General features: G+C 45.4%; 47 protein-coding genes and 1 tRNA gene (1 of these 48 only partly in view). 24 read left to right on the top strand and 24 right to left on the bottom strand.

Annotated features, from left to right (window positions below; translation table 11 throughout):
- Positions 1-69 precede the first annotated feature (69 nt).
- Positions 70-504 carry an acyl-CoA thioesterase gene (locus LWP20_RS16775; protein WP_242929332.1) on the bottom strand — a complete coding sequence of 145 codons (435 nt, stop codon included), beginning with the start codon at positions 502-504 and terminating at the stop codon, positions 70-72.
- A 192-nt stretch (positions 505-696) separates the two neighbouring features.
- Here LWP20_RS16775 and LWP20_RS16780 point away from each other — a divergent pair, with 192 nt between their 5' ends.
- Complete coding sequence (locus LWP20_RS16780; RefSeq protein WP_242929333.1) at positions 697-5,175, top strand: DUF7619 domain-containing protein; 4,479 nt, start codon at positions 697-699, stop codon at positions 5,173-5,175.
- 71 nt (positions 5,176-5,246) lie between these two features.
- On the opposite strand, the gene LWP20_RS16785 is transcribed toward LWP20_RS16780, so the two are convergent.
- Positions 5,247-6,290: an NAD(P)-dependent alcohol dehydrogenase gene (locus tag LWP20_RS16785; protein ID WP_242929334.1), complete on the bottom strand. Its 1,044-nt coding sequence runs from the start codon at positions 6,288-6,290 to the stop codon at positions 5,247-5,249.
- A gap of 99 nt (positions 6,291-6,389) precedes the next feature.
- On the bottom strand, positions 6,390-6,893 hold the full coding sequence (locus tag LWP20_RS16790; protein ID WP_242929335.1) for a c-type cytochrome: 504 nt from the start codon (positions 6,891-6,893) through the stop codon (positions 6,390-6,392).
- 211 nt (positions 6,894-7,104) lie between these two features.
- Here LWP20_RS16790 and LWP20_RS16795 point away from each other — a divergent pair, with 211 nt between their 5' ends.
- Complete coding sequence (locus tag LWP20_RS16795) at positions 7,105-9,546, top strand: zinc-dependent metalloprotease (RefSeq protein ID WP_242929336.1); 2,442 nt, start codon at positions 7,105-7,107, stop codon at positions 9,544-9,546.
- Between the two features lie 85 nt (positions 9,547-9,631).
- Here the strand turns inward: LWP20_RS16795 and LWP20_RS16800 are convergent, their stop codons facing one another.
- Positions 9,632-9,889: a hypothetical protein gene (locus tag LWP20_RS16800; protein WP_242929337.1), complete on the bottom strand. Its 258-nt coding sequence runs from the start codon at positions 9,887-9,889 to the stop codon at positions 9,632-9,634.
- A 206-nt stretch (positions 9,890-10,095) separates the two neighbouring features.
- Between LWP20_RS16800 and LWP20_RS16805 the strand changes: the two genes are divergently transcribed.
- The 3 genes from LWP20_RS16805 (at position 10,096) to LWP20_RS16815 (ending at position 14,584) form a co-directional block, all read left to right on the top strand.
- A complete protein-coding gene (locus tag LWP20_RS16805; RefSeq protein ID WP_242929338.1) occupies positions 10,096-11,652 on the top strand; it encodes a M20/M25/M40 family metallo-hydrolase in 1,557 nt (518 codons plus the stop codon).
- 150 nt (positions 11,653-11,802) lie between these two features.
- Complete coding sequence (rluF, locus tag LWP20_RS16810; RefSeq protein ID WP_242929339.1) at positions 11,803-12,798, top strand: 23S rRNA pseudouridine(2604) synthase RluF; 996 nt, start codon at positions 11,803-11,805, stop codon at positions 12,796-12,798.
- A 700-nt stretch (positions 12,799-13,498) separates the two neighbouring features.
- Positions 13,499-14,584: a pseudouridine synthase gene (locus LWP20_RS16815; RefSeq protein ID WP_242929340.1), complete on the top strand. Its 1,086-nt coding sequence runs from the start codon at positions 13,499-13,501 to the stop codon at positions 14,582-14,584.
- 67 nt (positions 14,585-14,651) lie between these two features.
- Here the strand turns inward: LWP20_RS16815 and LWP20_RS16820 are convergent, their stop codons facing one another.
- From LWP20_RS16820 to LWP20_RS16850, 7 genes are all read right to left on the bottom strand, one after another.
- Positions 14,652-15,113 (bottom strand): SRPBCC family protein, encoded by a 462-nt coding sequence (locus LWP20_RS16820; protein ID WP_242929341.1) that lies wholly within the window; start codon positions 15,111-15,113, stop codon positions 14,652-14,654.
- A gap of 176 nt (positions 15,114-15,289) precedes the next feature.
- Positions 15,290-16,144, bottom strand: a complete 855-nt coding sequence (locus LWP20_RS16825; RefSeq protein ID WP_242929342.1) for a pirin family protein — start codon at positions 16,142-16,144, stop codon at positions 15,290-15,292.
- 213 nt (positions 16,145-16,357) lie between these two features.
- Positions 16,358-17,056 (bottom strand): type 1 glutamine amidotransferase domain-containing protein, encoded by a 699-nt coding sequence (locus tag LWP20_RS16830; protein WP_242929343.1) that lies wholly within the window; start codon positions 17,054-17,056, stop codon positions 16,358-16,360.
- Between the two features lie 356 nt (positions 17,057-17,412).
- Positions 17,413-18,294, bottom strand: a complete 882-nt coding sequence (gene cysM / locus LWP20_RS16835; protein ID WP_242929344.1) for a cysteine synthase CysM — start codon at positions 18,292-18,294, stop codon at positions 17,413-17,415.
- A 29-nt stretch (positions 18,295-18,323) separates the two neighbouring features.
- Positions 18,324-19,160 (bottom strand): oxidoreductase, encoded by an 837-nt coding sequence (locus LWP20_RS16840; protein ID WP_242929345.1) that lies wholly within the window; start codon positions 19,158-19,160, stop codon positions 18,324-18,326.
- Between the two features lie 171 nt (positions 19,161-19,331).
- Positions 19,332-20,537 (bottom strand): PepSY-associated TM helix domain-containing protein, encoded by a 1,206-nt coding sequence (locus LWP20_RS16845; protein WP_242929346.1) that lies wholly within the window; start codon positions 20,535-20,537, stop codon positions 19,332-19,334.
- 108 nt (positions 20,538-20,645) lie between these two features.
- A complete protein-coding gene (locus tag LWP20_RS16850) occupies positions 20,646-23,090 on the bottom strand; it encodes a TonB-dependent receptor (protein ID WP_242929347.1) in 2,445 nt (814 codons plus the stop codon).
- Positions 23,091-23,318: 228 nt separating this feature from the next.
- Here LWP20_RS16850 and dinB point away from each other — a divergent pair, with 228 nt between their 5' ends.
- The 5 genes from dinB (at position 23,319) to LWP20_RS16875 (ending at position 29,998) form a co-directional block, all read left to right on the top strand.
- Entirely contained in the window at positions 23,319-24,401 is a 1,083-nt protein-coding gene (gene dinB / locus LWP20_RS16855) for a DNA polymerase IV (RefSeq protein WP_262914630.1), read from the top strand.
- 884 nt (positions 24,402-25,285) lie between these two features.
- The gene (gene pyrG / locus LWP20_RS16860; RefSeq protein ID WP_242929348.1) at positions 25,286-26,899 is read left to right on the top strand and encodes a CTP synthase; all 1,614 of its coding nucleotides are present in this window, start codon (positions 25,286-25,288) and stop codon (positions 26,897-26,899) included.
- A gap of 30 nt (positions 26,900-26,929) precedes the next feature.
- On the top strand, positions 26,930-28,765 hold the full coding sequence (yidC, locus tag LWP20_RS16865) for a membrane protein insertase YidC (RefSeq protein ID WP_242929349.1): 1,836 nt from the start codon (positions 26,930-26,932) through the stop codon (positions 28,763-28,765).
- Positions 28,766-28,868: 103 nt separating this feature from the next.
- On the top strand, positions 28,869-29,468 hold the full coding sequence (locus tag LWP20_RS16870; RefSeq protein ID WP_242929350.1) for a hypothetical protein: 600 nt from the start codon (positions 28,869-28,871) through the stop codon (positions 29,466-29,468).
- Positions 29,468-29,998, top strand: coding sequence for a DUF6438 domain-containing protein (locus LWP20_RS16875; RefSeq protein ID WP_242929351.1), 531 nt, complete (start codon positions 29,468-29,470; stop codon positions 29,996-29,998). Before LWP20_RS16870 ends, LWP20_RS16875 begins: the two co-directional genes overlap by 1 nt.
- Positions 29,999-30,075: 77 nt before the next feature.
- Here the strand turns inward: LWP20_RS16875 and LWP20_RS16880 are convergent, their stop codons facing one another.
- The gene (locus tag LWP20_RS16880; RefSeq protein ID WP_242929352.1) at positions 30,076-31,707 is read right to left on the bottom strand and encodes an ABC transporter substrate-binding protein; all 1,632 of its coding nucleotides are present in this window, start codon (positions 31,705-31,707) and stop codon (positions 30,076-30,078) included.
- 125 nt (positions 31,708-31,832) lie between these two features.
- Here LWP20_RS16880 and LWP20_RS16885 point away from each other — a divergent pair, with 125 nt between their 5' ends.
- From LWP20_RS16885 to LWP20_RS16925, 9 genes are all read left to right on the top strand, one after another.
- The gene (locus tag LWP20_RS16885) at positions 31,833-32,513 is read left to right on the top strand and encodes a metal-dependent hydrolase (RefSeq protein WP_242929353.1); all 681 of its coding nucleotides are present in this window, start codon (positions 31,833-31,835) and stop codon (positions 32,511-32,513) included.
- A 7-nt stretch (positions 32,514-32,520) separates the two neighbouring features.
- Entirely contained in the window at positions 32,521-33,303 is a 783-nt protein-coding gene (locus tag LWP20_RS16890; RefSeq protein ID WP_242929354.1) for a ParA family protein, read from the top strand.
- Between the two features lie 13 nt (positions 33,304-33,316).
- A complete protein-coding gene (locus LWP20_RS16895; RefSeq protein ID WP_242929355.1) occupies positions 33,317-34,234 on the top strand; it encodes a ParB/RepB/Spo0J family partition protein in 918 nt (305 codons plus the stop codon).
- A gap of 6 nt (positions 34,235-34,240) precedes the next feature.
- Complete coding sequence (locus LWP20_RS16900) at positions 34,241-34,876, top strand: DUF5683 domain-containing protein (RefSeq protein WP_242929356.1); 636 nt, start codon at positions 34,241-34,243, stop codon at positions 34,874-34,876.
- Complete coding sequence (gene dapB / locus LWP20_RS16905; protein WP_242929357.1) at positions 34,873-35,589, top strand: 4-hydroxy-tetrahydrodipicolinate reductase; 717 nt, start codon at positions 34,873-34,875, stop codon at positions 35,587-35,589. Before LWP20_RS16900 ends, dapB begins: the two co-directional genes overlap by 4 nt.
- Before the next feature lie 15 nt (positions 35,590-35,604).
- On the top strand, positions 35,605-36,705 hold the full coding sequence (gene lepB, locus LWP20_RS16910; protein ID WP_242929358.1) for a signal peptidase I: 1,101 nt from the start codon (positions 35,605-35,607) through the stop codon (positions 36,703-36,705).
- A 205-nt stretch (positions 36,706-36,910) separates the two neighbouring features.
- The gene (locus LWP20_RS16915) at positions 36,911-37,639 is read left to right on the top strand and encodes a hypothetical protein (RefSeq protein ID WP_242929359.1); all 729 of its coding nucleotides are present in this window, start codon (positions 36,911-36,913) and stop codon (positions 37,637-37,639) included.
- A gap of 79 nt (positions 37,640-37,718) precedes the next feature.
- On the top strand, positions 37,719-38,174 hold the full coding sequence (locus tag LWP20_RS16920) for a DUF695 domain-containing protein (protein ID WP_242929360.1): 456 nt from the start codon (positions 37,719-37,721) through the stop codon (positions 38,172-38,174).
- 149 nt (positions 38,175-38,323) lie between these two features.
- Complete coding sequence (locus tag LWP20_RS16925; RefSeq protein ID WP_242929361.1) at positions 38,324-39,106, top strand: LolA-like protein; 783 nt, start codon at positions 38,324-38,326, stop codon at positions 39,104-39,106.
- 77 nt (positions 39,107-39,183) lie between these two features.
- Here the strand turns inward: LWP20_RS16925 and ung are convergent, their stop codons facing one another.
- The gene (ung, locus tag LWP20_RS16930) at positions 39,184-39,846 is read right to left on the bottom strand and encodes a uracil-DNA glycosylase (RefSeq protein ID WP_242929362.1); all 663 of its coding nucleotides are present in this window, start codon (positions 39,844-39,846) and stop codon (positions 39,184-39,186) included.
- 102 nt (positions 39,847-39,948) lie between these two features.
- Between ung and apaG the strand changes: the two genes are divergently transcribed.
- Together apaG and LWP20_RS16940 are read left to right on the top strand one after the other, a co-directional pair.
- The gene (gene apaG, locus LWP20_RS16935; protein ID WP_242929363.1) at positions 39,949-40,335 is read left to right on the top strand and encodes a Co2+/Mg2+ efflux facilitator ApaG/CorD; all 387 of its coding nucleotides are present in this window, start codon (positions 39,949-39,951) and stop codon (positions 40,333-40,335) included.
- A gap of 156 nt (positions 40,336-40,491) precedes the next feature.
- Positions 40,492-41,277, top strand: a complete 786-nt coding sequence (locus tag LWP20_RS16940; RefSeq protein WP_242929364.1) for an O-methyltransferase — start codon at positions 40,492-40,494, stop codon at positions 41,275-41,277.
- A gap of 71 nt (positions 41,278-41,348) precedes the next feature.
- On the opposite strand, the gene kdsA is transcribed toward LWP20_RS16940, so the two are convergent.
- Together kdsA and LWP20_RS16950 are read right to left on the bottom strand one after the other, a co-directional pair.
- On the bottom strand, positions 41,349-42,158 hold the full coding sequence (gene kdsA / locus LWP20_RS16945; RefSeq protein WP_242929365.1) for a 3-deoxy-8-phosphooctulonate synthase: 810 nt from the start codon (positions 42,156-42,158) through the stop codon (positions 41,349-41,351).
- Between the two features lie 140 nt (positions 42,159-42,298).
- Positions 42,299-42,892, bottom strand: a complete 594-nt coding sequence (locus LWP20_RS16950) for a methyltransferase domain-containing protein (RefSeq protein ID WP_242929366.1) — start codon at positions 42,890-42,892, stop codon at positions 42,299-42,301.
- A 106-nt stretch (positions 42,893-42,998) separates the two neighbouring features.
- Here LWP20_RS16950 and LWP20_RS16955 point away from each other — a divergent pair, with 106 nt between their 5' ends.
- Entirely contained in the window at positions 42,999-43,940 is a 942-nt protein-coding gene (locus LWP20_RS16955; protein WP_242929367.1) for a DUF8428 domain-containing protein, read from the top strand.
- 415 nt (positions 43,941-44,355) lie between these two features.
- Here LWP20_RS16955 and cphA read toward each other — a convergent pair whose 3' ends face one another.
- From cphA to rpsA, 4 genes are all read right to left on the bottom strand, one after another.
- Positions 44,356-46,983, bottom strand: coding sequence for a cyanophycin synthetase (gene cphA, locus LWP20_RS16960; RefSeq protein ID WP_242929368.1), 2,628 nt, complete (start codon positions 46,981-46,983; stop codon positions 44,356-44,358).
- Positions 46,984-47,377: 394 nt separating this feature from the next.
- Positions 47,378-47,448: transfer RNA gene (locus LWP20_RS16965), tRNA-Cys, on the bottom strand.
- A 188-nt stretch (positions 47,449-47,636) separates the two neighbouring features.
- Positions 47,637-48,179 (bottom strand): DUF1697 domain-containing protein, encoded by a 543-nt coding sequence (locus LWP20_RS16970; protein ID WP_242929369.1) that lies wholly within the window; start codon positions 48,177-48,179, stop codon positions 47,637-47,639.
- A gap of 739 nt (positions 48,180-48,918) precedes the next feature.
- Positions 48,919-50,796, bottom strand: coding sequence for a 30S ribosomal protein S1 (gene rpsA / locus LWP20_RS16975; protein ID WP_242929370.1), 1,878 nt, complete (start codon positions 50,794-50,796; stop codon positions 48,919-48,921).
- Between the two features lie 647 nt (positions 50,797-51,443).
- Between rpsA and LWP20_RS16980 the strand changes: the two genes are divergently transcribed.
- The gene (locus LWP20_RS16980) at positions 51,444-51,626 is read left to right on the top strand and encodes a hypothetical protein (protein WP_242929371.1); all 183 of its coding nucleotides are present in this window, start codon (positions 51,444-51,446) and stop codon (positions 51,624-51,626) included.
- Between the two features lie 432 nt (positions 51,627-52,058).
- On the opposite strand, the gene LWP20_RS16985 is transcribed toward LWP20_RS16980, so the two are convergent.
- From LWP20_RS16985 to tsaD, 5 genes are all read right to left on the bottom strand, one after another.
- Positions 52,059-52,562 (bottom strand): HNH endonuclease, encoded by a 504-nt coding sequence (locus LWP20_RS16985; RefSeq protein WP_242929372.1) that lies wholly within the window; start codon positions 52,560-52,562, stop codon positions 52,059-52,061.
- 79 nt (positions 52,563-52,641) lie between these two features.
- The gene (locus tag LWP20_RS16990; RefSeq protein ID WP_242929373.1) at positions 52,642-53,382 is read right to left on the bottom strand and encodes a C40 family peptidase; all 741 of its coding nucleotides are present in this window, start codon (positions 53,380-53,382) and stop codon (positions 52,642-52,644) included.
- Positions 53,383-53,555: 173 nt separating this feature from the next.
- A complete protein-coding gene (gene smpB / locus LWP20_RS16995) occupies positions 53,556-54,026 on the bottom strand; it encodes an SsrA-binding protein SmpB (RefSeq protein ID WP_242929374.1) in 471 nt (156 codons plus the stop codon).
- A complete protein-coding gene (locus tag LWP20_RS17000) occupies positions 54,027-54,422 on the bottom strand; it encodes a thioesterase family protein (RefSeq protein ID WP_242929375.1) in 396 nt (131 codons plus the stop codon).
- 17 nt (positions 54,423-54,439) lie between these two features.
- On the bottom strand, positions 54,440-55,447 hold the full coding sequence (gene tsaD, locus LWP20_RS17005) for a tRNA (adenosine(37)-N6)-threonylcarbamoyltransferase complex transferase subunit TsaD (protein ID WP_242929376.1): 1,008 nt from the start codon (positions 55,445-55,447) through the stop codon (positions 54,440-54,442).
- A 3-nt stretch (positions 55,448-55,450) separates the two neighbouring features.
- Between tsaD and LWP20_RS17010 the strand changes: the two genes are divergently transcribed.
- Positions 55,451-57,671: the beginning of a translocation/assembly module TamB domain-containing protein gene (locus tag LWP20_RS17010; RefSeq protein WP_242929377.1), read on the top strand. The gene runs 2,348 nt beyond the window's last position; the window shows 2,221 of its 4,569 coding nt (coding positions 1-2,221); its start codon is at positions 55,451-55,453; the stop codon falls past the right edge of the window.

Genomic DNA, 57,671 nt, shown 5'->3' on the forward strand with positions numbered 1-57,671 from the left:
GCCCCTCTATAATACGTCACGAGTCACAGATCCCGAAGCATTTCGGGGCGAAGACGCTCGCGCCATGAGTTATTCCAACTCTACAAAATCAGGGCTACGGCGCATGTGTACGAAGTGGTCGGCCAGTTCTTCGGGTAAGTTAGCCAGTTTGCGTTTCAATACATCAATCCAGGCACCTTCTACAACTATAACCGCTGCTTTTACACCGTCTTCTTTAAACAGCTCGTGGCAGATGGTCCAGCGGGAACCGTCTTTTTTGCTTTTTGCAAGCTCTGTGGTTACAGTTATCGTTTCATTCACGCCTACTTCGCGCAGGTAAGTTGTTTCCTCCCTGAAAAGGATCGGCCCGATGTGCAGCTTCTGGAAAGTCTTCATATCCAGTCCCATTACGGCTAGAACTTCGATGCGGGCTTGTGCCGCAAAATCGGCGTAGGCAGAGTGGCGCATGTGCATGTTGGCATCCAGGTGCGACCACATTACTTTGCCTGTATAAGTATGGCTCATGCTTATCTTCTTCTGTTATAAGGGTAATGCAATCATTAACGGTGAATTTTCGGCAAAGATATCCTTGTTTATAACACAGGCTGATTTTTATATACCCGCAGGATATTGTGCCAAAGTATAGCTCTATGTTTATACTTTAATGCTTACATTTACAGTACAATAGCCCACGCTTTTAATTTATACTTTTAGCCTATGAAAGCAATTTTACTGTTTTTTATTTTTGTCTTATTACTTTTTTCTGATGGCCAGGCTCAGGCTAACTTTGAAACTAAGTATGTCGTGGGTCCATCCTTATCAACCCCTCTTGGAGTTGTCATAGATGACTCAGGGAACATGTATGTTGCAAATAGCTATCAGGTAAGGGTGCTTGATGCCGCTGGTAACTTTGTTAAAGATATCCCTATTTCTGATGTGCCCTTTGCTGGCCAGGCTCGTGCAATTGCTAAAGATAAAGATGAGAACCTGTATGTATGGAATGCCTATGACTTCTATGTATATAAGCTGGATAAGCAAGGTAATGTTTTACATAAGTTTAAGAATTCTCTTATCAATTCATATACTGGATCAAATGTAGAGGGTATTGCAGTTGGCCCGGACGGAAGCATTTACATTACAGACGTCACCATGCACGTTGTCAGAAAATTTACGAACGACGGACAGTTTCTGCTGGAGTTTGGTTCACTAAATACACCCACAGATGTTGCAATAGCAGCAGACGGAAATGTTTATGTGGCTGATTCAGGCAATAAACGCATTGTAAAGTTTAATGCTTCCGGGCTGCTTTTAGCCACATTTACAAGACCAGGTAAAGGCGCTCCTAATTTTGGTAGACCAACAGGTGTAGAAATTGACAAGGCAGGTCTGATCTTTGTTGCTGATGCCGGAAATGCTGCTCTTTACGCTTTCACGAATGACGATGTATGGCATTGGAATCTTCCTTTACCAAACATAGATCCAACTGAAAACCTTGGAGTAAATTTTGATAAAGCGGACAATAAGTACATCACGGCTAGTGGCACTCTTTCCTATCAATACAAAAATGGAAGAATAATAACGCTGTTGCCAGGTGGAGAGCGAGAGAATATATTCGGAATAGCAGATTCTACCAAAGGAAGCCTGTCTATTACAGCATTAGAGACAGATAGCAATGGTTTTTATTTCTATGTTGCTGATAATTTTTCTAAGCAAATCCTTACTTATAACCGGCAGGGTATAAAGCTATCTATGTTCGGTGAAACCGGCCCTGAATCAGCGTTCAAAAAAAAGATCTATGATATTGCTGCCGGGCCTGATGGTTCCGTGTATGTATTGGATAGCATGCAGTTTGGCAGAGTTAGAAAATTTAGTGCAGCAGGTAAGGTACTTTCTGAATTCGATCCTATGTCGAATAATAAAACTCCATACTGGCATGGCTATAAGCTCACCCAAGGCCTGGATCGTTTCTTTTATATTTTGGGAGAAGGTAAAATTTCCAAGTATGATGATCAAGGTAATTTTCTTCAGACTGTCAGTTTGTCCGGTATTCAGGCTTCTAATCCCAATATAACATACAAAGATATCGCAGTTGATGAGTTTGGGAACCTTTATGTGATCATTGTAGACAAAACTGATCCTTACCACCCAGTCGGGAAAATCAAAAAATACGCAAACTCAGGCCAGTTCATCTTACAGTTTGAGCCACATGTTAGTAGAACGCTTGAATTTTATGTTCCTAATAGCATAGAGCTTGACCAGAAAGGGAATATATATGTTGCAGGCAGTTCTGTTGATATTTTTGATACAGCCGGAAAGCTTACGGGAAATATACCTGTAATAGCAGATGAAATAGCTGTTAATGCAAATGGAAGTGCTATGGCGGCTAGTATGTTGTTAAATGACCATTTCTATATTTTAGGAAAAACCTCAGATACCCAGCAAAGTTATATTAGTGGAATAATCTATCAGGATACAAATAAAAACAATGTTCCAGAGCCCAATGAAGCAAGATTGAAGAATATTGCGTTAAGAGTTGAGCCTGGATCCGTATTTGGCTTTTCGGATGTAAATGGAAACTACAAAATTGCAGTTGATAATATTGGAACATATCAGATAAGACAACTTTTACCGGATAACAAAAAGGGCCGGGAGATTCAACAATCCTCACCAGCCGAGGGCATACCTCAATCCGTCACAATTACAGATAAGAAAAGCGTTGTAAACGGGATCAACTTCGGCAACCAAGTTACACTTTCCCCTTACCTTAACGCCAGCGTTTCCTCCACGCGCAGGCGCCGTTGTTTTGAGAGCACTACCAAAGTAACTTACACCAACTCCGGCTTTGCTACGGCCAACAATGCCAAAGTATACCTGCAACTACCTAAAGAGGTGGAATTACTATCAGCGGATAAATCCTACACACGTTTGCCAAACGGTACCTATGTATTTGAGGCAGGCACTATTGCTGCCGGGCAAACAGGCTTTATTACCATACAGGATAAAGTAGTTTGTGGCGATGAAACTATACGCGGCCTGACGGTGTGTACAAAAGCCTGGATCACGCCTGGCAACCAAAGCACTACGCCAGTACCTACAGCCACAGTAACCGGTGTGTGCAATTCAGAGAAAGGCATGGTGCGCTTTGTGATCAGAAACTCAGGCCTGGCCGGTATGGAAACCGGTAAGCAGTTCCGTTTATACTTGGATGGCCAGCTTTCTACGATAGAGAACTATAAACTAGCCACTGGTGACAGCCTGGTGCTTTGGATACCAACTGGCGGCAAAACTGCCCGTCTTGAAGCAGACCAACCCGAAGGTAATGGCGAAAATTCCTTGGCAAGTGCTACAGTAGAGGCCTGCCGAAAAGGTGCAAGCGGTATTGTAAGTACCGGTTATGTGAATGCCCTACCACCCGATGATGAAGAAGCTGAAGCAGCCGAAGAATGCCTCCCAATCATCGACTCTTTCGACCCGAACGACAAACTGGTGATACCTGCAGGACTTACGGAAGAAAAATACACCTCTACGGGCACCGAGCTAAAGTATAAAATCAGGTTCCAGAATACAGGTACCGATGTTGCCTACCGGGTAGTAGTGGCAGATACATTATCCGAGCACTTGGACCTGAGTACATTACGAATAGGTTCTGCTTCGCATAGCTATCGTTTTGAGGTGAGTGGCAAAGGCCGCCCGGTATTAACCTGGACTTTCGATAACATCATGCTGCCAGACAGCACTTCAAACGAGCCTGGCAGCCACGGCTACATCCAGTTCAGCATCAAACCTAAAGCCGACCTGCCGGAGAAAACAGCCGTGGAGAACTTTGCCGATATCTACTTCGATTACAACTCGCCTGTTCGCACCAATGTAACTACTAACCGGATTTACGACATGCCGCCGGTTATAAACGAAGAACTGAGGCTTTCTGCGGAGCAAATAATTGCCTCGCCAGGTATTGCCGGCTTCTCTCCTGCTGCCGGCAAGTATGGCACAGAAGTTATACTTACGGGTAAGAAGTTCGCTGCAAAAGCTGCCGATAACAAAGTATATTTTAATGGCGTGCAGGCGCAGGTAATTAGCGCTACAGAAACAGAACTGAAAGTACAGGTGCCATCTAAATCAGTTACTGGCTCACTTAAAATAGAAACGCCAGATGGCGCAGCCAGTACCAGCGAGAGTTTTGAAGTATACCAGCCGCCGTTACTCAGCAGTTTCAGCCCGATTGAAGGAGTTGTTGGTGCTACCGTTACCTTACAAGGCCAACACCTCGATCAAAGCCTTTTACAAAGTATAAAACTGGGAATGATTGAGTGTGAGATCATCAGCAATACGGGCGATGCCTTAGTTTTAAAAGTGCCGGCTCAGGCAGCTACAGCTAAGTTTGAGATTACCACAAAAGGAGGCGAAACGCTAAGTGCATCAGCTTATGTAGTGTGGCACCAGCCAGAAATCAGTGGCCTGAGCAAGAAAACCGATATTGTGGGCGCAACTATAAGTATCAGCGGCGAAAATTTTGCTGCTGCCCCGGAGCGCAATAAAGTATGGTTTGGGCAAGTACAGGCCCAGGTAGTGCAGGCTTCCCCTACCATGCTAACTGTTAAAGTACCCCAGGGTGCGGCATCTGGGTATGTTGCAGTAGAAACACCGGGCGGTAAGGCAAATAGTGCTACTTATTTTGATGTAATACCAGGTCCGGCGTTTTTAGCCATGGCACCTTTAAAAGGAAGTGTAGGCACAGATGTAGAAATAACCGGAGCTCATTTCCTGACATTGGGCGTGCAGGATGAAATAGCTTTTAACGGAGAGAAAGCGCATGTACTGGAGGCATCCCCTACTAAACTTAAAGTACGGGTACCGCGTGGTGCCACCACCGGCAAACTTCAAATCAAAGGAGTAGGCGGCGTTGCTTTAAGTACTACAGATTTTGTGGTGGAAACGCTTACTCCTGCCCAGGCCATTGCAGTATACCCGAATCCAACGTCCGGCCGCTTTATCATAAACCTGCAGCACGCTGACTTTGATGCCAGAGAAGTACAATTGTTTAACGCAGTGGGCAAGTTAGTTTATACAGCAACTATAGCCAAACCACAGCCTGATAAAATCGAGATCAACGCTGAGCTGACCAGGCCGGGTGTGTACCTGCTCCAGATCCATACGGAACGGGGCATAATAACGAAGAAACTGACGGTACTTTAAACTGAATTACAAGCAAAAAGGGGCTTCTGCTACGATAGCAGAAGCCCCTTCTGTTTTATACTTTATACTTCCTACAAACTCGCCATATCAATCACGAATCTATACTTCACATCGCTTCGCAGCATGCGCTCGTAGGCTTCGTTTATTTCAGATATCGGGATCAGCTCTATATCTGACATTATGTTGTGTTCGGCACAGAAATCCAGCATTTCCTGGGTTTCCGGAATACCCCCGATCATAGAACCAGCCAGGCGTTTACGACGCGCAATTAAACTGAAACCAGCTACGGCAGATGGTTCCGGCGGTGCACCCAACAGTATCATCGTTCCATCGCGCTTCAACATCGACAAGTACAGATTATAGTCGTGCGGGGCGGATACGGTATCAATTATAAAATCGAAGGAATTACGGAGCTTTTTCAATGTTTCCTCATCATTGGTAACGGCAAAGTTGTGCGCACCTAAGTGTAGTGCATCCTGCTTTTTATTTGGAGAGGTACTTAGCACTGTTACATCCGCACCCTTGGCAACAGCTATCTTCACGGCCATATGGCCCAATCCACCCAAGCCAACTATACCTAAGCGGTGGCCTTTCCCTATCTTCCATTCCATGATTGGCGAATAGGTAGTTATACCGGCACAAAGCAAAGGCGCTGTGCGAGCCAGATCAAGGCTTTCAGGCACTTTTAAAGTATAGTTTTCATCCACCACAATTTGTGAAGAATAGCCTCCATACGTAATTGTTTTGTTATCGCGCTCGTAGCTGTTGTAAGTGCCCACGTTATGTACTTCGCAGTATTGCTCCAGGCCTTCTTTGCAACTATGACACTCGCGGCAAGAGTCCACGAAACAGCCTACACCAGCCAGGTCGCCTACTTTAAATTTGGTTACACTGTTGCCCACTTTGGTTACCACACCCACAATTTCGTGCCCGGGCACCAACGGGTACATGGCTCCGCCCCATTCGTCGCGCACCTGGTGCAGGTCTGAGTGGCAAACACCGCAATATTTAATTTCGATTAAGACATCATTCTCTCCTACCTCCCGGCGCTCAAAATTATAAGGCCCCAACGGGCTAGTAGGATCAAAGGCTGCATAAGCTTTAGCTGGAATCATAGTTCGGAAATGCTAGTGATTTATAAATTAAGAAAAAAACCAGACCTGCCAGCCATAAAATCAATACAGGCAGCAGGTCTGGGATCAGCCATAAAAGGCTTATTTTTTATTGAGCGACAATACGTATCGGGCCATGTCTTTGGCATCGGCCTCGCTGATGTTCGGGTGTGGAGTCATCGGAACTTCGCCCCAAACGCCTTTACCTCCCTTAATAATTTTACCGGCAAGGTAATCAACGTTCTTATCATTGAATTCATACTTCTTGGCTACATCTATATAGGCAGGGCCAACAATCTTTTTCTCTTCGTTGTGGCAGGCCAGGCAGTCAGACATGGAAATTAGCTTAGAGCCTTTGGAAAAATCACCGGTTGCGGCTGCTGTTTCTGTTTCTTTGGCTACAGTAGCATTGTCCTGTGGAGCTGGAGTTGGAGCTGCAGTTCCGGTATCTGGTGTAGTAGTTGCCAACCCGGGTTCTGTAGCTTCGGCAGTATTTTCTTCGGTTGTGCGGTTCTTGTTGTCATACACATCCTCATACTCCGATTTGTTGCCGCCACAGCTTGCAAGCAAAGCGCACAAACCGAATGCTGTTACAATTTTTTTCATGGTTTTAGTTGAGTTTTATGTTGCTGTAAGTATACGAATGAAAATCTATTTTACACCTTTCAGCATTTATAGTTACAGCACCTGCATTAACAAACCAGAGCAAGCGTTTTTATATAATAATTTGCTTACCAACGCAGTACCATCCGGCTTAATTTTAAAATCACTATATTACCTTTTCAAACCGACTGATTTAATCTCCTTACCAAGAACCATGAAATCACCTTTTACCCGGAAACTTTGGCTTATGCTGTTTTTAATGCAGCTGCTGGCAACCGCAACTATCGCCCAGAAACTTCCAGGCATTGCCGCTAAAACGGCAGGCATGAAAAAATACACCGGCTACTTTACTTTTTACTGGGACGAAAACGCAGGTAAAGTCTGGCTGGAGGTTGATAAGTATAACCATGAATTTCTTTATGTGAACTCGCTGCCAGGCGGACTTGGCTCCAACGACATTGGCCTGGACCGTGGCCAACTGGGCGGACAGCGATTGGTATACTTTGAAAAGATTGGCCCGAAGGTGATGCTTGTGCAACCGAATCTTGATTACCGCGCCATCAGCAATAATGCCAACGAGCGCCGAGCCGTGGAAGAGTCTTTTGCTAAATCTATACTTTGGGGTTTTAAAGCGGAAGCCGCCGATGGCAACACGGTATTGGTAGATGCTACTGATTTCCTGCTCCGCGATGCACACGACGTTACCGGAAGTATAAAACGCACCAGGCAAGGCAGCTACCGGCTCGATGCCAGCCGCTCAGCTTTATACTTGCCACGAACTAAAAATTTCCCGAAGAACACTGAATTCGAGACCACGCTAACTTTTACAGGCGGCGACGATGCCGGGCGTTTTGTGCAGGAAGTTGCGCCCGATGTGCAGGCCCTGACGCTGCGCCAGCATCATTCTTTTATAGAACTGCCTGATAACAACTATAAACCACGTGAAATGGACCCGCGGGCTGGTTACTTCGGTATTTCTTACTTTGATTATGCCACACCTGTAAGCGAAAACATAGACAAGCACTTTATTGCCCGCCACCGACTTCAGAAAAAAGACCCGGGTGCCAAAGTATCCGAAGCTGTAAAGCCGATTGTTTACTATGTAGATAATGGCGCACCGGAGCCGATCCGGACTGCCCTGCTGGAAGGTGCCCGCTGGTGGAACCAGGCTTTTGAAGCAGCCGGTTATAAAAATGCATTCCAGGTAGAAATTCTGCCCGATACTGCCGACCCGATGGATATTCGTTACAACATGATACAATGGGTGCACCGCAGCACGCGGGGCTGGTCTTACGGCGCTTCGGTGCAGGACCCACGCACCGGCGAGATCATTAAAGGCCATGTATCGTTAGGCTCACTGCGCATTCGCCAGGATTATATGATTGCGGAAGGTTTACTCGCTCCTTATGAGGATGGCAAACCTGTGAACAAAGCCATGATGGAAATGGCGCTCGCACGCATACGCCAGTTATCAGCACACGAGCTGGGCCATACCTTAGGCATCATGCACAACTATGCCGCCAACAACAATGCTTCTGTAATGGATTACCCGCACCCACAAGTGCAGCTTGACCGGGCAGGAAACATCGATCTAAGCAAAGCTTATGCAGCTGAAATAGGCGCCTGGGACAAAGTAGCTGTTACGTATGGTTACCAGGATTTTCCGAAAGGCATAGATGAGAAAAAAGCACTGGATGCTATACTTGCTAAAGGCAGAGAGAACGGCTTAACTTTTATATCTGACCGGGATGCCCGTTCGCCGGGAGGCGCACACCCTGCTGCCCACCTCTGGGATAATGGCAACAACGCCACCGACGAGCTTTTGCGCGTGCTGAAAGTTCGCAATGAGGCACTGAAGAATTTCTCTGAAAAGAACATTAAGCCGGGTGCTGCCATGAGTTCGCTGGAAGATGTGCTGGTGCCGATCTACAATTTCCACCGGTACCAGACCGAAGCAGCAGCAAAACTGGTGGGCGGCGTAAACTATACGTATGCCGTGCGCGGCGATAAGCAACTGGTAACAGAAGTGCTGGATAAAAAAGAACAGCAAAAAGCATTGGATGCCCTGTTGGAAACGATATCGCCGGAAACCCTGACCTTGCCTGAAAATATCATTAAACTTATCCCTCCAAGAGCACCGGGTTTACGCAACAGCCGCGAGCTTTTTGCCAAACGCACTGGCCTTACCTTCGACCCGCTTGCTGCTGCTCAAGCCTCATCAGATTTTACGGTTTCGTTTCTGCTGCATCCTGAGCGTTCATCACGTTTAGTGGAACTGGGTGCCCGCGGCAACAGCCTTAGTCTGCAGGATGTAACAAGGCAACTGGTAGAGAACACCTGGAAAAGCAGCCGCAAGAAAGGGCTGGAAGGACAGGTACAATTGCAAACGGAACAGGTTATACTTACCCACCTGCTCGCGCTTGCCCAAAACGAAAATGCCTCTTACCAGGCGCGTGCCGTGGCAACCGCCACCCTCTCCGACCTGCGCAAACACATAGAGCGCGTAAAAAGCCGCACTCGCGACGAAGCCTACGAAGCACATTTGATATTTGCGCTGGCAAGAATGGATAAGCCGGAAGAGATAAAACCGACCCGAGTGCTGGACCTTCCTCCTGGCGCCCCAATCGGAAGCAGTGAGATGTTAGGATGTGAGTAGCAGTTAGCGAAAGAATAATTTAAAAAGCCGGCCCCGTAAGTTTAGTTCTTACAGGGCCGGCTTTTTAGTTTGATTGTGCATGAACTCAGGAATCCAGAAAATCCTGCACATCAATAGCATCCGTGTAAGGCTCAAGTATAGCTATGGCATTGGCAGAATTTTTAAAACTACTCATCACCTCTATCTCATTACCGGACCAAACTTCAACAAACGAATTATTTAAAGTATAAAGCGTTACTGTCCAGTTGTTATAGCTGCGCCGGGCAAGCAGGGTTCCGTGTTTGGCTAACGTTTCTGTCTGGCTCCGGAAAGGCAGCCTATCGAACATTGAATATTCCAGCATTCTTTATTTCAGTAGTTTACAAATTATAAGTATAACAGCGCCGGAATAGTTTCCTTTCAAAACAAGGTATAAACTTAGCTTTTCACTTCCATTTCTTAAATCAAAATATACCCGAATCAAATATTCAGGATTTGATATTAAACCTTGTTGACTAAATTTACTCCAACCCCTAAACTTTACCTAAAACATTAACCTTACCAACCTGAATGAAGAAAAAATTACAATCCTTTGCAGTGCTGCTGTTGCTTTCGGGTAGCCTTGCCCATGCCCAGGCTACCAAAGACCCGGTAGTTGAAAATATTGTTAAAGAAGCTACTCAAAACTCGCAGCTAGAAACCCTGGCACATGAGTTATTAGATGGTATAGGCCCGCGCCTTGTTGGCACCCCGGAGATGGAGCAGGCAAATAACTGGGCTTTGGCAAAGTATAAAACATGGGGTATTGATGCCCGCAACGAGAAATGGGGCGAGTGGCGCGGCTGGCAGCGCGGCATTACGCACATCGATATGGTGCACCCGCGCCTGCAAACCCTGGATGGTATACAACTGGCCTGGAACCCGGGCACTAAAGGCAAAGGCGTAACTGCTGAGCTGGTTATACTTCCTGAGTTTACAGATTCTATCGCGTTCCAGAAATGGTTGCCAAACGTGAAAGGGAAACTGGTGATGATCTCGATGAACCAGCCAACCGGCCGCCCGGAGTATAACTGGAAGGAATTTGCTACCGAAGCATCTTTAAAGAAAATGCAGGAAGCCAAAACGGCTGCCGCCGAAGCCTGGAACAACCGCATCAAAAACACCGGCAAAACTACCCGTACCTTGCCCGTAGCTTTAGAAAAAGCCGGTGCAGCCGGCGTGGTTATGTCGAACTGGTCTGGCGGTTTTGGCGTGAACAAGATATTTGGCGCTTATACCAGGAAAATACCTACTGTAGACATTGAGCTGGAAGACTATGGCATGCTGTACCGTTTGGTAGAGTCTGGCAAAAAGCCCCAGATCCGTATTCAGGCTGAGTCTAAAAACCTGAAGAATGCCCCGGCGTTTAACACAATTGCTGAAATAAAAGGCACTGAAAAGCCAAATGAATACGTGATTTTATCTGCGCACTTCGACTCCTGGAATGGCGGAACCGGCGCAACCGATAACGGTACCGGAACGATTGTGATGATGGAAGCCATGCGCATCCTGAAAAAGATGTACCCTAACCCGAAACGAACTATACTTGTTGGCCACTGGGGCAGCGAAGAGCAGGGCCTGAACGGTTCACGCGCTTTTGTAGCTGATCATCCGGAGATCGTGAAAAACGTGCAGGCTGTATTTAACCAGGATAACGGTACAGGCCGTGTGGCCAACATTTCTGGCCAGGGCTTTTTGCATGCTTACGATTACCTGGGCCGTTGGCTGAGTGCTGCTCCACAGGAAATAACCAGTTCTATACAAACGCAGTACCCAGGTTTCCCGGGCGGTGGCGGCTCCGACCATGCCTCGTTTGTAGCAGCTGGCGCACCGGCCTTTATGCTGAGCTCACTTAGTTGGTCGTATGGTAACTATACCTGGCACACCAACCGCGACACATACGACAAGATTGTGTTTGATGATGTACGCAGCAATGCCATACTGGTAGCTATACTTGCTTACAGAGCCAGCGAAGAACCGGAACTGTTTAACCGCGAGCGTATTAATATGCCGTTGGATACACAAACAGGTAAGCAAAGAACCTGGCCTGAGCTGCGTCAGCCAACCCGCAAAGGTGGCTTAGACTAAGTATAATGTTGCCTAAAATATAAACCTGAAAAGGCTGCCCGTTTGAGCAGCCTTTTCTTTTGCCACTACATCCATACGGCATAAATCAATCCTTTCGTGTACCTTTACTTTTAATTATCCGGCTTAACATTACCAACGCCACTTTAGCCTATGCAACCAATCAGATTAAATAAATTTATAAGCGATACAGGCACCTGCTCCCGTCGCGAAGCAGATAAACTGATAGAACAAGGCCGCGTTACCGTGAACGGTAAGCAACCCGAAGTTGGCGCCAAAGTTACGGCTAAAGATAAAGTGCGGGTTGATGGAAATTTACTCGAAGTAGATGCCGTAGAGCCAGTATACATTGCCTTGAACAAACCGGCCGGCATAGAAACTACTACTGATCTTTCGCAGCGCGATAACATTATCCGCTTCGTAAATTATCCGGAGCGCATTTTCCCTATTGGCCGCCTCGATAAAGATTCTGAAGGCCTGATCTTCCTGACAAACGATGGCGACATTGTAAATAAGATTCTGCGCGCCGGAAACAAACACGAAAAGGAATACATTGTTACGGTAGATAAGCCTATAAACCAGGCTTTTGTAGACCGAATGAGCAATGGCGTATCTATACTTGGTGTGAATACCAAAAAGTGCTTTGTAGAGCAGCTAGGCCCGAATAAGTTCAGGATTATACTTACCCAGGGCATGAACCGCCAGATAAGAAGAATGTGTGAGGCCTTGGGCTACGAAGTACAGACACTGCAACGCATCCGGATCATGAACATTACACTGGCTAAATTACCGCTGGGGCAGTGGCGCAACCTGACCGATGCCGAAGTGGCATCGCTGCAAAGTATGGTGGCAGAATCTACCAAAACAGAGGAAGGCTCTATCGGGAAAAAACGTGCTGCTACAACGGGCCTTAAAGCAGCAACACCCAAACCAAAGAGTAGTACCTCAAATCAACGCAGCCCTACAGACAGATGGTTTAAACCAGGCAGTGCTGGCAAAAGTGGCTCTAAAAGTGCATCAGGCAAAAGAACAGAAACCAAAAGCGATTCCAAAGGTGCCAGAGGCTCGCGTGGTGCTTCTAAAGGTGGCTCTGGTAAAAGCGGCGGCAGAAACAGCGCACCTAAAGGTGCTTCAAGAAAAAGCCGGTAACAGGTAGCCAGCAGTGTTAGAGTATAGTTGATGTTTGTCCAACCACTCCTCTCCCGGAACAAGTCCGGGATCTTCGACTTGAAAGGGGACTTTCTGCCTTTGCCATTTTCTTTGTCATCCCGAGCGCTAGCCGAGGATCTTCAGCAGAAGTATAAACCCACCCCTGCGCCCCTCCGATGAGGGGAATTCCGATGGTGAGTTTGCTAAATTATAGTTTCATAGTTGATACTTTCCTACGGACAGGTCGCGACCTGTCCCTACAAGTTATACTTGCCTTCCAATTACAAAGCCGCTAGCGAAGAAGTATCCTTTCCAGTCTTTGGGTGGGGGTGCAGGGGCCCCCTTTAGAGAGCGCCTTCTATTGTTGCGGTGCTGAGCTTGCTCAGCAGCCCGCAGCGGAGCGAGGAGCAGCTTCAATAGACAGCGCGATGCCCAAAGACGAGCCCTCGCGGGCTTGGAGCGAGCCAAAGCCAACTATGATACAAAAGGCAAGTAAGACTGTGGAAGAAAATTAACTCTGAAGGTATAGCCTGCATTAGTTAATTTCATTAAACTATAATTCGGGTTATTACATAGCCTGAAAACCTCCATTAGGTAAACCTGCAGTTTTACCTTAATTTTGATGCTTGCTTTAAACTGGCGCAACATAAAGGCAGTATTCATACTTATAATTGCCGAAAGCATACCGCCAAACAATACCATGGAACCAAAGAGATTAAATAAATTTATAAGCGACTCAGGCTTTTGCTCCCGCCGCGAAGCCGATAACCTGATTGAACAAGGCAGGGTAACTGTAAACGGCAAAATGCCCGACGCAGGCACCAAAGTAACGCCAAAAGATAAAGTGCGCATAGATGGGGAGACACTGAGCGTTAAAGAGGAAAAACCGGTTTACCTGATCTTCAATAAGCCAGCCAATATGTCGGCCACATCTGATATGGCGGTGCGCGACAATGTGGTGCGTGCCATTAATTTTCCGGCTTCCTTAGAGCCAACAGGCTTGCTGGAGCGTGAAGCAGAAGGTATCATTTTCCTGAGCAACGATGGCGATTTTGTGCGCAACCTGAAGCGCTCCGATAACAAGTATGAAAAAGAATACCTGGTATCGGTAGATAAGGCGATTACTGCAGATTTTCTGCAAAGAATAAGCGGCGGCAGCGCTCCTGAGTTTGGCGAGGTAAGGCAAAACAATGCCGTTTCTAAAGAAGCTACTACCCGTTTCCGGATTACGCTTAAACCAGGCACAGATCATTACCTGAAGCGCATGTGCGAAAGCCTGGGCTACAAAGTAACCCATATGCAGCGCCTTCGCTTCGATACCTTTACACTGGGTAAATTGCCAGCAGGCCATTGGCGCGTACTTACGGCAGCAGAAGTAGATTCTTTAAGAAGCCTGATGGGTAGTTCTAAAGCATCTAAAGATACAAGCTACCGAAACAGAGAAACAGATAGCTACAGTAGCCGGGATAGAGGCGCAAGAAGCCAGCCTTCAGGACCTCGTGGCGGCGGCGCCCGCCGACCAGCTACTGATGACACCAGACCTGCGAGAGCGGCAAGTTCAACCAGGAGCTCTAAGCCAGGTGCAGCAGGCGGTTCCAGAAACTTTGATGCTAAAGGTGCTCCAAAAAGTACATCGGGTGCAAGAAGTGCTGCATCCAAAGCCAGACCAGGAAGTACAGGTTCAAGACCTGGCGCTCCTAAGACCGGCGGCAGAAATACTTCAGCGCCTAAAGGTGGCACAAGAGGTAATAGTGCATCTCGAGGAGGATCTAAATCATCAAGATAATAAGAAGTAGCTTTAAGATATAAAAAGGCCCTGCAGGTAGCTGCAGGGCCTTTTTGTTGCATCAACTTTATACTTTGCCTTTATGCACGGCGTCCACTTCTCTTTTTTCCTGTGCCTCATTAAGCTGGGAAATACCGGTTTCGCAAAGTTCTTTTAGCATTATAAGATGGCGTGCCCAGTGAAAATTGCAGGTAGCGTATACTTGGTCTTCGGCAACATAACCGGTGTGCCTGAAGTCAAGGCAGGTAAAATCGCCTTTATCAGATAAAGTAAATGTAAGGTGTGTATCTGTCCAGGGGTCGTTTTCATTCAGGCATTCCCATTCCACAAAAGTATCGGTTTGTAATGCCAGCACTTTCATCAGGTTTTTACCATAGCCTGCAACCACAAATTCATTAACATAGCCAATCTCAGGCTTTACATTGCAATCGGCAATCCACCATTTCGAAAGTCCGACTTGTGTAGTAACGGCTTCATAAACTGTTTTTCTGGCTGCTTTTATAAGAACTTGGTGATAGATGTTTGCCATGTGCTTTTGTTAAAAGCCTTAAATTAAGTATTTATACTTTAATGCAGTTACCCGCAACTGGCTGGTGTAAGCTTATTTTATGCTGCGTTTAGCTGCTAAAGTATATACATCAGTAAAAACAAAAAATGCGGAACCTGTAAAGCGCCGCACTTCTTTTATAATAATTAATATATCATTTACTCTACCCACTGGCCCATTTTGCCTAACTGGTAATCCTGGAATGCCTCTCGTATTTCCTGTTCTGTATTCATCACAAAAGGCCCATGCGATACTACGGGTTCGTTATATGGCAGCGCATGTCCGAATAGTATATAGGCATCTTCCAAAGCTTCCACTTTCACTTCCTTGCCCTGGTTCTCAAACTCAACCAACGTTAATTTATCAGCTGTTTCGCCGTTTACTTTAACAGAGCCACGTACCACGTAAAAGAAAATATTGCGCTCCGATGGGATGTTGTAAACAAAAGTGCCACCTGCCTTCATTTCTATACTAACCATGTTTATATCACTCAGGCTCTGGATTGGCGCTTGTACTTCACCCCAGCTCCCGGAAACCACGTTTACATTCACCTTGCCATTATCGAGGGTAACAACCGGAATTTTATCCTTCTGAAGGCCGATATATTTTGGCGCCGTCATTTTATACTTAGCGGGCAGGTTAAACCACAGTTGCAGAATCTCCAGCGGCCCTCCCTCCTTCTTAAATTTATCAGAAGAAATTTCGGCATGTATAAGTCCTGAGCCCGCTGTCATCCATTGCACGCCACCTGCTTCTATCACATCTTTTCCGCCTCCGGTATCCTGGTGCATAATATCGCCATCAAGTATAAAAGTGAGCGTTTCGAAGCCGCGGTGTGGGTGTGGCCCGAACGGCAGCCCACGATTACCCGGTTTGTATACCTGTGGGCCGTGGTGGTTCAGGAACAAAAACGGATCGATATATTCTACTTCCCGTGTTGGCAATGCCCGGTAAGTTACCAGGTCATCCATGGGGGCATACATGGCCTTATGCTTCTTTTTTATCTTTCTCATTGGAGTGGTTTCAACTGTAAACAATGTAGGTACATCAAATATACTTAATTTGTTTTAACCTGCTATCCTGAATTTATACTTTAAACTTAAAGCCTGAACATTAGGTGAAGAATGAGCAAAACCCAATTATACTTAACATAAAAATCCCACCGAAACTTTTAGAAGTCTGATGGGATTTTACGCTACACTGATGGTATAGTATACGCAGAGAAATTACTTTTCGCCGTTCTGCCGCTTTCGAAGCATTTTCAGAAGTTCTTCGGCCGCTGGCTCTGATGAAGCCGGGTTCTGGCCGGTTATCAGCAGGCCATCTGTTACTACATAAGGTTTCCAGTCGCCGGCTTTGCTATAGTTGCCGCCCAGTTCTTTTAACCGATCCTCTACCAGAAAAGGAACAATATTGGTAAGCTGCACCGCCTCTTCTTCTGAGTTTGTAAAACCTGCTACTTTTTTACCTTTTACCAACGGTTCGCCGCTTTGCGTTTTTGCCTCCATTAACACAGCCGGGCCATGGCAAACGGCAGCTACCGGTTTCTCCAGCCTGGCAAAATCTTCGATCAGCTTTATGGAGTCTTTATCCTTTGAAAGGTCCCAGAGCGGACCATGGCCACCAGGGTAAAAAACAGCATCGTAGTCTTCAGCTCGTACTTCGCTCAGCTTTTTTGTGTGCGATAATTTGTGCTGCAAGTCGTCGTCTTCATAAAAACGTTTGGTAGCAGGCGTTTGGGCATCGGGTTCGGTACTTTTCGGGTCAATTGGTGGCTGTCCGCCTTTGGGCGATGCCAGGTCAACATCTACGCCCTCGTCTGCTAAGGTGTAGTATGGGGCTGCAAATTCCTCGACCCAGAAACCGGTTTTTTTGCCAGTGTCGCCCAGCTTGTCGTGCGAGGTAAGAACAAATAATACTTTCATAGCTTATAGTTTTGATCAGTAAAAAAGATAGTGTTTATATGCTATCTAACCCCGTAAACCGAAATTAGTTTTGCTATACTTCGTAACCTTATATTATAAAAGTATAAAGGCGCTGATCCGGATTATTCGGTTTATGCTTGCTACCAAATGCTTATACTGGCTGTTGTAAAAGCATTAAATTAAAATTGATTTTTCTTTGCAGAGAAATCTTCCAGAAAATCATACCACAGAAAAACTTATTAGAAGTATGATTTTTATACCAGGCCAGCTATTATACTTTAAGTCAGTCGGTTAAGCTGAATTAATGACACGTTCAATAACAGAAAGATGGCATTTACTTGACACAATAAATCTTTTTAAGCAAACAGATCTGAAGATAGATACCTGTCGCCGCGGTCGCAGATAATGCAGACAATTACTCCTTCCTCCAGTTCAGGGATAAGTTTGGTAGCCGCATGCACGGCTCCGCCACTGCTCATACCGGCAAAAATGCCTTCTTCGCGTGCCAGCCTGCGCGTCATGGCTGTAGCCTCAGCCTGCGAAACATCCAGAATACGGTCTACGCGCTCCCGTTCAAATATTTTTGGCAGGTATTGTTGTGGCCAGCGGCGAATGCCTGGTATCTGAGAGCCCTCTACTGGCTGCGTCCCTATAATCTGTACCTTACTGTTCTGCTCTTTCAGGTAACGGGATACACCCATAATGGTGCCCGTAGTACCCATTGCCGATACAAAATGGGTTATAGTTCCCTGTGTGTCCTGCCAGATCTCCGGGCCAGTTGTGCGGTAATGCGCTTTGTAATTATCCGGGTTTCCAAATTGGTTTAATACCAGGTAGCCACCTTTTGCCTGCTTTTCCTGCACATAATCAATTGCTGCCTCCATCGATCCTTCGGCAGGAGTAAGTATAACGTTGGCACCATAGGCCTGCATTGTTTTCACGCGTTCGGGGGTGGCACTTGCCGGCATTATCAACTCAATCTCCACCTTAAACAAGCGCGCGATCATAGCCAGCGCAATGCCGGTATTTCCGCTTGTTGCCTCAATCAGCTTCATGCCCTCTTTTAGTTCTCCCCTGTCCAGCGCGCCTTTAATCATACTATAAGCAGCCCGGTCTTTAACGCTGCCGCCCGGGTTGTTGCCCTCTAGCTTCGCCAGTAATTTAACTTTCGGATTCGGTGAAATACTGGTAAGTTCTACTAAAGGTGTATTGCCTATAAAATCTAATAATGATGCCATTTACTGTAATTTTAAGTTTGAAGCATCCCTCAACTATCAAAGGATGTTTTAGCTGCTAAATGTTCCCAGTTTTCGAGGTCCTGCGCTACCTGCTGCAATTTGTTTCTGACGGCAGAAAAAGCAGTATTACCAAGCGGCAAACGCAGCGGCGGATTTTCCGCATCTACTACCTGAAGTATAACCTGCGCGGCCTTCTGCGGGTCGCCTTCCTGCTGACCGGCATACCCCAGAATATTGTTTTTAAAGACGCGTGCAGTAGCATCATACTCAGGCATTTCCAATTGAGCGCTTTTTATACTTGTACCTGCAAAGTTGGTCCGGAATGGGCCGGGCTCCACAATCGTAACTTTTATACCTAAGGGTGCTACTTCCTGAGCCAAGGCTTCACTCATACCTTCCAGAGCAAACTTACTGGCATTATACACCCCAAAGCCCTGCGTGCTCCTAAAACCCGCCACCGACGACATCTGGATGATATGGCCACTTCCCTGCCTGCGCATATAAGGTAAAATGGCCTGCGTAACCTGCAACACCCCGAAAAAGTTGGTTTCCATCACCTCCCGGAAATCTTTTATACTTGCTTCTTCCACGGCCCCCAGAAAGCCAAAACCGGCATTGTTTACCAGCACATCCAATCTGCCAAAATGGTTAAATGCTGCTTCTACAGTTGCTTTTACACCCTCCGGGTTGGTAACATCCATAAGGTAAGCAAAGGTATTGCCCTCCGAAATGCGGTTAAATTCCATGAGCTGGCCGGCTTGCCGTACTGTGCCAATTACTTTATCGCCGTTGCGGGCTGCTTCCTCTGCCAGCACTCTGCCAAACCCACCCGAAACGCCTGTTATAAACCATACTTTTCCTGCCATAGCTGTAGTGTTACAATTAATAAATGAAGTAGAAGTATACGCTTAGTTTAACTAAAACTGATACTTTTTGATGCCGCTTTATACTTGCAATTTCTATCTCCAGAAGTATAAAACAACATAGCCCCTGCCGCTTATGTCCGACAGGGGCTATGCTGCAATGATAATCTATACTTAAACGAGCTCTGAAGAAGTGCTTCGCTTAAATTTTCTGTTCTTCTTTTTTTGCTTGTTCAGGCGATTGATCCAAAGTATAATTCCTGTGATCGGGAATGTGAAACCGGCCAGACACGATAAAAAGGCGATAATACGGCCGGGCAGGCCACCAATAGAACCTACGTGAACCGGGTAAAACGTAGCCCGCACCCGCTGACCCAAGTTACGCTCTGCAAAAAAATTCTGCCCAATTCTGGCACCGCTATACTGATCGAGGTAAATCTGGTTTGATGCACGCTCATGCGCAGCATCTTTCGGCATGGCAGTTATAGTTATCGCCTCAGCAGAATCTTTGGCTGTACCTAATGTATAAAATTCTGCATCTGGCAATTCTGTTTTGGCAATCGTAAAAGCTTTATCAAACGTGATTGGCGTTGCCCCAACCTGCACTGTAGATAGCGGAGGCTCCGGGCGTTTGTTTTCAGTGCCAGTTACCGTATAAATAGCATCGTTAAACCATTCAAAAGACCAGGCCAGGCCGGTAAAAGCAAATGCAAACAGGAAAATGGCCGTGTAAAAACCAATAACAATGTGCAGGTCGTGATTAATGCGTTTCCAGCCGCCGTTCAATTTTAAAGTAAGGCGTTGCTTAAGCGCTTTCATTTTCTTAGGCCACCAAAGTATAATTCCGGTAAGTATAATAAACAGAAACATACTTGTTGAAATACCCACGATCAGCTTACCTGGCTCATCAACAAGCAGCCAGCGGTGCAGCGCAAACATCGTATAGAAAAACGAGTTACGGTGCGTGTACAGGCTGATCAGTTCGCCGGTGTACGGGTTCATAAACGCCTGACTACCGCCGCCTTTACCTTTTTCGCCTTTACCCTTCTCCTCTTTTCCTTTACTACCATCTTCATGTTTAACTTCTGCTTTCTTCGTTCCATCCTCCAAACTATAGCTTAGCTCCACAGAGCGGGTAGGGTTGTCATATACTTTAACGGAGTTCACTTTTGCACCGGGCACTTTGCTTTTCAGTTCGGTTACCAATTGCTCCAAAGGCACACGGTTTTGGCCGGCTTCTACTTTATAGCGCTCGGGGTAAATGGTTTGCTGCAGTTCTTTTTCGAAAACAAGTGCAGCTCCAGTAAAACAAACCACAGCTATTACCAGACCGCAGGCAAGGCTAAGGTATAGGTGAATGTTCCGGAAGAAATTTTTCATGTGACAGGTATTGGGTTATGGTTTTGGTACAGGCTCCTAATGCTAACAGGTGCTGCGTTTATACTTGCAGCACCTGTTGGTAATTATACTTAAGAATGTAAGTGTAAACTAGAATTTATAAGCTAAGGTGGTTACAAACTGGCGAGGCGGAATCGGGTTTACGCTATAATTCTCGTGTACGTAGTAATTCAGCTCGTTTGTGATGTTCGACAGCTTACCCTGTAACGACACTTTTTTGTAAGTATAGCCCGCCGATATATCGAATGTGGTAAAACCGTTAACCGAGAATAAACGGTCGTTTATAGTTACTTCGCCGGTCTCTTTATTTACCACATAGTTTTTGTTCCAGCCTGCGTTGCGCTTGCCTGTATAAAAACCCGATATACCTAATCTTAAACCCTTAAGTGCCGTGCTCTGGAAAGTATAGAACACTGATCCGTTGGCAGTATGAGCCGGGTTGCTTACAAGCCTTTCACCTTCTATGTAGCTGCCATTTTTACCTGATGTTTTGGTATAGCGCATAAAGTTGTAACTATAGCCACCCCAAAAACTAAAACCGTTATTTAACGTTCCGTTCAGGTCAACTTCTACCCCATCGCTGGTTGTTTCGCCGGTAAGTTCTTTTATAGTTGCATCGCTGTTTGCCGAGCCATCTGCCAGGAACTGCGCCATTTGCGCCAGGTTGTTGTTCTTAATTTTATAGAGCGTTACGTTTGCCGATAACTTGTCTTTAAGCAGATCTGTTTTAACGCCCACTTCGTACTGGTCGATAATAGAAGGTGCCAGGTTTTCGCCTTTGATATCCTTGCCTGTATTTGGCGTGAAGTTATTGGAATAGCTGGTGAACAACGAGATGAAGGCAACCGGCTGATAGACGAGACCTACACGCGGCGAAAAGGCTCTGTCGTACTTAGTTGTTGCCGTGGTATTGGGTACTTTAGCTTCTGTAACCAGGTCATATACATCGGCTACCGGAACTTTTTGTACTGACCAGCGCAAGCCAGCCAATACTTTTAATTTCTCTGAAAGGCTAACCAGGTTCTGCGCATAAAATCCGACACGGTAGGTTGGCGCCTCGGTGCGGGTTAGCATTGTGGTCATAGGCTCATCGGTGCGAGGCGTAAATTTGGTCGGGTTCAGGATGTTAATGCTGTCATACACGCCACTCTTATCCAGTGATTCGATTCTGAAAGTATGGCTGGTGTTCATGTATTGTTCGGCATCGGCACCTACTAGAAGCTGGTGTCTTATAGTTCCGGTCTTAAAATCGCCGTTCAGGTTTACCTGGCCGGTGTAATATTCCTCTCCAATTTTAGAGCGCGTTAGTTTACGGCCCCAGTCGCCGTCAGTATCGGCCTGAATTCGCTCGGTAGAAAAATAATTACGGTCGAAAGCTTGATAAGCACCCACTACATTCAGTTTCCAGGCATCGTTGAAAGTATGATTTATAGTTGCCGAGGTGGTGGTTTGTTCTACTTTGTTAAAGGCCCATGGCGCATTAAAGAAAGCAGATCTGGAAATATCTTTTGAGATGGTTTTGCCACCCAGCGTACCGATACCAAAATCAGGTGTAAAGTCATGCTTCAGGTAATCGCCTTGCACCAGTATCTCGGTTTTTGCACCCAGTTTGTAAAGTAACGATGGGTTTACGTAGTAACGTTTAGACTCTACAGAATTGCGATAACTTTCAGCAGTTTCAGCTGTTCCGATTACTCTGAAAGCAAGGTTTTTGGTGATCGGGCCGTAAATATCGGCCGTTGGCTTATACAAATTATAGCTACCCACACGCATCTGCACTTCTCCGCCATATTCGAACTTAGGTTGCTTGGTTACCATGTTTATAACAGCACCGCCTGTAACGTTACCATATAATAAAGCAGCGCTTCCTTTCAGTACCTCAACGCGCTCCAGTGTGCTGGCTTCCGGTATTACAGCTGAGTTAGAACGTGCACCATTCTTCATGATGTTATTGGCACCCAGGTTATAGCCACGGGCAAAAAAGGTTTCGGCAGTAGCACCGCGGGTTGTTCCCATCGATACGCCATTTACGTTTTTGATCACATCGCTTAGTTTTGATGCCTGCTGGCTGGCGATAACCTCGCTCCCAACTATAGCTATACTTTGCGGCAAATCGATGGGATTAATGGCGATCTTACCTGCTGTTACAGGTTTGCGGTTTATACTTCTGGCTCCGGTAACTACCACTTCAGAAAGCTGAGCTGCACTCTCGGTAAGTATAAAATCTAATTGTGTTGTCTGGTCAACTACAATGGTTACAACGCTCTCGCGTGGTTCCAGACCTACAAATGAGCAACGAAGTGTATACGTACCCGGTTTGATGCCAAGAATTTTAAAGCTGCCATCTTCAGCGGTAACCGTGCCCCTGTTCAGTTCAGGTAACGATACATTAACAAAAGAAGCAGGCTGGCTATCACTGGTTTTTACTATACCCCTGATATTTCCTGTTTTGCCGGCTGTATCAGCATTTACAGGTACAGCAAACAATAGCAAAACGCAACTTAATAGCACTTGAAGTATATAGCTCCGGTTCATATATTAGGCTTTCGTTTATTTAGATTAATTTTAAATAGTGTGACAAAGCAAATCACTATTTAGATTAATTCCAAATAATTTTAACCAACAATATTTTCTTATAACTCGAAGCAAGCTGCAAGCATGGCAGGTAAGTATAAGATAATCAATACAGTACTACCTATCTGTAAAATCATTTATTCTTCACAGCATTAGATTTTGTATTTTTGTAACTATAACCGCTATACTTTGAAAGACCCGATCCGCAAGATAATCCACGTAGATATGGACGCCTTTTTCGCGTCGGTGGAGCAGCGCGATAACCCGGAGCTACGCGGAAAACCAGTGGCGGTGGGTGGGTCACGGGCAAGAGGCGTAGTGGCAGCCGCCAGCTACGAAGCCCGCAAGTATGGCGTACACTCGGCCCTGGCCTCTAAAATTGCAGCCCAGCGGTGCCCGCAGCTCATTTTTGTAAAAGCAAGGTTTGATGTTTACAGTGCCGTTTCGAGACAGATCCGGGAAATATTTCATGAGTATACCGACCTTGTGGAGCCGCTTTCGCTGGATGAAGCTTACCTGGATGTAACCGAGAACAAGATCGGGATGCCCTCTGCAACTATAATTGCCAACCAGATACGCCAGCGCATTTTTGAAGTGACCGGGCTTACGGCATCGGCGGGTGTGTCTTTCAATAAATTTCTGGCCAAAATCGCTTCGGACATGAACAAGCCGAACGGTTTTACACTTATTACTCCGGATAAAGCTGAAGAACTGGTTGCAAGCCTCGAGATCAGCAAGTTTCATGGTATTGGTAAAGTAACGGCAGCCAAAATGCAAAGTATGGGCATACTTACCGGGGCCGACCTGCGCGAGCGAACCGAGGAAGAACTGGTACGCCATTTTGGTAAAACCGGCCGCTATTACTACCGCATTGCCCGCGCCCAGGACGACCGCGACGTACAGCCACACCGCATCCGGAAATCCATTGGCTCGGAGCGAACCTTTGAAACCGACATTGCCGAAGAAGAAACCATGCTCGAACAACTGCTATACTTAGCCAAAGAGGTTGCCCACGACATGGAACGCCTGAAAGCCACAGCCAAAACCATTACGCTTAAAATAAAATACTTCGATTTTACCCTGAATACGCGTAGCAAAACCTTCGGGAGTGAGTTTGCCACAGCCGATGCCATTTTTACCATAGCCCGCGACTTGTTGCGAATGCCGCAATTGCCCCAGTACCCGGTACGTCTTTTAGGAATATCCGCCAGTTCGCTTCTTTACCAGCACGACCGACTGCAGGAAGGTTATCAGCTTACGTTAGAATTATAGTTATAAAGTAAAGAGTTAATCTTATGGCTTTATACTTTGCCTTCGCCCCGTCTTTTTGTCTGAATCAGGATTTACAAGATCAATTTTGATTGGCAGGATTTTTTTAAAACTCGGTGCGCTCCTGCAAGCTTTTGGTCCTAGTTTCTGCTTCTGAGAGTCGAAGTTACCGGACTTCGAAGGAAAAATTTTATACTTTCTCATGTCATCCCGAGCGCTAGCCGAGGGATCTTATACAACCTAAGTATAAACCCACCCCTTGCCCCTCCAAGGAGGGGAATTCCTCTGTGCTATATTTTGGGGTATAGTTTCATAGTTACTTTTAGACACCCCCTCCGCCCCCCTTCAAAGGGGGACTTTCTGCCTTTATTATCGTCTCAGTTATAGTTTCATAGTTGCAGACCAAGATTGGACAGGTCGCGACCTGTCCCTACACCCGGTTTCGGTTGCATAGCCGCCAGCTAAGTAGTATCAATCCCAGTTTCTGTGTTGAGCCGCCTTGTGAGATCCGGTGCCCGCTTAGGGCAGCCGCAGCGCAGCGGAAAAGAGGGCCCCTACCCCCGGCAGGAGGGAACACAGTGGCGAGGCAGAGAAACGAGGCCGCCCGGCCTGGGAGGGCACCAAAGTATAAAATGAAACGATAGGCAAGTAAAGCTCCCAGGATAACAAGTAACTATGAAAGGATAGCCTGGTTTAGAAAAGTATAAACTTCAACTATAAAACTATACCAACATTCTTGTTAGAAATTGAATTAAGCTAATACTTCTTAAACTATACTTGAATTTTAATAAAGATATCCCTATGCATAAGCAGCAACACTAAAAACAGGTATCAGGATAATCAAAATATTCCCGTAACTTTACAGTCCATAAGACCAAACCTAACTTATGGCTACTAAATATATATTTGTTACAGGAGGCGTTACCTCCTCTCTTGGTAAAGGTATTATCTCCGCTTCTCTTGCTAAGTTGCTGCAGGCAAGAGGTTTCTCTGTAACAATCCAGAAATTCGACCCATACATCAACATCGATCCGGGTACCCTTAACCCTTATGAGCACGGCGAATGCTTTGTAACAGAAGACGGCGCCGAAACCGACCTGGATCTGGGCCACTATGAGCGTTTCCTGAATACGCCAACCTCACAAGCTAATAACGTTACAACTGGCCGTATTTATTATCATGTGATAACGCAGGAGCGCGAAGGTGCTTACCTGGGCAAAACAGTGCAGGTTATTCCGCATATTACAGACGAAATAAAACGCCGCCTGCTTCTTTTAGGCGAATCAGGCGAATTTGATATCGTGATTACAGAGATCGGTGGTTGCGTGGGCGATATCGAATCTTTGCCTTTTATTGAAGCCGTACGACAGTTGCGCTGGGAACTGGGTGTAAACGAATCTTGTGTTATCCACCTTACCCTGTTGCCATACTTAAAAGCAGCCGGCGAACTGAAAACAAAACCAACGCAGCACTCTGTAAGAACCCTTTCGGAAGCAGGTGTGCAACCAGACATACTTGTTTGCCGCTCAGAGCATCCTATCCCAACAGAAATGCGCAAGAAAATTGCCCTTTTCTGTAACGTCAAGATCAATTCAGTAATCGAATCTTTGGACGCAGAAACAATTTACGATGTGCCGTTGCTGATGCGCAAAGAAAAACTGGATGAGCGTGTAATAAGCAAATTAAAGCTGCCGCACCGTGCCGATCCGGATTTGGATAGCTGGAAAGAATTCCTGGGCCGCCTGAAAAACCCGACTGCTGCAGTTAATATAGCCTTAGTTGGTAAGTATGTAGAGCTGCCTGATGCTTATAAATCTATAGTAGAATCTTTTATACATGCCGGCGCTTACAACGAGTGTAAGGTAAATATTAAATGGATTCAGTCTGAGCATGTTACAGACGAAAACGTAGCCTCTTTGCTACATAACATGGATGGCGTGCTGGTAGCGCCTGGCTTTGGCGAGCGTGGCTTCAGAGGTAAATTAGAGGCCATTCGCTATGTACGTGAAAATAATATTCCGTTCTTTGGCATCTGTTTAGGCATGCAATGCGCTGCCGTAGAGTTTGCCCGCAACGTGCTGGGCCTGCAGGATGCTGCTTCAACTGAAATGAACCCGAATACACCACACCCGATCATCGACATGATGGCCGACCAGAAAGAAATAACGCAGAAAGGCGGCACAATGCGCCTGGGTGCTTATACTTGTGAACTAAAGAAGGGCTCAAAAGCGTATTCTATTTACGGCAAGAGCAAAATTTCGGAGCGCCACAGGCACCGTTACGAATTCAACAACAAATACTTAGCCGATTTTGAACAGGCAGGCATGCAAGCAACAGGTATAAACCCTGAAACTGGCCTTGTAGAAGTGATAGAGCTGCAAAACCATCCTTGGTTTGTAGCGGCACAGTACCACCCGGAACTGAAGAGCACTGTACTTAACCCACACCCGCTTTTCGTAAAATTTGTAAAGGCGGCCATTAATTTCGGTAAATCTAACTAAGCAACACAAACACAATTCAATATTTTTTAAATGGATAGAAATCAAGCGATTGGCTTTGGATTGATCGCCGCGCTACTGCTGGCTTACTCCTTCTTCTTTTCGAGCCCAAAGGAAGATGCCAACAAAAAAGCAACAATTAAAACGGAGCAGGTGGCACAACAGCCAACCACCCCGGTAGCTGAAGACGACTCACTGGCACAGGCGCGCAGAGCTGCTGCATTGGGTGCCTTTGGTACAGCCGCAACCGGCGAAGCGCGTAAGAGCGTGCTGGAAAATGAAAACATCCGTGTTGCTATCAGCAGCAAAGGTGGTCAGGTAGAAGAAGTGCTCCTGAAAAATTATAAAACCTACAAAGGCGAGCCGCTTATCCTGTTCGACAGCAAAAGCAGCAAAACCGATGTAGAGTTCGCTACAAACGATGGCAAAAAGATCAAATTATCTGATCTATACTTCACTCCTTCCGAGGTTGTAAAAGGCAAGTCTGGCGAAAAGGCTACCCAAACCATTACTTACAGAGCCGAGCTTGGCAATGGCCAGTACATCGACCAGATCTATACTTTGTCTGATAAAAGCTTTGAGCTAGGTTACAAACTTGACTTTAAAGGCCTCAACAACCAGATCAGCGGTAACAACATTACCCTTACCTGGAACGATAAGCTGAAGCAACTGGAGCGCGATATCAAACAAAACCGTGCTAAATCTACTATTAATTACTATTCTGCAGAAGGCAGCTTCGAGAAGTTATCTATCTCTGACAATACTGAAAACGCTACAGTTGAGGAGCCGCTGAAGTGGGTTGCTAACAAGCAGAATTTCTTTACGGCGGGTATAATCGCTAAAAACAGCTTTGCAGGCGCAAAACTGGAGGCAAATACGAACCTGGCCGATTCTTCTGTTGTTAAAACGCTTTCATCGCAGATCCTCATCCCGACACAGGATGTACTTTCTGGCAAAGGTGAGTTTACCTACTATTTCGGCCCGAACGACTACAAGATACTCAAGCACATCGGCGATGATTTCAACAGAAACCTGGACCTGGGCTGGGGAATTTTCGCTTATGTGAACAAATGGGTAATCATCCCAGCCTTCGATTTCCTGGAGAATTATATTGGCAGCTACGGTATCATTATCATACTGCTGGTACTTTATATCAAAACCATCCTCTTCCCGCTAACCTATAAGTCATACTTATCGATGGCGAAGATGAAGGTGCTGAAACCGGAGATAGACGCAATTAAAGAGCGTAACGAAGGCGACATGCAGAAAACGCAGATGGAGACCATGAAGCTGTACAACGAAATGGGCGTAAACCCATTAAGCGGTTGTATACCAATGGTTTTACAGATCCCGATCCTGTTTGCAATGTTCAACTTCTTCCCGAACTCTATTGAGCTTCGCCAGGAGGCTTTCCTTTGGGCAACTGACCTTTCTACGTACGATGTGTTCGCCAAATTGCCGTTTACTATTCCGTTCTATGGCGACCACGTAAGTATGTTTACCTTGCTGATGACGGCATCTACTATACTTTATACCTGGTCTAACAACCAGATGAATGCAAGTATGCAGGGCCCGATGAAGTTTTACAGCTACCTGATGCCGGTTATCTTTATGTTCGTTCTGAACTCTTTCCCGGCTGGTCTTAGCTTCTACTACTTTGTTTCTAACATGGTAACCTTCGGCCAGCAGGCCATGATCCGCCAGTTTGTGGATGAAGGAAAAGTTAGAGCGAAACTGGAAGAGAACAAAGGCAAGCGCCAGGAGAAAAAGAAAACTTCCGGTCCGTCCTTTACGGAGCGTATGCAGGAGGCAATGCGTGCCGCCGCTGAAAAAGAGCAGCAGAAGCGCAACCCGAAAGCTAAAAAATAAGCACATGCTTTAAAGTATAAAAAAGCCTTCCCAGTACCGGGGAAGGCTTTTTTATTGGCTATACTTGCGGCGCTCACGTATGTAGAGGTACAAAACAAAGACTATGAAAAAGAACCTGTACATGCCAGCCTTACTCCTGCTGGCGCTGGCTGCCTGGAGCTGTGGTAAAACCCAGGACGAAGACAAAACACTGGCCAGCACGCACCCTAAACTCGAAAAGCAGCTCTCCCGCGACTCAATAGAACTACCGACTGATAACCTGGAAAATGCCAGTATTTACGACCGTTACCGCATTACTGAACAGGAATACTATAACAGTGGAGATTATGCTGTACCTAACATGTATAGGGGAAAGCTGGCAGCGTTAGATGATAAAAGCCATACAGAAGCCGCTACTTTTAAAACAGCACTGACCGAAGGCCTTAAACAAGGTGTAAATTTTGCAGGTAAGTATACGGTTGTAACTGTTGGTTGCGGCACCTCATGCCAGGTACACTATGTAGTTGACCGCGAAAATGGCAAAGTGCTGGATAAGGTGCAAAGCAGCATGGGTGCCAGGTACAGTCCCGATAGCCGCCTGTTCATCATCAACCCAACTGACACTACCGTAAACTATAAAGAATGCCAGAACTGTATGCCTCAGGGCTTTGTATTTGAAAACGGGAAGTTCCGGAAGGTAGGCACCACAACGCAAGATAGGTAATGAAAGTACAGGGGCGAACTATAAAAAACCTGGTGTTGGCAATAAATTTCATACTTGCCGGAGCTTTTTTTATGGCTTTGCCTGCCTGCAACAGCAGCACGGCAAACAGCACTGCAAAACAGGACACAAAGCCAGCAGAGCCTTTTATACTTTTCCAGAAAACGCCTTGCTTTGGTATTTGCCCGGCATATGAAGCAAGTATAGCAACTAACGGAAGTATAACATTTATCGGCTGGGACCATGTGCCTGTAATAGATACGGTGAAGCTATACCTCGCCCCGCAAGACTTAGCTATACTAAGAAAAGATGTACAACAGTTAAAGTATAAAACCCTGCAGGATACTTACCTGACCCAATGGTCCGACATGCCCTCTACCATCACAACTTTTTATGAAAAAGGCAGGCAGGTAAAAAAAGTAAAACAGGAAGAAGGCGGCCCTGAGCAATTAATTCAGTTTCAGGATAAACTGCATAAAATGATCATGAAGCTCGTAGAAGAAGAAGCTAAAGGACGGCTACCCAAACAGTAGATGCCATAAGCCTTACAATAAAAAAAGCCTTACTGATTTCTCAGTAAGGCTTTTCCTTTCTTATCCCTAGAATGTGATTACAGTTTTCGCACACGCTCCAACTTTAGCATGTTCATCGGGTTAGGCTCCAGGCCTTTAATATTGTTCTGGGTTAACCTAACCACTTCATCATAATACAATACTATAACCGGAGATTCTTCTACAATAATTCTGTCCATAGCCTGATAAATTGCCCAGCGTTTCTGCACATCACGCTCCAGGTTTGCCTGCTCATAAAGCCTGTCGAACTGGGCGTTTTTAAAATGCGTTTTGTTAGGGCCGGCCGGCGAAAAGTTTTTACTGTAGAATAAGGCAAGGTAGTTTTCGGCATCCGGGTAATCGCCAAGCCATGATTTCATAAAAAAGGGAGCGCGGCCATTATCAACTGTTTCCTGGTGTGCAGGTGCCTGGTTAATATCAATCTGTACTTTAGCGCCTACCTCAGCCCATTTTTTCTGCATATATTCTGCCAGTTCTTTGTGCTCTGCCACGGTGCTCAGGCGCATTTTTAATGGCTTTGCTAACGTATAACCAGCTGCTTTTAACAGCTCCGCAGCTTTTTTAGGATTGTAACTATAACCCGGCACCGCTTTTTCTGAATAAGACGGCAACGAAGGTGGCACCATACCTGAGTGCCCCGGTATACCAATGTTATTTCTGAAATATGCGATCATCTCTTTTTTGTTGATGGCATAGTTCAGCGCTTGGCGAACGCGTTTGTCCTGCAAGGCCGGGTTGGCATCTTTCAGGTTTGCAGGGTCGAGCTGAAAACCGATATACTCTGTGTTGAGGTAGGGCACTTTCTGTACTGTAAACTTACCGGCAAAGTCAGCTTGTATTGTACCATCGTTGTTAAGTATAAGATCGCGCGAGCCTTCTTTTATACCTGATAAAAAGTCAAGCTTGCCCTGCATAAAGGTCAGGAACTCAGATTTTCTGTCGGTTATGAAAGAAATCTGCACAGCATCTAAGTATGGAAGCTGTTTACCTTTTTCGTCTTTCTTAAAATACTTCGGGTTACGGTGCATCACAATCGCATTGCCTTCATCCCAGAGCTTAAATACAAATGGACCCGTTCCTACCGGGTTTGCGCGAAAATCTTTGCCATACTTTGCCACTGCTTCCTGCGGCACTACATACGCATAAGGCATGGTCAGTATTTCCAGGAAAGCGATAAAAGGCTCGTTCAGGTATATTTTAAACGTGCTGTCGTTTACGGCCATAAAAGCCGTATCGGAGATAGCGCCGCTCTTGTCGGTCAGCACTTTGTCGTTAAAGATCCAGGCGCCGGTGCTGGCCGTTTTGGGGTCAACTATGCGCTTAAAACTATATTCAAAGTCTTTTGCCGTTACTTTACGGCCTTTGCCGCCTTTAAAAACAGCATTGTCGTGGAAATACACATCATCGCGCAGGTAGAAAGTATAACTGCGGCCATCTTCCGAAACTTCCCAGCTTTTGGCTATACTTGGGCCGGTTTTCAGGTCCTGGTCCAGCTCTACCAGGCCATTATAAAGTTGTGTGCTGGCCCAGATATTTGCCTGGTTGCGGGCAAAGGCCGGATCCAGCGAGGATAGCGCTTCCGGCTGGTTATACCTGAAAACAGTTTTTACCTCTCCGCTTTTAGTGGCCTCAGTACACGACTGGCACAATACTAAAAAAGTGGATAACAAGGGTAAAATGGTGGATAAAAAAAGGCGTTGTGTTCTTAAATGCATCAAGCTATGTGGTCAAAAAGATGTATCTTTGTGCAAGTTAAAGTATCTTGCGTAGATAAGTAAACACGAATCAGGAAATCATGGAAATAACGTACTACGGACAGTCTTGCTTCTTAATTCAGACAGGTGAACACCGGCTTCTTTTTGACCCGTTCATTTCGCCAAACGAGCTTGCCTCGCAAATAGACGTTGACAGCATTAAAGCTGATTACATCCTGCTATCGCACGGGCATGGCGACCACGTAGCGGATGCGGAGCGAATTGCCAAGAACAATAACGCAACGCTGATAGCTACTTTTGAAATTGCCAGCTGGTTCGGCGATAAAGGTGTAGAAAAAACCCACCCAATGAACATTGGTGGTAAGGTTACGCTGCCTTTCGGAACGGTTAAAATGGTAAATGCTATCCACTCCAGCTCGTTGCCTGATGGTACGTATGGCGGAAGCGCTGCCGGTTTTGTAGTGGAAACTGAAAACCAGGCTTTTTACTTTGCCGGCGATACAGCCCTGACTTACGACATGAAACTGATACCGGAACAGTTTGACCTTGATTTTGCCCTGCTACCTATAGGCGATAACTTTACAATGGACATTCACGACGCTGTACTTGCAGCTGATTTTGTGCAGGTAGATAAGTTTATAGGCATGCACTACGATACTTTCCCTTACATTAAGGTAGACCACGACGAAGTAAAAGAAGTGGCCCAGATGGCAGAGAAAGAACTTATTTTAATGGAAATAGGCCAAACGATTAACCTATAAAGTATAAATGGGAAAGATAATTGCAGTTGCTAACCAAAAGGGTGGCGTTGGTAAAACTACTACGGCCATAAACCTGGCGGCAAGTCTGGCAGCTTTAGAATATAAAACACTTCTGGTTGATGCTGACCCGCAGGCGAATGCCACATCGGGACTTGGCTTTGACCCGGCAAGTATAACTACAAGCATTTACGAGTGCATGGTAGAAGATGTGAAGATCGAAGACATGATCCTGCGCTCGCCTAACATCGAGTTCCTGGACCTGATCCCGTCGCACATTGACCTGGTTGGTGCCGAGGTTGAGATGATCAACCTGCCAAACCGTGAAGAGAAAATGCGTGAAGCACTGGCCCCAATGAAAGAGAAGTATGATTTTATTATCATCGACTGCTCTCCTTCGCTGGGTCTGATCACGGTAAACTCCCTTACGGCAGCAGATTCTGTTGTTATTCCGGTGCAGTGCGAATACTTCGCCCTGGAAGGTTTAGGAAAACTCCTGAACACGATCAAGATCATTCAATCACGCCTGAACACGGAACTGGCTATAGAAGGCATCCTGTTAACCATGTATGATGTGCGCCTGCGCCTGAGCAACCAGGTAGTGGAAGAAGTAAAAACGCACTTCCAGCAGATGGTGTTCGATACAATTATACCTAGAAATGTGAAGTTGAGCGAGTCGCCAAGCTTTGGTATACCTGCTATTCTGCACGATGCAGAAAGCAAGGGAGCTGTAAGCTACCTGAACCTGGCCCGCGAAATTGCAGAGAAGAACAGCGTAGAGCTGGCGAAATAATTTACCCGTTTACATGTCTGATAACAACAATTCAACAGCAAAACGTAAAGGCGGCCTCGGAAGGGGCCTTGGCTCTCTATTAGAGGGAAACAAGTATACCGGTAAAACGGAATCTTCTAACACTTTAAACGACGTCAATACCATCGCAGATATAGCTATTGATCAGATACAGACCAACCCTTACCAGCCGCGTACGCATTTTGACCAGGCTGCGCTGGAAGAATTGGCAGAGTCTATTAAAATTCAGGGCATTATTCAGCCTATTACCGTTCGCCAGTTAGACCAGAACACGTACCAGTTAATTTCTGGTGAGCGCCGTTACCAGGCCTCCAAAATGGCTGGCCTGAAGGTTATCCCGGCTTACATACGCAAGGCAGACGACCAGCAAATGCTGGAAATGGCCCTGATCGAGAACATTCAGCGTGAAAGCCTGAACGCGATCGAGATTGCCCTCTCCTACCAGCGACTATTAACCGAGTGTAGCCTGAAACAGGAAGAACTGGGGGACCGCGTTGGTAAAAAGCGTACCACCGTTACAAATTACCTGCGCCTGCTAAAGTTGCCGCCGGATATCCAGATCGCCCTGCGCGATAACGTAATTACCATGGGCCACGCCCGCGCCCTGATCAACATCGATACGATTGAAAAGCAGCTGGATGTTTTTAAGGAAGTGGTTGCCAAGGAATTATCGGTTCGTAAAGTAGAAGAACTGGTTCGTAACCTGCAAAACGCTAACAAAAAACCCGATCCGCAGCATAAACTGCAATTCAATAAGTATGATGAGGAAATCAAAACGGTAGAAACCCGTTTATCTTCTCAGTTCGGCACCAAAATACAGGTTAAAGCCAACAACGATGGCAAAGGCGAGATCAAGATTCCGTTTGTATCGGTAGATGAGCTGAACCGTATTCTTGAAATTTTAAATTACTAACCCGGGATGAGGCTTGCTTCAGGCATAGTAGCTATACTTACAGGGTTGCTGCTGCAACTCGCCCCACACCAAACCTTGGGCCAGGTAATAACCGCCGGGCCCGATTCTGCTGTGGTAGCAGTACCTGATACAGCCAAGCAGCGCTCAGGCTTTTTCCTGAGTAAATGGGACAAGCCCGCCAAGGCAGCCTTGCTTTCGGCTATACTTCCCGGGGCCGGCCAGGTCTACAACGGTAGTTTCTGGAAGTTGCCTATAATTTATGGTACAGGCGCCGTGCTGGGCTATTTCCTGATTGATAACAACAACAAATACCAGGATTACAGGCAGGCGCTTATTACCCGAAACAGCGGTAGGCAGGATAAGTACTATAACGATCCTACGTTTGGCGTGCAACGCTCTAACGGCACATCAAACCTGCGTCTGCAGCGCGATGGCTACCGCCGTAACCGCGACCTGACCGTACTTTTATCTGTTGGCGCCTGGGGCCTTAACGTTGCAGAAGCCTACGTGCACGCACACATGAAAGACTTTGATGTAGGCGAAAACCTGTCGTTGCGCGTGCAGCCAAACCTGCAGAACATACCGGCAACTGCCGGCCTTACCCCCGGGCTTACTCTTACGCTCTATACTAAAACAAAATGAGAATTTTACTGATTGGCTATGGCAAAATGGGCAAAACCATTGAGCAGATGGCCATTGCCAAAGGACATCAGATTGCCGGCACAATAGACCATACAAACGCCGAAACCTTACAGAATTATACTTCTGAGAACACAGATGTAGCTATTGAGTTTACGCACCCCGAGGCTGCATTTGCTAATGTGTCTTATTGCTTGACGCATGGTATTCCGGTAGTTTCAGGCTCTACAGGCTGGCTGGATAAGTATAACGAAGCTGTTGAGCTTTGCCACAAAAACAATGGCGCCTTTTTTTATGCCTCTAACTACAGCGTTGGCGTAAACCTTTTCTTCCATTTTAACGAGTACATTGCCAGCAAAATGCAGGCATATAAAGCGTATTCCGTTGAGATCAGGGAGATACACCATCTGCAGAAAGTGGATAAGCCAAGCGGCACAGGCATAACTACAGCCGAAGGTATTTTGCCGCATTATTCCAACTTAAATGGCTGGGTTGCTGATAATCCGGAAGAAAAAACTAAATTGAACATCATTTCGGAGCGTGAGCCTGATGTGGTAGGAACCCACATTGTTACTTACAGCTCTGAAGTAGACCAATTAGAGTTGGGCCATATTGCCCATAGCCGTGCCGGCTTTGCCGAAGGTGCCGTAATGGCAGCGGAGTGGTTGAAAGACCGCAAAGGCGTATTCGGTATGAAAGACATGCTAAACCTGTAACCATAGCAAAACTGCATGAAAGTAAAGTTCTGGGAAAACAAGCCAGTAGCCAAAGAGCCAAAAAAGAAAAAAGGGTTTATCAGGGAATGGGGCGATGCCATTCTGTTTGCCGTTGTAGCAGCCAGTTTAATACGCTGGGCCACGTTTGAAGCCTATACCATACCCACGCCATCCATGGAGAAATCTTTACTGGTAGGCGATTTTCTTTTTGTTAGCAAACTGCATTACGGGCCGCGTACGCCAATTACGCCTTTGCAGGTACCGCTTACGCACCAGACAATCTGGGGCACCAACATCCCCTCCTATTCTAAAGCCATTCAGCTGAAGTCGCACCGTTTGCCGGGCTTTTCGGAAGTGAAGCGCAACGATGTGGTTGTGTTTAATTACCCGCCGGAAGAGCAACACCCAGCCGACCTGCGCACCAATTATATTAAACGTTGCATCGGTATTGCTGGCGATTCTATTGAGGTGCGCGATATGCAGGTTTATATAAACGGGAAAGCAGTACAAAACCCGGAGAAAATGCAGTCGGACTACTTTGTGGCAACAGATAATATGCTGAACCAGAAGTTCTTCTTCGACCGCGACATTACAGACATACAAGCTGCAGATGGCGGTTACGTGATACACGCTACGCCTGACAAGATTAAAGAGCTTTCCGGCATAGACTTTATAAAGGATATAGTACAGATAAAGTATGCAGCTGGTAAAGGCGACCCCCAGGTTTTCCCGCATGTGCCAAGTAAGTATAACTGGAACGCCGATAACTTCGGGCCGCTCTACATACCTAAAGAAGGTGCTACTGTAGCTATTACTCCTGAAACCTTGCCGCTTTACGAGAAAGTTATACTTGGCTACGAGCATAACAAGAACGCCGAAGTACGTAACGGCCAGCTGTTTATAGATGGCAAACAGGTAAACAAGTATACCTTTAAGCAGGACTATTACTTTATGATGGGCGATAACCGCCATAACTCCCTCGACTCCCGTTTCTGGGGTTTTGTACCGGAAGATCACATCGTAGGAAAAGCAGTTATGATCTGGATGTCGGCTGACCCTAACGGAGGTTTCCTGGATAAGATACGATGGAGCCGATTGTTTAAAATGATTGACTAATACGACTATAAAACAAGAAAGCCAGGCCCAACCGCCTGGCTTTCTTGTTTTAAGGCTTCACTTCACTTTCAAATACAGTATTAATTACAATATAATTTATTTAGTATATTTAAAGAGAATCACTGTATCTAAATCATTTACTCCACACATAGTGCAGCTAGTAGGAGTTGGTACTCCTGCTAGCTGCTAGTTGGGACAAATTCAAATGAACAAGATAATAACTATACTTCTACTATTTGTTGCTTTGAGCTCCTTCGGGCAAGGTGTACAGATAGACACACTAAAGGTGTCATTGTCTCCACGCTTTGTAGACTTACAATCTGAAAGGAACAATTACCCAGTTGTGCGGACAGGTGACTCAAGAATAGACTTGTTGATAAACCATGATATAAAAAACAAGCTCACCCACAACGAATATCCCGAAGCTTCCATGGATTCAACGATCGCTGATTGGGCAGCTGAAGGAATAGTGTACCTTGACTTTCAGGTTACCTACAACAAGCGAGGAATACTCTCTCTTAATATAAGTGCCGAAGGTTGCGGAGCCTATTGCACCAGCTGGACAGAATACTTCAACTACTCCACGTTGACAGGTAAGGCTTTGGATTTAGGTGATGTGGTTGATACCAAAGGAAACTTTAAGGAGCTAGTGTTGAAACAAAAGAAGGCTCAATATGAGCAACAGAGAAAAGAGCTTAAAGAAATGCTTGTTGACAAGGAGTCAGGGCTTGACTCAGCAACATATGACTGGGCACTTGAACACTACAATGACTGCGAAAGATCGTCTGAACTTACAAGGTTTGCTCTACACCAGAACTATTTAGAGATTGTTGAGACTTGCTATTTGCCGAACGCTATCAAGAATTTGACACCAGTAATTGAATTGAAGTACAAGTACTCGGACATAAAAAAGTATTTGAGAATAAAGAACTAGCCCCAACCAAGTATAGCAGTCATGCTTCGGCTACGCCTTGCCATATGCTATACCAATACGTTATCTGCAATACATTATTATGAAAAAGTTCAAAGTGATCATTCCAGAAGAAGAATATTCCATACTTGAATTTGAACAAGAAGACTTGCCGGGTGTTGCGGTTATTAACTCCGCCTTACGTGATTTTGAACCAAAGCAAGTTTTTTCATGGCATCTTTCTATAATGTTAGAATTAGAGGATTTAGCAGAAAATGGAATGCCTTCTCCACAGGAACAAGAAATAGTAGATGAATTTGGGGATAAACTTGATGCGTTAATAAAAGGGCCAAACAAAGAAAAACCCAACGCCCTGTTTCTCGCCAGAATTACCTGGAACGAAACCCGTGAGCTAATATGGAGAGTATTTGATCCTGAAATAGCTAATAATGACATCCAGCAAATAATTAAAGGAGGTAATACTCCAAGGCAATTCGACTACAGAATGGACGACGACGAAGACTGGAAGATGACGGAGTGGCATCTTAAAGAATATTAAAAGCTAAGCACATTACAAAGTGCAAAAGATAGGCTACGGCCATACCTCAACTACATAGTTAAGTATATACATACCTGTCAATTTCAGAAAGTATAGGTTTTGCTGAATTAATATATTTAACTTTCGGCTGCAACTATAAACCTAAAACTATGATCAAAAGCATCTTCACCCGCAGCGGTATTTACACCGCATTATTCGCTTCGCTTACTATTTTAGCCCTCTCCTGTACTGGCAGTAAAACGCTGCAGGCAACCAAGCCTAAAGACGGAACAGAAGTAGTGCAGGCCATGTATAAGCGCTGGCAAAACAAGTGGTACCCGAACTTTGCGTTCGAGCAGAAGGCCATTTTTTACAAAGACGATGTGGTAACCAAAGAGGAAGTATGGCAGGAAATTTACAGCCAACCGGGTAACCTGCACATCCGGTTTAATGGCTTCGAGAGCGGCAATGGCGTTGTTTTTAAAGCTGATTCGGTATACAACTTTAAGAATAACCAGCTTCAGGGAAAGCAACATACCATTCACCCGCTGGTGCTGCTTAGCTTCGATATATACTTCTACTCCCCCGAAACAACTGTAGCCAAGTTAAAAGAACTGAACTTCGACCTGAGCAAAGTTACCGAAGCCAAATGGCAAGGCAGAGATGCTTATGTAATTGGTACTACTGACCCTGAAAATACCAGCGCCAGCCAGTTTTGGGTAGATAAAGAGCGGCTATATGTGGTGCGCGTGCTTACCAACAATAAAGGTGTGCCCCGCGATGTGGAAATAAATAACTACAAGCAGATGCAAAACTACTGGGTAGCCACTGAGATTCTTTTTAAGACAGAAGGAAAACTAACGCTGAAAGAAGAATACTTTAACATTTCATTCCCGAAAACTACCGACAAAAGTATATTCGAGCCTGCGAATTTTGCCACTGCCAGGTGGTAAGCAAGTATAAATTAAAAAAAAAACAGCCTGTGCAGCATTAAATCTACACAGGCTGTTTTCGTTTAAGTAAAGTATACTTACCACTCTATAGGCTCTTTGCCATGTGCTACTAAATAAGCGTTTGCCTTACTGAAATGGCGGGTGCCAAAAAAGCCACGGTCGGCGGCAAAAGGCGACGGATGCGCTGCCTCCAATACCAGGTGTTTTTTCCTGTCTATAAAAGCGCCTTTCTTTTGTGCGTAGGCACCCCAAAGCATAAACACTACCCCTTCTTTCAGGTCATTCACTTTTTTTACCACGGCATCTGTAAACTCCTCCCAGCCCTTTTTCTGGTGCGAACCGGCGTTGGCTGCCCTAACCGTAAGTGTAGCGTTCAGGAGTAAAACGCCTTGTTTGGCCCAGCGCTCCAGGTTTCCGGTTGTGGGCATATCCTTGCCAAGGTCGCTTTTTATCTCCTTAAAAATATTCAACAGCGATGGCGGCACACGAACTTCATCTTTCACTGAAAAAGCCAAACCATTTGCCTGATTAGGGCCGTGGTAAGGGTCCTGGCCTAAAATAACTACTTTTACATCCTCAAAGGGGCACATCTCGAAAGCATTAAAAATCTGGTTGCCCGGCGGGTAAACTTTTTGAGAACTGTATTCGTCTTTAACAAAAGACACAAGATTCTTGAAATACGGTTTTTCGAATTCATCTTGTAGCACATTTTGCCAGCTTTCTTCTATCTTTACGTTCATGAGTTTGTGTGGGGATTTGTGTTAAGGAATCAGGATACCTGCTTGGTTAGTGAAACAGAAACTTCCTGAAACGGTTTCTAATTATACAAAAAACTCTGTAACATGGATACAAAAACAACAGAAGGTGTAAAAGTAACGGTTACTACTAATTACCTTCCAGACTATTCCAGTCCGGTACAGCAACACTTTGTATTTGCTTACAAGATAAGTATAGAAAATAACAGTGAGTTTACCGTAAAATTATTGCGCCGCCACTGGTACATACACGATGCTACCGGCGTGGTGCGCGAAGTTGAAGGCGAAGGCGTAGTTGGCCAGCAACCGGTTCTGGAGCCGGGCGAATCGCATGAATACGTATCGGGCTGCAACCTGAAAACCGGCATGGGTAAAATGCGCGGCACATACCTAATGGAGCGTATGGTAGATGGCAAACAGTTTAAGGTAACTATACCTGAGTTTGTACTGATAGTGCCTTATAAACTGAATTAATTGCTTGATTTATACTTTAATTTAAGGCTGATCTGGTTACGCATGGTAGCAGATATTTTACAAAATCATTAATTCGCCTGCCCGTATTGTCTTATACCTGAGATCATCTTCAGGAAGAAATCTATTGTCTTAATTCTAACATCTACTATACAGCAAGTGCTACCCTTCCGAATTGCAGCCGATTATGTGCTTTACAGGCTAAGATCTTTTAAACTGCATGGCGTGCACTCCCCTTTCCTGTTTGAGCTTTACCACAACGTAATTCAACATAACGGCAATTACCAGGCTTATAACCGGGTAGAGGCGCTCCGTAAAAAACTGAAACAGGATAACCGGAAACTGCAGGTTACCGATTTTGGGGCTGGCTCTAAAAGTATAAACAAGCGTACGCGAAGTATAAAATCGATTGCGCATACCTCGGCTAAGCCGCCAAAGTATGGCAAGTTGCTTTTCCGGCTGGTTAATCATTTTCAGCCGAAAACTATACTCGAGTTGGGCACCTCGCTGGGCATAACAACCGCTTACCTGGCCGAAGCAAGAAATAAAGGCCAGGTTTATACTTTTGAGGGTTGCCCTGCCATAGCGCAGGCTGCCCGTGTAAACCTTAAAAGCCTGGGTTTAAAAAATGTGCAGCTGATTGAAGGAAACCTGGATGAAACTCTGCAAAAACAGCTGCAGCATCTGGAGCAACTGGACTTTGTATTCTTTGATGGCAACCACCGCTACGAGCCCACCATGCGCTATTTTGAGCAGTGCCTGGCCAAAGCCCATGAAAACACTTTATTTGTGCTCGATGATATCTATTGGTCTGCGGAAATGAAGCGCGCATGGCAGGAAATAAAAAAGCACCCGGAGGTGCTTCAAACTTTAGATTTATTTTTCATCGGCCTGGTTTTCTTCCGTAAAACCCAACCCAAAGAGCATTTTACTCTAGCATTTTAGAAGTTAGTACTTAGAGATCAGAAGTTAGTATCCATTCCTATAATCTAACATCTAAGTACTAAAACTAATATCTATCTAATTGCCTGTCGGATACGGATAAGTTTCTGCATTAAGCCTTCCAACTGATCTAACGGTAACATATTTGCCCCGTCTGATTTAGCTATACTTGGCTGTGGGTGTGTTTCGATGAACAAACCATCTGCTCCTACTGCAATTGCAGCTTTGGCAATAGTTTCGATCAGGGCTGGTTTGCCCCCTGTAACACCAGAGCTTTGGTTTGGCTGCTGCAGCGAGTGCGTTATATCCATTACCACAGGCACGCCGGTGGCCTGCATCTCAGGTATGTTACGGTAATCCACTACCAGGTCAGAATAGCCAAAACTGTTGCCACGGTCGGTAAGTATAACCTTATCGTTGCCGGATTCGCGAACTTTATCTACAGCAAAACGCATGGCATCGCCGGAAAGGAACTGGCCTTTTTTAATGTTAACCACCTTGCCTGTTTTAGCAGCAGCTACCAACAGGTCTGTCTGGCGGCACAGGAAAGCCGGAATCTGCAACACGTCCACATACTCGGCGGCCATAGCAGCCTCATCCGATTCATGTATATCCGTAACCGTTGGCACATCAAAAGCCTGGCTTACTTTCTGAAGTATACGCAACGCTTTTTCGTCGCCTATACCTGTAAAAGAATCCAGGCGCGAGCGGTTTGCCTTGCGGTAAGAACCTTTAAAAATAAGCGGAATCTGCAATCTGTCTGTAATATCTTTCAGGCGCTCAGCAATCTGCATGGCCATTTCTTCGCCTTCTATAGCGCATGGGCCGGCCAGCAAAAAGAAGTTTCCGGAGTCTGTATACTTTAGTTTTGGTATCTCGAACATGGTAGTTTATACTTATTTATACTTTGTAAAAGCAGTGCAAAGATAACAAGAGGAATTACGAGTTCCGAATTACGTTGCAAGTATGGTTTATACTTAGCAAGCAGGCAAATTCGTTTTGATAATACTTTTCGGCTCCTGATTTAAACTTCTTTCTTTTGCAGTAGTATAAACAACTCCTTTCCCTGCCTTGGCTGCAGCGAATTGTAAGCGGTATCGAAGTGCAGAAAGTTGAAGTATGGCTCAAAGTAGATGCGGTATTCGTGCCTGTTACCACCAAATGGCGGCCCGGGCTGCTCGAATATGGTATCGAATAAAAGGCCGACAAGTTTACCTTTAGGCGCCAGAAGCTTTGCGCACTGCTCGGCATAACGGGCACGCAGACTTGGAGCCAGGGCACAGAAGAAAGTTTGTTCAACTATAAGGTCAAAAGGGCCTTCTAGTTCAAAAAAATCCTGGTGCAATAGATGTTCTTTGGGAAAGTCGGGTACGCGGGCAGCAAAGTTCTCTAAGGGCGCTTCGGCAATATCTGCCAGGTATACATTTTTAAACCCGATCAGGTGCAGGTACTCTGCTTCGTAAGCATTGCCACAACCGGGTATAAGTATGCGCTGATGGTGGTTTGGCATCTGGTCGAAATAAGCTTTAAGTGGAGGCGTTACGGTGCCGGCATCCCATCCGGTTTGCCCGAGTTGGTAGCGGTTCTGCCAGTAAGCAGCATCAAATTCTTGTTTCATAGATTACAATTTTAATGCAAAAGTCTTATATTTGATTCTAACACTTTTGCCATATTTCTAATTTCAGGGATATTTCAAACCAGCGTATACAACAAAACTATAAACTATGTCACCTAACACTTCTGAACAAAGAGGCAACCGCAAACTTTTGATAGGCGGCCTCCTGGTCATACTCATCAGTATAAACGGTATTCTGCTTTACATGAATTACCAGAAGAAAGAAAAAACAGAGGAGCAGGCAGAGGTTATACGCGTAAAGAACAATGAGTTAGAAAATCAGATTAAAGTATACGAAGCCCTGAAAGCAGATTTCGAGCGCCAGAGCCAGGAATTGCAGGCAATGGGCCTCGAAAACGATTCGCTGGAGGCTAAAATTGCAGCCATTACCGCCGACCTTGGCGAGCTGCGTGGCTTCAGAACAAAAAGCTTCAGCCTTGCCGACCAGCGCCGCTTCCAGGACAGAGCAAATGCATTTGAGCAGCAGTTAAAGCAGAAAGACAAGGAAATTGTCAAGCTTAAGGAGGACAACGAAGTGCTTTTCACCGAAAATACATCGTTGAAAACAACACAGAACAAGCTTAGCGATAGCCTTACTACCATGAAAACCACTAACCAGGACCTGTCTGCAAAAGTAAAAGTAGCATCTAGGCTGGAAGCTCAGAACCTGGTAGTGAATGTTATTAACGGCCGCGGCAAAGAAAAAGAAGACAATGATAACGAGTTCAGAGCCAAGCGTGTAGATAAAATAAGAGTAGCATTTAAACTGGCTAAGAACGAAGTAGCACAGAAAGAGCCTAAAACGATTTATATGCGCTTAATAGAGCCGGATGGCGCTGCACTTTATAACCTTTCCACTGGTTCAGGTTCTTTCGAGATTGATGGTGAAAACATGTACTATACTACCAAACGCGATTTTGTTTTTGACAACACGCAGCAGCAACTGAGCATGGTGTACGATAAAGACGCCGATTACAAAAAAGGCCAGCATACTATAGAACTTTATGCAGAAGGCTACCTGATAGGAAGAACCACTTTTGTACTGAAATAGAAAGTATAAAATACCCTAAGTATAAAGCCCGTGCAGCAGCATGGGCTTTTTTGTTTTGTACCTGTTTGTTCCAAGTCTGTTGACTTAGTAGTAAGAATAATGAAGTTGATCTACCTCCTTGACTCAAGTAACGCGATTATACTTACCGCAGATTATCTATTGAAGTAAACCCACCCCTAGCCCCTCCAAGGAGGGGAATTTTATTAGCGCAAGGCATTCCCCTCCTCGGAGGGGCTAGGGGTGGGTAAATTATCCTGTAAAACAGCAACATAATTTGCCTTACGCATACAGGTATACTTTATAAAAGTGACTTTCCAGTACCGGCAGGCAGAACAATAAAAAAAGCCCTTACCACAAGGTAGGGGCTTTAGTCCATCGTTCACATGTAAAATAGCTCCGGCGTTTATGCCGAAATTTAATCAACAAGTACTTTTCTGTCCTGCAACAGTTTGAAGTTTTCTACCATCTTCACGGCTTCTGCAATGTCTTCGGTAAAGATGGCTATAAAGGAATCCTGCTCGGCGTTCTCAAGTGCATGCGCTATGGCACGCATTTCTTCCGGAATCAGTTTCACGTGTTTATGTGGCGCTACATCCTCAATGCCGTGCATCAGTGGCAGCGTTATCTCTTCGGCCGTTTTACCGCGCAGATCCGTATCCAGGCGCACGATTATCTCATCGAATATTTCCCCGGCAACCTGGCCCAGTTCATAAAAATCCTCGGTTCTTCTATCGCCTACACCTGCTACTATACCTACTTTTTTAGATACTTCGAGATCCTGCATGAAAGCACCAATCGCTTTTAAACCGCCCACATTATGAGCATAGTCTATCAGAACTTCAAACTCAGGGAATTTGAACAGGTTCATACGACCTGGTGTTTTAGCCGGCGATGGCACAAACGTGCGCAACGACGACTTGATATCCTCGATCTCGAAGTGTGAGATATACCCCGCCAGCGTAGCAGCAAGTATGTTCTCTATGTTAAATTTGGCGCGGCCACCAAAAGTAAGCGGCACATCGGCCACACGGTCAATACGGATCTTATAACTGTTCTTGAAAATAGAGATGTATCCGTTTTCAAATACTGCGGCCAGCCCACCTTTTGCAATATGCTTCAGAATACGCGGGTTATTCTCATCCATACTAAAGAATGCTACTTTGCATTGCAGGCCTTCTGCCATAGCATACACCAGGTCATCGTCGGCATTCAGCACAGCATAGCCGTCTTTGCTCACACTCTTTGGTATCACCGCTTTTACCTGTGCCAGCTCTTCCAATGTATGGATATCGCGGAGCCCCAAGTGGTCAGCAGATACGTTCGTAACAATACCAATGTCGCACTGCTGGAAACCTAAGCCAGAACGCAGCAAGCCGCCGCGGGCGCACTCCAGCACGGCAAAGTTTACCGTTGGGTCGCGGAGCACGAACTCAGCACTCATGGCACCTGTGGTATCCCCTTTCTCCAGTAACTTATCCTGTATGTAAATGCCATCGGTAGTGGTATAACCTACCTGGTAGCCTTTGTTCTTTACCATGTGCGCTATAAGGCGCGTGGTTGTGGTTTTACCATTGGTACCGGTTACCGCAATAATAGGAATGCGCGAAGGCTTATTATGCGGGAAAAGCATGTCTACTACCGGCTCGGCTACGTTACGTGGCAAGCCATAGGTAGGAGAAATATGCATCCTGAAACCAGGCGCAGCATTCACTTCCAGTACCGCACCGCGGGTTTCGTTCAGCGGAATGGCAATGTCTGTCGTCATCACATCGATGCCGCATATATCAAGCCCAACCAGCCCGGCAATGCGCTCAGCCATAAGTATGTTGTAAGGGTCCACCAGGTCTGTAACGTCGGTAGCAGTGCCCCCAGTACTTATGTTAGCTGTACTTTTCAGGAACAATACCTCGCCGGCAGCCAAAACTGACTGACTAGTAAGCCCTTGAGACTTTAAAATATTTTGCGTTTGTTTATCAATTGTTATGCGGGTAAGCACCTTTTCGTGGCCAACACCCCGGCGTGGGTCTTTATTTTCGCGGTCAATCAGTTGTTTTATACTTGATACGCCATCGCCGGTAACCATGGCAGGCGTGCGCTTGGCGGCCGCCACAAACTTGCCGTTTATCACAAGCAGTCTGAAATCGAAGCCTTCTATAAACTGCTCTACCATTACTGCAGATGAGAACTTCTTAGCCTCTACAAAGCCTTTCTGAGCATCTTTCCAGTTGGAGATATTTATACTTGCTCCTTTGCCGTGGTTGCCATCCAGCGGCTTTGTAACAAGTGGGTAACCCAGCCATTCAGCAGCGCGCTTCAGCTCGTCCTGGGTATAAACGGTGGTGCCTTTAGGTACAGGTATACCGGCTTCTTCCAGCAGGTCTTTTGTTGCGTTTTTATCGCCGGCAATTTCTACGGCAAAGCAGGCCGTACTGCAGGTCATGGTGGCTTGTATGCGTTTCTGATGCACTCCGTAACCCAGTTGTATAAGCGAATGGCGGTTAAGGCGAATATATGGTATACCGCGGCTCACTGCTTCCGAAACTATAGAATAGGTACTTGGCCCGAAATACTCGTCTTCCCGGATCTGGTGCAGCCTATCTATATCATCATTGAGTTTATACTTCTCGCCTTTTGCCAGTGCTTCTGTAATGCGTATGGCGGCATGTGCTGCATACTCTCCCGCACGTTCTTCCTGGTAAGAAAAGATAACATACATGGCGCCCGGCTCACGTGCCGGATAGCAGCGGCCAAAACCACAATCCATACCGGCCATTGTTTGTAGCTCCAGGGCAATGTGTTCTACCACGTGGGCAAATGTTGTACCGTCCTGTACCTGCTTCATAAAGCCGCCTTCTATGCCTTCTGAAGCACGGTGCGCCTGCAGGCCCGGAAAAAGCTTTTCTAGGCGCTGATAAAACTGAGGGAAATCGCTGGTGAGTTTATTTTTCAGCTCTTCCAGAGCCAGCTTAAGTACGATAATCTTCGGATGGGTAACCGACCAGTAGTTTGGTCCGCGCATAATGCGCATTTCTATGATTTTCATCTGTGCGTAAAGCGTATGCTATTCGTTTGTGCTCTTTTGAAATTGATTTGATATTACTGAGTCAGCACAGTGCCGTTGCCAAAGTATAAATTGTGTGGATTTTTATACTTGCTTCAGCCAATTGCCTTGTATTTGCCGCTGTGCTTCAATATCCTTAATAGTTTTATTAACCAGATCTCTGCATATGTGCAGCAGTTTATCAATCAGGTTGGCATACGGAAAATTGCACGAAAAGATTAGAGCGCAACTATAATTAATTACCTGCTTTTGTAACTTATTCAGACTCAGCAGCAACTTTATGGCCTCGCACAATGCAGGCATGGAGAAGGAAAAAGCAGGAAACGAAAAAGCCCCACCAACTTTATAGGTTGATGGGGCTTTTATACTTAATAAGAGGTAACGAGCGGATTCGAACCGCTGTAGCAGCTTTTGCAGAGCTGAGCCTAGCCACTCGGCCACGTTACCATGATTAGGAGTGCAAATATACAAACAGAAGTATGTTTGTCAAACTATAAGGACATGTTTTTTAAAAAGAATTAACAAAAGTAAGGTTTGCCGCTGCGGTAAAAAGAGGCTTAAACAGGCTATCTACAAGTGTTTCAGATAGTTTATTCTTATACATGAGCAAAAGATTATCTGCAAAAATTATTGATCTACTGCTGCGCAATCTCTACTAGCTTGTTTATAGTATTCCAGTTGCGGGTGGTTGCTTTCAGCTTTAGTTTACTTTCGATGAAGTTGTTGTTCATCTTCGCTTTTCCATAACCATTGGCCGCAAAAAAATACAGGAGCTTGCCATTTATACTATAGGCCTCAGGGCTGTAATCATACTTGCTCAAGGCCTCTATGTTTGCCTGAGCTGGTTCTTCAGAAAGAAAAGTAAAGTATAAAAGATTCGTATCTTCTTGGCTCCCGTTCAGAAAAGGATTACCTGTTAAGATAGTTTCCAGTTCAGAGGGGCTGGTAAGTATAACGTGTACTTCAAAACCGAAACGCTCTAGTATGGTTTGCTCTATTATATTAGTTAGCACCTGCATTTCAAAGCTTTCGTGTTCAAAAACCACGTTACCGCTCTGTATATAGGTTCTTACTTTCTGCAGTCCGGCTTCCTCGAGGCACACTTTCAGATCGGCCATTTTGATCTGCTTCTGGCCGCTGACATTGATTCCGCGCAGTAGTGCAATGTATGTTGCCATAGTTGGATAGAGTTTAAATAAAGGTTTTTACTGGCTTTGAATAAGGCGAACTAGATTGTACCTGTATAGTGTCGTGCCTTATGATGATTTCATAGGCTTAATGAACTCCAATATATTCCCATTTGGCCTCGTTCTTTCATAGTACTGGGATCAATCAGTAAAGGTAGATTATCTACTCTTTCCTGTATTGCTTTATCTAAACCAGTGTATCCCTTATATTTCTGAAAAACCCAATCCCAATCCAGATAGTAGTTCAGCATCCAATTGAGTTCAGAATCAATCTCTTTTTTTAGAATCTTATCACATAGAATCGAAATTATTTCATGTTGCGCTTGCTCATCTAAAGTTAAGATTCCAGTTAGCCAAACTGGTTCTGCAAGGGCATACCATTGGATAAAAAGACCTCGTTTTAATGCCTCTATATTTGATTTAGCAAGCTTGGCTTATTGCTGGTGAATTAACCTATATGTTTGAGGTATATTCGATTTTAAAACAAAGCCTTCTTTGAACTCTATTGTACCTTCTAAAGAGGTTACTTTAGAATACAACTCAAGTTCTTTGTTAGCCAATTCCTTTAAATCCATTTATACTTAAACTTTTATACACTTACCAATCCTCACTATATCTGAAAGTGGTTTACCTATCAACTAATATACTACTTTATACCCAAGCTCAAACAAGTATAAAAACAAAAAGGCCCCGATTGCTCGGGGCCTTTTGCTATGGAACAAGCTTAAAATTAAGCGTTGCTTTCTTCTTCAGAAGCTTCCTCGTCAGAACCTTTTGCTTTTTTAGCAGCAGCTTCTAACTTCTTAACGCCAGCTTCTTTCTCGCTACCCATCATTTTCTCTTTCAGAGCAGACAGAGCATCAAGATCGCCTAATGTAGAACGATCAGCCTCTTTCTGAACTTTAGGAGCTTTTGCTTCTTTCTTCTCGCCAGCCGGAGCCGCTTTCTTAGTAGCTTTTGCTACACGTGCGTTGTCAGCTTCAGAGAAAGTAGCAGTGTGCGAAAGAATGATCTTACGATCTTCTTTAGAGAATTCAGTTACACGGAAGTCTAAGCTGTCGCCAACTTCTACCTGCGAACCGTCTTCTTTTGCTAAGCTCTTAGGGAAAGCGAAACCTTCGATACCGTAAGGCAACTCAAGAACTGCACCTCTGTCTGATTTCTCAAGAACAGTAGCTTTGTGTACAGAACCTACATTGAATACAGACTCAAAAGTATCCCAAGGGTTCTCTTCAAGTTGCTTGTGGCCTAATGCAAGTCTTCTGTTAGGAACATCAAGTTCCAGAACGATTACATCCAGGTTATCACCAACTTTTACGAACTCAGATGGGTGCTTGATCTTCTTAGTCCAGGTCAGGTCAGAAACGTGCACAAGGCCGTCTACACCTTCTTCTAGCTCTAAGAACAAACCAAAGTTAGTAAGGTTACGAACGATACCTGTGTGCTTAGTGCCCACACCGTATTTCGTTAACACATCTTCTTTCGTCCAAGGATCTTCAGTAAGCTGCTTAATGCCAAGAGACATTTTGCGCTCGTTTCTGTCAAGTGTCAGAACAACTGCTTCAACCTCGTCGCCTTGCTTAATGAAGTCTTGTGGGTTACGCAGGTGCTGTGACCAGCTCATTTCAGAAACGTGGATCAGACCTTCAACACCTGGCATAAGCTCCAGGAACGCGCCGTAATCAGCTACGTTAACGATCTTACCTTTAACACGTGAACCAACTTCGATCTCAGCTGGAAGAGCATCCCAAGGGTGAGGAGTAAGTTGCTTCATGCCCAGGGAAATACGCTTCTTGTCATCATCGAAGTCAAGAACTACAACGTTAACCTTCTGGTCAAGCTGCAATACTTCTTCCGGATGGTTGATACGTCCCCATGAAATATCTGTGATGTGAAGCAGACCGTCTACGCCACCAAGGTCGATGAACACACCGAAGTTTGTCATGTTCTTGATAACGCCTTCCAGTACCTGACCACGCTCTAGGTTGTTCAGGATAGCAGAACGCTGCTGCTCCAGGTCTTTCTCGATAAGTACTTTGTGAGATACAACCACGTTGTCGAAAGCGGCGTTGATTTTCACAACTTTCACTTCCATTTTCTTACCTACAAACACATCGAAGTCGCGAATAGGCTTAACATCGATCTGAGAACCTGGTAAGAACGCTTCAACACCGTAAAGGTCCATGATAAGACCACCTTTGGTTCTTCTCTTAACAACGCCTTCAAGAATCTGGTCGTTCTCAAGTGCATCGTAGATTTTAGCCCAGGCAGAAACGATTTTCGCTTTCTTGCGAGACAAGATAAGCTGACCGTTCGGATCTTCCTGGTCTTCAATAAATACTTCAACCTCGTCACCAATTTTCAGCTCAGGCAGATCTCTGAATTCTGAAACCGGAACCAGGCCGTCAGATTTGAAACCGATGTTCAGGATCACATCACGATCAGTGATACCCACAACGATTCCTTTAACAACCTCCTGCTCCTGTACGGTAGTCAGGGTGTCGTCATACATTTTTTCCATTTCGGCTTTCTCTTCTTTGCTGTAGCCGCCGCCGAAACCTTGGGCCTCAAACTTGTCCCAATCGAAATTTTCTGGAGAATTACTCATATTATTCTGTTGCTCTGGAAAAGCCACCGGCTTAGAGCAATTGGCCGGTTTGGTTTGGTTTTACATTTCCCTGACGTTAAACCAGGGCCATTCACTCGAATGAGGGGCAAAAGTAATAAATACTTTGAATATAAGCCAATTAAACCTGCATTAGTTCATACACAAAAGAGAGTGGTTAATTACCTGATGTAGAGGGTATAAAGGTTTTAGTAAATGGCAGGAATGTGAGGATGAAAGTAAAATATGGTTTATGAGTACAGGTTAATGACTGCTTGGGTAGTAGTGAGAAAGCTGCTCTAGTTTCATAGTTGAGGTTTATACTTGCCTGGACTAAGCTATACTTTCATAGTTACCTGTTATCCTGGGAACTCTACTTACCTATCGTTTCATTTTATACTTTGGCTCCCTCAGGCCGGGCGGCCTCGTTTTCCTATTCGTCGCTGTGTTCCCTTCTTTTGCTCCTATCGTCGCAATGCCTTACGGCACCAGAATCTCACAAGGCGCCTCACAGAAAAACTGACATCTTTCCCATAGCCACTGTTATTATATACTTTGAAAGTATAAGCTTCGATATTTATCAGCACTATATTTCCGTAGAGGCAGGTCACGACCTGCCCGCTTGTAGACTGTATCTATGAATCTATACTTTGAACGATAGCAAAGGCAGAAAGTCCCCCTTTGAAGGGGGATGTTTATACTTCCACTATGAAACTATCCTTTCAACTATAAAAGCAGCAGCAGAAAAACTCCTTCCCCTGTTCTTAGGGGAAGGTTGGAAAAGGGTAAAATCCTTCCTCCTCGGAGGGGCAAGGGATAAATTTATACTTTAATTAAGGACAACTTCAGCCTATAAGATCCCTAGGCTAGCGCTCGGAATGATAACGGAAACAGTAATATTTGAAAGCTCCCCTTTAAAATTCCCTAGTGGCAAATCTATACTTTAGCAGATCAGTTTCTCCAACCAAACTCAGGATAAGCCAGGCAATCCTAAAAAGCCCCCTCTCCAACAGACATCAAAAAACCGAAATTGGTAAGTATAAAATCATCACGCATTCTTCCTGAATCAGCATACAAGCCACTCAATTACTGTAGTAAAGTATATCCGTTTATACCCTAATCACACTTCATAGCAAGTATAGCTCAAGAAACAGGCAACACAATTATCAACCCTAAACTTATACTTGCACAAACATTATACTTAATACTGAAAAACAATACTTTGCATGAGTTGCACTAAATATATTAGTATACATATATTTCAATTATTTACCCATTCCCAGGTAAATCTGCCAGTCTTCGTTGTGTGAATTAAGGTGTAGTTTCAGGAAAGTAAGCAGCGATGGCTTGGCTGGTTTTTGAATTAGCTTGAGCCCGGCTTCTTCGGGTGTCCGGTCGCCTTTTCTGGAGTTGCAACGCAGGCAGGCTGTAACCAGGTTTTGCCAGTTGGTCTCCCCTCCCCTGGAGCGGGGCAACATGTGATCGAGTGTAAGATTTTTAACCGTGCCGCAGTACTGGCAGCTATAGTTATCGCGCCGCATGATGTTATGCCGGCTAAGCGCAATACCGTGGTAGGGCACATGCACATAGCGCTGCAACCGGATTACAGAAGGAACAGGAAAAGTATGGGTAATGGAGCGCAATACGGAGCCGTTTGCTTTGGATACCATTTCGGCCTTATGCAGGTATACCAGCAGGAAAGCCTTGTGCACGGAGCATACGGCTATCGCACTGAAGTCCTGGTTAAGTATAAGTACCCTGTCTTTCATAATCGCCCTCTGAATTAAGCTATGCTCCTACGCAAATAAACCAAGTCTATATAGCGCAAGTTCAGAGAATTACGGGCGATTAAGAAAAAAGGCGTTTAATAATGCGGAGGTTGTGTGAATAACGCTTGCGGTCGGAATTATATATACCGTTATGGTCCAGGGTATCGATGCGCACTTCGCCGTGGGCATGCATGATTTTTTGCCCTTCCAGCACTATGCCAACGTGTATAATTCGGCCTTCGGCATTTGAAAAGAAAGCCAGGTCGCCGGGTTGGGTTTGTGTAACAAAATGCACTTCTTCGCCCAGTACTACCTGCTGGGCAGCATCGCGCGGCAGCTGGTAACCGCAAAGCCCGTATACCTGCTGTGTAAAGCCAGAGCAATCGATACCGAAGATTGATTTACCACCCCACAAATAAGGCGCCTTAAGGAAGGTATAAGCGATTTTTATAAGCTGCGCTGCAGTAGCCTGCATTGCCGGGTTTGTGGCACGCCCGCTGTATGTATAACTCTGGCCATCTACCTGTATGCTGATGCCATCAAAAAACGGTAAATACCCCCCTATACCTACTGGTATGCGCTCATCTGCCGAACTAACAACCTGAATCAGGTCCAATGCACGTGGGTGGGCAGCTTTACTCCAGTCTTTGAAATAACTTTCTGAAACAGGTACATATTGCTTAAAATCTATCCAGCCGGTATATTTATCGGTAGCCAGTTGCACCTGTACCCAGTTGCCCTCTCTTTTAAGCACCTGCAGGCATTCGCCAAAAAGGATCTGGGTCACTATTTCGGCCTTATCAGATATATCGGCGCGCATTGGCACCAGGCTAAGCATACAAATTCCGTATTCCACTCTGTATCAAATTAATAATTAGTAATTAATACTTAGTAATGGCTCATAATTGCCTCAACAGAAAAAGAGCCAGTAAAACTGGCCCCAATTTCTAATTTCTAATTCATAATTCATAATTCATAATTGCGCGCAAACACTTAATACCCGCTGCGCTCCATTTCACGTTTTACATCTTTTGTTTTGATGTCTTCGCGTTTATCATACAGCTTTTTACCGCGTGCCAGGGCAATTTCTATTTTGGCAAAACCTCTGTCGTTTACAAAAATACGGATCGGGATTATAGTTACTCCCTGCTCTTCGGCGCCCTTCTCCAGTTTGCGCAGTTCCTTTTTGTTGAGCAGCAACTTGCGTGCACGCATGGGCTCATGGTTATAGTGCGTACCTTCTGTGTAGGTAGAGATATGCAGGTTATGCACCCATAACTCGCCGTTCAGAAAAACGCAGTAACCATCCTGCATATTCACCTTGCCTTCGCGTATAGATTTTATCTCGGTGCCTTTCAGCATGACACCGGCTGTATACTTGTCCAGGAACTGATATTCGAAAGAAGCCCTGCGGTTTACAATGTTCACATGCTTCTGTATCCGGTCTTTATCTTTCGTAGCCATTTATACTTGCTTAGGAGCCAGAACCCTGGCTAATTTTTCTTTCTTTAAAATTTTCTGGCCTGTCTCGCCATCTGCTATCAATCTGTCGTTAACTCTGGCTTCAAACCGACAAACCACATCATTACCATGCACCAACGAAAGTATTGCTGTAATCTCAATTATATCACCCTCAAATGCCGGGCTTTTATGATTGATATTCAGAAAAGTACCTATACCTTCTTCATCTTCTTCTTTCATATCCAGCACAAACAATCTGCCGGCCCATTCGACAGCCTGCGCCAGCGAAAAAGTGGAACAAACAGCATGCACCAGGCCATCATCGAAACGCGCAAAGTCAGCAGTGGTTACCAGTTTGTTGTATACTTTGGTATCACCGGGCTTGAAGATATGTTTCATCTGCTGGCTAGTTGAATCTAAAACTTCATTCTCGGTTCAGGGCTCACATACTGGGTCGCAAAATCACTTTTGAGATACTGGAAGTGAGAAGCCATTGCTATCATGGCTGCATTATCGGTGCAATACTGGAAAGCAGGTATGTATACATTCCATTTATACTTAACGGCATAGTCCTGCAGGGTTTTACGAAGCCCGCTGTTAGCCGATACGCCACCGGCAATGGCAATCTCTTTTATACCCAGATCTTTAGATGCCTGCACCAGTTTTTTCAAAAGCGTTTTAATTAGCGTTTGCTGCACGCTGGCACAGATATCAGCCATGTTTTCCTGGGCAAAGCCAGGGTTATCTTTCGACTTCTCTTTCAGGAAGTATAGAACCGATGTTTTGATACCACTGAATGAGAAGTTATAGCCGGGCATGTTGCCAACCGGAAACTGAAAAGCCTCCGGGTTACCGGTAGCTGCTGCTTTATCAAGCATAGGCCCGCCCGGGTAAGGCAAGCCCAGCATTTTAGCCGTCTTGTCAAAGGCCTCCCCTACTGCGTCGTCGGTAGTCTGGCCGATAATTTCCATATCCAGGTGGTCTTTTACCAGCACGATCTGAGTATGGCCGCCACTAACAGTCAGGCACAGAAACGGAAAGGAAGGTTTTGGGTCCTCGATAAAGTGAGCCAGAATGTGTGCCTGCATGTGGTTTACCTCAATAAGCGGTATGTTAAGCCCCAGCGCAAACGACTTGGCAAACGAGCAACCCACCAGCAAAGCACCCAGCAAACCAGGGCCTTTGGTAAAAGCTACTGCATTTAACTCACTTTTTGTTACATTTGCCGTAAGCAAAGCCTGCGAAACCACCGGTATAATATTTTGCTGGTGCGCGCGAGATGCAAGCTCTGGCACCACGCCGCCATACTTTTCGTGTACGGCCTGGGTGGCAATAATATTAGACAACACCTTGCCGCCACGTATTACGGCAGCCGAGGTTTCATCGCATGAAGATTCTATAGCTAAAATAGTAGGTTCAGTCATCCTTTGGAAAAAGAACAGTCAATAAATTACCTCAAAGTTATAGGAAAAGCGCTTCTAAAAATAGTTTTAGGCCTAATCCTGTTTCTTTTGCTGCTGTTCGGGGTGGCTTTTGTGGCTATCCGGTACCCTGGGGTGCAAACAAAAGTGGCACAGAAAGCAGCATCCTGGCTATCTAAAGCACTCAAACACGAGGTTACGGTTGGCCGCGTAGATATCGAATTCTTCAGTAATGTTATACTTGAAAGAGTACAGGTGCGCGATAACCGCCAAAACGAAATGTTTTATGTGGGCCGTGCCGAAGCCGATATCAGCCTTTTCTCTATTTTCCACCCGGACAAATTAAGTATAGCCACCCTGGAGCTGCAGGAGCCGCGCGCCAACCTGGTAAAGTATGCCGGTGCCGATTCGCTTAACCTTTCTTCTTTTATCAGAGCGCTGAATGAGCTGATGGTAAAGGACACTACCCGCCAGGGAAAACCTTTCGAGTTTAAGATAGACGAGCTGGTACTTAAAAACGGAAACTTCACTTACGACGACTTTAACATACCCCGCGCTCCGCATGGCATGGATTACCGCCACCTGGCACTGGCCAACATTTCGGGCCGCTTCGATGAGATAACTTTAGAAGATACTATAAAAGTTCGGGTAACCGATTTGCAGGCATACGAAACCCGTTCTAAAACCAGGCTGCATAACCTGGACACCCGCATGACCTATGCCCCCACCTTCTGGGAATGGAACGAACTGGACCTGAAGCTCAATAAGAGCAACCTGCAAAACTATGTGCGCTTCGACTATAGCCGCTTCGGTAACTTCGTGCATTTTGTTGACAGCGTTACCATGACGGCCAGGGTACAGAACTCAGCAGTCTACTCTCAGGACATAGCCACTTTCGCATCGGCCTTAAAAGATTATGACGAGAACATCTTTGTAAACTCCGCCGAACTGAAAGGTAAAGTAACCAGCTTTGAGGGCAAAAACCTGGATGTAAAGTATGGAAAGAACACGCATATAGTTGGCAACCTTAGCGCCGATGGCCTGCCAAACTTCCGGGAGACATTCGCCAACCTGCGCCTGAAGCCTTCCACCATCAATGCCAACGACATTAAGCAGTTCCTGCCGAAAGATGCTTATACTATAGCAGCCCGCCTGGGCACGGTTAACCTGCAGGGCAAGTTCCTGGGCTTTTACAATGACTTTGTTGCAAATGGCAGTTTCTCTACAGCACTCGGCAAACTGGAATCAGATATCAACCTCAAGATAGACGACGATAAGCGCACCTCCTCTTATAAAGGATACCTTAAAACCAACAACTTTAACCTGGGCCGCCTGATCAATAATACCAACCTGGTGAAAACCATTTCGATGGATGGCCGTGTTTCTGGTTCTGGCTTTACCTTAAAAGATGCCCGCGTAGAGATGGTAGCCAACATTGCGCAGCTATACCTGCTTGACTATAACTATAGAAATATTAAAACCGATGGTATACTTCAGGGCCAGACCTTTTCCGGTAAAGTATCTATCAACGACCCGAACCTTGTTTTTACAGCCGACGGCGACGTAGACTTTGCGAAAGAGGAGCAGGCTTTTAATATGTTGGCTAACCTGGAGAAGGTAGATCTGAAAGCGCTAAAGCTAACCGACAAAGCCATCACCATAAGCGCTGACGCCCAACTCGATTTCCGTGGCCTGCGCCTGGATGATTTTGTGGGTACAGCCAACTTCCTGGATGCAACCATACTATATGAAGGCAAACCGCTCGCGCTGGATACCCTCGAAATAAATTCTGAAATAGCAGGCGGCCAACGCAGCTTGTCCCTCAGCTCAGATATACTTGCTTTAAATGCCAGCGGTAATTTTGATTACTCGATACTTATAAAAGACCTGCAGGACCTGGTTCAAGAGTATAAGCTCAATTTTGAAAGTAACGACGCTGCCACCAATGCCTACTACAGACGCAAGCGTAAAAAGCCAACATCTGAGTATAGCCTAAGCTATGATGTATACCTGAAACATGTGAACCCGGTATTGCAGCTTTTCTTACCGGAACTGGCAATTTCTGACTTTTCTAAAGTAGATGGTACTTTCCAGCACGGCAATACAGTTATACTTAATACATTTGCCCGCATAGATACCATCCTGTACGGGGACTTTAAATTATTCCAGAACAACATTGAGCTGAACTCCTCTAAACTGCAGCACAGCCCTGACGTGCTGGCAAGTG

The organism is Pontibacter vulgaris (genome assembly GCF_022758145.1).
In the GTDB taxonomy this organism is placed as follows: Bacteria; Bacteroidota; Bacteroidia; order Cytophagales; family Hymenobacteraceae; genus Pontibacter; species Pontibacter vulgaris.

Coding starts and splice junctions, on each gene's coding strand:
- LWP20_RS16925 (WP_242929361.1), top strand. CDS start 38,324: ATGATCAAAAGCATCTTCACCCGCAGCGGTATTTACACCGCATTATTC.
- dapB (WP_242929357.1), top strand. CDS start 34,873: ATGAGAATTTTACTGATTGGCTATGGCAAAATGGGCAAAACCATTGAG.
- LWP20_RS16845 (WP_242929346.1), bottom strand. CDS start 20,537: ATGAAAAATTTCTTCCGGAACATTCACCTATACCTTAGCCTTGCCTGC.
- LWP20_RS16950 (WP_242929366.1), bottom strand. CDS start 42,892: ATGAAACAAGAATTTGATGCTGCTTACTGGCAGAACCGCTACCAACTC.
- LWP20_RS16825 (WP_242929342.1), bottom strand. CDS start 16,144: ATGAGAAAGATAAAAAAGAAGCATAAGGCCATGTATGCCCCCATGGAT.
- LWP20_RS16780 (WP_242929333.1), top strand. CDS start 697: ATGAAAGCAATTTTACTGTTTTTTATTTTTGTCTTATTACTTTTTTCT.
- kdsA (WP_242929365.1), bottom strand. CDS start 42,158: ATGTTCGAGATACCAAAACTAAAGTATACAGACTCCGGAAACTTCTTT.
- cysM (WP_242929344.1), bottom strand. CDS start 18,294: ATGGCATCATTATTAGATTTTATAGGCAATACACCTTTAGTAGAACTT.
- tsaD (WP_242929376.1), bottom strand. CDS start 55,447: ATGACTGAACCTACTATTTTAGCTATAGAATCTTCATGCGATGAAACC.
- LWP20_RS16955 (WP_242929367.1), top strand. CDS start 42,999: ATGTCACCTAACACTTCTGAACAAAGAGGCAACCGCAAACTTTTGATA.
- ung (WP_242929362.1), bottom strand. CDS start 39,846: ATGAACGTAAAGATAGAAGAAAGCTGGCAAAATGTGCTACAAGATGAA.
- LWP20_RS16900 (WP_242929356.1), top strand. CDS start 34,241: ATGAGGCTTGCTTCAGGCATAGTAGCTATACTTACAGGGTTGCTGCTG.
- LWP20_RS16915 (WP_242929359.1), top strand. CDS start 36,911: ATGAACAAGATAATAACTATACTTCTACTATTTGTTGCTTTGAGCTCC.
- LWP20_RS16875 (WP_242929351.1), top strand. CDS start 29,468: ATGAAAGTACAGGGGCGAACTATAAAAAACCTGGTGTTGGCAATAAAT.
- pyrG (WP_242929348.1), top strand. CDS start 25,286: ATGGCTACTAAATATATATTTGTTACAGGAGGCGTTACCTCCTCTCTT.
- cphA (WP_242929368.1), bottom strand. CDS start 46,983: ATGAAAATCATAGAAATGCGCATTATGCGCGGACCAAACTACTGGTCG.
- LWP20_RS16850 (WP_242929347.1), bottom strand. CDS start 23,090: ATGAACCGGAGCTATATACTTCAAGTGCTATTAAGTTGCGTTTTGCTA.
- LWP20_RS16920 (WP_242929360.1), top strand. CDS start 37,719: ATGAAAAAGTTCAAAGTGATCATTCCAGAAGAAGAATATTCCATACTT.
- LWP20_RS16985 (WP_242929372.1), bottom strand. CDS start 52,562: ATGAAAGACAGGGTACTTATACTTAACCAGGACTTCAGTGCGATAGCC.
- smpB (WP_242929374.1), bottom strand. CDS start 54,026: ATGGCTACGAAAGATAAAGACCGGATACAGAAGCATGTGAACATTGTA.
- LWP20_RS16775 (WP_242929332.1), bottom strand. CDS start 504: ATGAGCCATACTTATACAGGCAAAGTAATGTGGTCGCACCTGGATGCC.
- yidC (WP_242929349.1), top strand. CDS start 26,930: ATGGATAGAAATCAAGCGATTGGCTTTGGATTGATCGCCGCGCTACTG.
- rpsA (WP_242929370.1), bottom strand. CDS start 50,796: ATGAGTAATTCTCCAGAAAATTTCGATTGGGACAAGTTTGAGGCCCAA.
- LWP20_RS16800 (WP_242929337.1), bottom strand. CDS start 9,889: ATGCTGGAATATTCAATGTTCGATAGGCTGCCTTTCCGGAGCCAGACA.
- LWP20_RS16785 (WP_242929334.1), bottom strand. CDS start 6,290: ATGATTCCAGCTAAAGCTTATGCAGCCTTTGATCCTACTAGCCCGTTG.
- apaG (WP_242929363.1), top strand. CDS start 39,949: ATGGATACAAAAACAACAGAAGGTGTAAAAGTAACGGTTACTACTAAT.
- LWP20_RS17000 (WP_242929375.1), bottom strand. CDS start 54,422: ATGAAACATATCTTCAAGCCCGGTGATACCAAAGTATACAACAAACTG.
- lepB (WP_242929358.1), top strand. CDS start 35,605: ATGAAAGTAAAGTTCTGGGAAAACAAGCCAGTAGCCAAAGAGCCAAAA.
- LWP20_RS16805 (WP_242929338.1), top strand. CDS start 10,096: ATGAAGAAAAAATTACAATCCTTTGCAGTGCTGCTGTTGCTTTCGGGT.
- LWP20_RS16895 (WP_242929355.1), top strand. CDS start 33,317: ATGTCTGATAACAACAATTCAACAGCAAAACGTAAAGGCGGCCTCGGA.
- LWP20_RS16890 (WP_242929354.1), top strand. CDS start 32,521: ATGGGAAAGATAATTGCAGTTGCTAACCAAAAGGGTGGCGTTGGTAAA.
- LWP20_RS16990 (WP_242929373.1), bottom strand. CDS start 53,382: ATGCGCGCCGATATATCTGATAAGGCCGAAATAGTGACCCAGATCCTT.
- LWP20_RS16870 (WP_242929350.1), top strand. CDS start 28,869: ATGAAAAAGAACCTGTACATGCCAGCCTTACTCCTGCTGGCGCTGGCT.
- LWP20_RS16885 (WP_242929353.1), top strand. CDS start 31,833: ATGGAAATAACGTACTACGGACAGTCTTGCTTCTTAATTCAGACAGGT.
- LWP20_RS16830 (WP_242929343.1), bottom strand. CDS start 17,056: ATGAAAGTATTATTTGTTCTTACCTCGCACGACAAGCTGGGCGACACT.
- LWP20_RS16790 (WP_242929335.1), bottom strand. CDS start 6,893: ATGAAAAAAATTGTAACAGCATTCGGTTTGTGCGCTTTGCTTGCAAGC.
- LWP20_RS16795 (WP_242929336.1), top strand. CDS start 7,105: ATGAAATCACCTTTTACCCGGAAACTTTGGCTTATGCTGTTTTTAATG.
- LWP20_RS16820 (WP_242929341.1), bottom strand. CDS start 15,113: ATGGCAAACATCTATCACCAAGTTCTTATAAAAGCAGCCAGAAAAACA.
- rluF (WP_242929339.1), top strand. CDS start 11,803: ATGCAACCAATCAGATTAAATAAATTTATAAGCGATACAGGCACCTGC.
- LWP20_RS16840 (WP_242929345.1), bottom strand. CDS start 19,160: ATGGCAGGAAAAGTATGGTTTATAACAGGCGTTTCGGGTGGGTTTGGC.
- LWP20_RS16970 (WP_242929369.1), bottom strand. CDS start 48,179: ATGGCAACATACATTGCACTACTGCGCGGAATCAATGTCAGCGGCCAG.
- LWP20_RS16815 (WP_242929340.1), top strand. CDS start 13,499: ATGGAACCAAAGAGATTAAATAAATTTATAAGCGACTCAGGCTTTTGC.